The 50,498-nt window shown below is 59.3% G+C and carries 37 protein-coding genes and 1 tRNA gene; 32 read left to right on the top strand and 6 right to left on the bottom strand.

What is annotated here, in order from left to right; all coding sequences use genetic code 11:
- Positions 1-446 precede the first annotated feature (446 nt).
- The 3 genes from ABCP74_RS06005 (at position 447) to ABCP74_RS06015 (ending at position 4,503) form a co-directional block, all read left to right on the top strand.
- On the top strand, positions 447-2,888 hold the full coding sequence (locus tag ABCP74_RS06005; RefSeq protein WP_343001552.1) for a tetratricopeptide repeat protein: 2,442 nt from the start codon (positions 447-449) through the stop codon (positions 2,886-2,888).
- A 161-nt stretch (positions 2,889-3,049) separates the two neighbouring features.
- Positions 3,050-4,132 carry an AAA family ATPase gene (locus tag ABCP74_RS06010; RefSeq protein ID WP_343001551.1) on the top strand — a complete coding sequence of 361 codons (1,083 nt, stop codon included), beginning with the start codon at positions 3,050-3,052 and terminating at the stop codon, positions 4,130-4,132.
- Between the two features lie 280 nt (positions 4,133-4,412).
- Positions 4,413-4,503, top strand: a tRNA-Ser gene (locus tag ABCP74_RS06015).
- A gap of 322 nt (positions 4,504-4,825) precedes the next feature.
- Here ABCP74_RS06015 and ABCP74_RS06020 read toward each other — a convergent pair.
- Positions 4,826-6,166, bottom strand: coding sequence for a D-alanyl-D-alanine carboxypeptidase family protein (locus ABCP74_RS06020; RefSeq protein ID WP_343001550.1), 1,341 nt, complete (start codon positions 6,164-6,166; stop codon positions 4,826-4,828).
- Positions 6,167-6,363: 197 nt separating this feature from the next.
- Between ABCP74_RS06020 and ABCP74_RS06025 the strand changes: the two genes are divergently transcribed.
- From ABCP74_RS06025 to larD, 19 genes are all read left to right on the top strand, one after another.
- A complete protein-coding gene (locus ABCP74_RS06025) occupies positions 6,364-7,059 on the top strand; it encodes a response regulator transcription factor (RefSeq protein WP_006234805.1) in 696 nt (231 codons plus the stop codon).
- 26 nt (positions 7,060-7,085) lie between these two features.
- Positions 7,086-8,324 carry a sensor histidine kinase gene (locus tag ABCP74_RS06030; protein ID WP_343001549.1) on the top strand — a complete coding sequence of 413 codons (1,239 nt, stop codon included), beginning with the start codon at positions 7,086-7,088 and terminating at the stop codon, positions 8,322-8,324.
- A gap of 103 nt (positions 8,325-8,427) precedes the next feature.
- Positions 8,428-9,303 (top strand): phosphate ABC transporter ATP-binding protein PstB, encoded by an 876-nt coding sequence (gene pstB / locus ABCP74_RS06035; protein ID WP_343001548.1) that lies wholly within the window; start codon positions 8,428-8,430, stop codon positions 9,301-9,303.
- 64 nt (positions 9,304-9,367) lie between these two features.
- Positions 9,368-10,096, top strand: a complete 729-nt coding sequence (locus ABCP74_RS06040; RefSeq protein WP_050766101.1) for a response regulator transcription factor — start codon at positions 9,368-9,370, stop codon at positions 10,094-10,096.
- Between the two features lie 3 nt (positions 10,097-10,099).
- A complete protein-coding gene (locus tag ABCP74_RS06045; RefSeq protein WP_055285945.1) occupies positions 10,100-11,524 on the top strand; it encodes a sensor histidine kinase in 1,425 nt (474 codons plus the stop codon).
- A gap of 195 nt (positions 11,525-11,719) precedes the next feature.
- The gene (locus ABCP74_RS06050; protein WP_022094058.1) at positions 11,720-12,376 is read left to right on the top strand and encodes a YveK family protein; all 657 of its coding nucleotides are present in this window, start codon (positions 11,720-11,722) and stop codon (positions 12,374-12,376) included.
- 2 nt (positions 12,377-12,378) lie between these two features.
- Positions 12,379-13,116, top strand: coding sequence for a CpsD/CapB family tyrosine-protein kinase (locus ABCP74_RS06055; RefSeq protein WP_271748869.1), 738 nt, complete (start codon positions 12,379-12,381; stop codon positions 13,114-13,116).
- Between the two features lie 17 nt (positions 13,117-13,133).
- Positions 13,134-13,784 (top strand): tyrosine-protein phosphatase, encoded by a 651-nt coding sequence (locus tag ABCP74_RS06060; protein ID WP_022094060.1) that lies wholly within the window; start codon positions 13,134-13,136, stop codon positions 13,782-13,784.
- A 39-nt stretch (positions 13,785-13,823) separates the two neighbouring features.
- Complete coding sequence (locus ABCP74_RS06065; RefSeq protein WP_271748868.1) at positions 13,824-14,324, top strand: GNAT family N-acetyltransferase; 501 nt, start codon at positions 13,824-13,826, stop codon at positions 14,322-14,324.
- A gap of 202 nt (positions 14,325-14,526) precedes the next feature.
- A complete protein-coding gene (gene htpG / locus ABCP74_RS06070) occupies positions 14,527-16,551 on the top strand; it encodes a molecular chaperone HtpG (protein ID WP_195568354.1) in 2,025 nt (674 codons plus the stop codon).
- Positions 16,552-17,042: 491 nt separating this feature from the next.
- On the top strand, positions 17,043-19,808 hold the full coding sequence (locus ABCP74_RS06075; protein ID WP_343001546.1) for a YhgE/Pip family protein: 2,766 nt from the start codon (positions 17,043-17,045) through the stop codon (positions 19,806-19,808).
- Positions 19,809-21,998: a YhgE/Pip domain-containing protein gene (locus tag ABCP74_RS06080; RefSeq protein ID WP_343001545.1), complete on the top strand. Its 2,190-nt coding sequence runs from the start codon at positions 19,809-19,811 to the stop codon at positions 21,996-21,998.
- A 201-nt stretch (positions 21,999-22,199) separates the two neighbouring features.
- A complete protein-coding gene (locus ABCP74_RS06085; RefSeq protein ID WP_196031731.1) occupies positions 22,200-23,183 on the top strand; it encodes a DMT family transporter in 984 nt (327 codons plus the stop codon).
- A gap of 115 nt (positions 23,184-23,298) precedes the next feature.
- Entirely contained in the window at positions 23,299-24,594 is a 1,296-nt protein-coding gene (locus ABCP74_RS06090) for a M20 family metallopeptidase (RefSeq protein ID WP_343001544.1), read from the top strand.
- Between the two features lie 40 nt (positions 24,595-24,634).
- Positions 24,635-24,892 carry a hypothetical protein gene (locus ABCP74_RS06095; protein ID WP_215673442.1) on the top strand — a complete coding sequence of 86 codons (258 nt, stop codon included), beginning with the start codon at positions 24,635-24,637 and terminating at the stop codon, positions 24,890-24,892.
- 354 nt (positions 24,893-25,246) lie between these two features.
- Positions 25,247-26,560, top strand: coding sequence for a histidine--tRNA ligase (hisS, locus tag ABCP74_RS06100; RefSeq protein ID WP_343001542.1), 1,314 nt, complete (start codon positions 25,247-25,249; stop codon positions 26,558-26,560).
- Positions 26,561-26,806: 246 nt separating this feature from the next.
- Entirely contained in the window at positions 26,807-29,632 is a 2,826-nt protein-coding gene (locus ABCP74_RS06105; RefSeq protein WP_425458549.1) for a phosphoenolpyruvate carboxylase, read from the top strand.
- 381 nt (positions 29,633-30,013) lie between these two features.
- On the top strand, positions 30,014-31,291 hold the full coding sequence (gene larA, locus ABCP74_RS06110) for a nickel-dependent lactate racemase (protein ID WP_343001541.1): 1,278 nt from the start codon (positions 30,014-30,016) through the stop codon (positions 31,289-31,291).
- A 49-nt stretch (positions 31,292-31,340) separates the two neighbouring features.
- Positions 31,341-32,072: a D/L-lactic acid transporter LarD gene (larD, locus tag ABCP74_RS06115; RefSeq protein WP_215673445.1), complete on the top strand. Its 732-nt coding sequence runs from the start codon at positions 31,341-31,343 to the stop codon at positions 32,070-32,072.
- Between the two features lie 321 nt (positions 32,073-32,393).
- On the opposite strand, the gene ABCP74_RS06120 is transcribed toward larD, so the two are convergent.
- The 4 genes from ABCP74_RS06120 to serB form a co-directional block, all read right to left on the bottom strand.
- The gene (locus ABCP74_RS06120) at positions 32,394-32,933 is read right to left on the bottom strand and encodes a TetR/AcrR family transcriptional regulator (RefSeq protein ID WP_343001540.1); all 540 of its coding nucleotides are present in this window, start codon (positions 32,931-32,933) and stop codon (positions 32,394-32,396) included.
- 2 nt (positions 32,934-32,935) lie between these two features.
- A complete protein-coding gene (larC, locus tag ABCP74_RS06125; protein ID WP_343001538.1) occupies positions 32,936-33,838 on the bottom strand; it encodes a nickel pincer cofactor biosynthesis protein LarC in 903 nt (300 codons plus the stop codon).
- Between the two features lie 10 nt (positions 33,839-33,848).
- Positions 33,849-34,631: a nickel pincer cofactor biosynthesis protein LarB gene (gene larB / locus ABCP74_RS06130; RefSeq protein ID WP_343001537.1), complete on the bottom strand. Its 783-nt coding sequence runs from the start codon at positions 34,629-34,631 to the stop codon at positions 33,849-33,851.
- A 114-nt stretch (positions 34,632-34,745) separates the two neighbouring features.
- Positions 34,746-35,381 (bottom strand): phosphoserine phosphatase SerB, encoded by a 636-nt coding sequence (gene serB, locus ABCP74_RS06135; protein WP_343001536.1) that lies wholly within the window; start codon positions 35,379-35,381, stop codon positions 34,746-34,748.
- Between the two features lie 256 nt (positions 35,382-35,637).
- On the opposite strand from serB, the gene aspS reads away from it, so the two are divergent.
- Positions 35,638-37,425: an aspartate--tRNA ligase gene (gene aspS / locus ABCP74_RS06140; RefSeq protein WP_343004391.1), complete on the top strand. Its 1,788-nt coding sequence runs from the start codon at positions 35,638-35,640 to the stop codon at positions 37,423-37,425.
- A gap of 305 nt (positions 37,426-37,730) precedes the next feature.
- Here the strand turns inward: aspS and ABCP74_RS06145 are convergent, their stop codons facing one another.
- Positions 37,731-38,747 (bottom strand): LacI family DNA-binding transcriptional regulator, encoded by a 1,017-nt coding sequence (locus tag ABCP74_RS06145; protein ID WP_343001393.1) that lies wholly within the window; start codon positions 38,745-38,747, stop codon positions 37,731-37,733.
- A 376-nt stretch (positions 38,748-39,123) separates the two neighbouring features.
- On the opposite strand from ABCP74_RS06145, the gene ABCP74_RS06150 reads away from it, so the two are divergent.
- From ABCP74_RS06150 to ABCP74_RS06190, 9 genes are all read left to right on the top strand, one after another.
- Entirely contained in the window at positions 39,124-42,132 is a 3,009-nt protein-coding gene (locus tag ABCP74_RS06150; RefSeq protein ID WP_343001392.1) for a glycoside hydrolase family 2 TIM barrel-domain containing protein, read from the top strand.
- Between the two features lie 3 nt (positions 42,133-42,135).
- Positions 42,136-42,591 carry a NanQ anomerase/TabA/YiaL family protein gene (locus ABCP74_RS06155; protein ID WP_343001391.1) on the top strand — a complete coding sequence of 152 codons (456 nt, stop codon included), beginning with the start codon at positions 42,136-42,138 and terminating at the stop codon, positions 42,589-42,591.
- 153 nt (positions 42,592-42,744) lie between these two features.
- Positions 42,745-44,208, top strand: coding sequence for an amino acid permease (locus ABCP74_RS06160; RefSeq protein ID WP_343001390.1), 1,464 nt, complete (start codon positions 42,745-42,747; stop codon positions 44,206-44,208).
- A gap of 422 nt (positions 44,209-44,630) precedes the next feature.
- Positions 44,631-44,879 carry an HPr family phosphocarrier protein gene (locus ABCP74_RS06165; RefSeq protein ID WP_158558725.1) on the top strand — a complete coding sequence of 83 codons (249 nt, stop codon included), beginning with the start codon at positions 44,631-44,633 and terminating at the stop codon, positions 44,877-44,879.
- Between the two features lie 188 nt (positions 44,880-45,067).
- The gene (locus tag ABCP74_RS06170; RefSeq protein ID WP_022094360.1) at positions 45,068-45,310 is read left to right on the top strand and encodes a FeoA family protein; all 243 of its coding nucleotides are present in this window, start codon (positions 45,068-45,070) and stop codon (positions 45,308-45,310) included.
- A 39-nt stretch (positions 45,311-45,349) separates the two neighbouring features.
- Complete coding sequence (locus ABCP74_RS06175; protein ID WP_006234774.1) at positions 45,350-45,571, top strand: FeoA family protein; 222 nt, start codon at positions 45,350-45,352, stop codon at positions 45,569-45,571.
- 123 nt (positions 45,572-45,694) lie between these two features.
- Positions 45,695-48,022 carry a ferrous iron transporter B gene (gene feoB / locus ABCP74_RS06180; protein ID WP_343001389.1) on the top strand — a complete coding sequence of 776 codons (2,328 nt, stop codon included), beginning with the start codon at positions 45,695-45,697 and terminating at the stop codon, positions 48,020-48,022.
- Positions 48,023-48,196: 174 nt separating this feature from the next.
- Entirely contained in the window at positions 48,197-48,397 is a 201-nt protein-coding gene (locus ABCP74_RS06185) for a hypothetical protein (protein WP_343001388.1), read from the top strand.
- A gap of 102 nt (positions 48,398-48,499) precedes the next feature.
- On the top strand, positions 48,500-50,449 hold the full coding sequence (locus ABCP74_RS06190; RefSeq protein WP_343001387.1) for an NAD(P)/FAD-dependent oxidoreductase: 1,950 nt from the start codon (positions 48,500-48,502) through the stop codon (positions 50,447-50,449).
- Positions 50,450-50,498: the final 49 nt, after the last annotated feature.

The raw sequence follows: 50,498 nt of genomic DNA on the forward strand, positions 1-50,498 counted from the left end.
TTACCTCAGCTGGATAGAGGGTCTGACTACGAATCAGAACGTCATAGGTTCGAATCCTATACGCCGCACCAATTGAACTTGAAGCCTCCGGCAACGGGGGCTTTTCTTTTATGTCGCCGCTGCATGGATTCGAACCTCGGTCGAGGCGCGAGCGCCAAGAAAACGCGGAGCGTTTTTAGCGAGCGGGCGAGCACGCCGGCAGGCGGGCGAAGCCGGTGCGGATCCGCGCAGCGGATGCGCGGAATCCTATACGCCGCACCATTTGAGATTAAAGCTCCCGGCAACGGGGGCTCTTCTTTTATGTCGCCGCTGCATGGATTCGAACCTCGGTCGAGGCGCGGGCGTGAAGCGGACGATTTCTTATCGACTCGTGTAAGATTCCGAGTAGGTATCGCGGCCCATCCGCGACCACTCCTTCTCTCAACGACCGATCAGGGTGATATTTCGTGGCAGAGCGTCCGACATACAAGCTCAGGTTTCTCGATCCCAAGAAGCGCTTTCCGGCGATACCCGAGCAGCCTGCGGGACGCTCATATGGCGTGGTCTGGAAACTCTTTGGCGAGGATCAGCATGAATCTTGTTATGTCGTCGAGTTCGTTGGCAAAAGTCATGTGTCGCTTTTGGGCTACGTAAGCGTTTCGGGTGAGGTGTACAAGGTGGACCGCCCCGTCAGCGAGGCTCCGCTGCCCAACGATCCCGACATGGAACTGGTCCTTGACGAGTCGGACTCCAGTATTGGTGAGATTATGGTAAGGGAAGCCAACGGTGCAATGCACGCATGTGCGCAAACTGTCGGTTCTCCCGAAGGCCCCATGCGCGAGCGGTCCGACCACGAGACATGGAATTCGATCCGCGCCCTTCCTTACGGCGAGTTCATGGCATCGATGTTCCTGCGCTACGTGATATTTGCCAACTCCGAAAGCGCTATTGCGAACACGGCGGGCGTCGACGGTCTCGATGCGGACATGCAAAACTTTGTCGACAAAATAAAGCTCGTAAAGCTGCCCGAGCCGGTCGAGGTGTTTTTGGGCTTTAACACGGCACCGCTCCCCGATGCTATCGAGACGCTGCTTTACCGCGTTGACCATGCCGAGAATCCGAGTGGTATCGAGCGTTATGCCGCCGCCCTTATGAGCGAGGTCGACTTGCCCCGTTTGCGCACCATTGCCGCCAAGTCAGAAATGAGCCTAGCGCGCATCGACCGGTCAAAGTTGTTCTATCTCAATTTTGATCGTAGCCTGTTGGACCAGGACGAGATTGACATGCTGCTTGCCATCGAGTGCCGTCTCAACCGCCTCTCCGGCATCCTTGAGCGCATCGGGGCCGGATTGGCCCCTGCGGCATCCTCGCCGAGCCTTGAGGGCTGCGCGCTCTTTGATGCGTGGCATATCGCCAAGACGACCAACGATGTTCCCCGACTGCTCGATACGGCTTCGAGCGATAACCCGTGGGCCAAGCCGGGAACGGTTTCGTGCCAGCCGGGCGGCGAGTGGGACGTGCGCACCCGTTTTGCGCGAATCGTTGAGGCGCTCAACGTGGTCACGCGGCTCGACTATACCTATCGGGCAAACGTTGCCGAGGGGATTATGCTCGTTCGGTTTGGGCAGTCTGTCGTTGATGCCATGCTGCAACGTGAATACGACGCTCAGGATGACGCCTGGCGCGAGCTGGACGAGGACACGCGCGCGATCTGGGCCGCGGAGCACGATGCGCGCGTGGCACTCACGCTTGCGGCAGCGTGTTTTGCCGCGGGCACCTGCATCACGCGCTGCTATGTGCAGATTGCTGCTCCCGACAGTGAGCAGGGCGAGCGCGTTGTTGCAACGTATTTCTTTGGGCGCGCGGCCTATCTGGCCGATTGCGTGCCTGTCGCCAAGGATCTTGAGAGCATGGACATGGACGATATGCCGTGCAAGCGTGTGCTTGAGGCGTATGAGTCAACCGCTCCGGAGACGATTGAGCCTGCGGAGGTTCATGCTCGTCCGCGTGATGACCATCGCACGCTGCCGCCGGCGCTGCGCGATCTGCTGCTTGCCGATACGGCTGACGAGTTGGAGGTCATGGAAGAGGACGACGACCCATACGTGGCCCGTGTTGTTGAATTGCGCGAGCAGGCAAAAGTAGACCGTACAGGTGCTTTTGAAGGCTTTTCCCGTCTTGTCGAGGAGTTGGAGGCTAAGTGCACTGTCGCCGAGCTTTTGGCGACAGGTCCGGTTCAAACGCAGTTTTGCGATAACCAGCTGGTGCGCATGGTGTTACCGGTATTGGAAGAAGACGACTCTGTGCGAATCCTTCGTGCGCCCGATGCGCTGTACTTTGCCCAGCACGAGATCTGCAGCTTTTACGCCGAGCAAGAGGACTTTGAACGAGCACTGCCCGAGGTGCGCCATCTTTACGATCTGGCGCGCTCGTCCATGCAATCGCACTTTGCGCTCATCAACGTGCTTGCGCGTCTGGAGCGCTTTGACGAGATTATCGAGGTGGCGCGCCACGGCCTACGTATTGCCAGCGATCGTTCTGCAATTGGCTACCTGTTCTATCGCTTGGCGTTTGCCTATTGGAATTGCGATCAGCTCGACCTAGCGCTGGCTTGTTACCGTCTAGTGCCGCGCGGCGAGGAGTCGGGCAGCAGCGCGCTGGAAGAAATGCAGGGCCTTATGAACGAGATGGGCGTCAGCGAGCCTCCGACGTTCGAAGAAGCGGTTGAGACCATCCACAAGGCTGGACTCGAGCTGCCGCCAGTGTCCGCCGTGACGAATCAGCTGGCAGATGCCGCTGTTCAACTGGTCGACAACGGCTTCTTTTTCCTGGCACGCGGTTGCATCTTCCAAATGTGGCGCACTATGGGCAACGACGAGCTCGGCTCCCTCAACCGCTCGCTGGGGTAGGGGCGATATAGAGGGGCCGCACCGCGCTATTTGTATCGGCGCGGGCGGGAGGACCCGACAGAATCGGTAAGGCATAAAGCCGCCGAGCCTGCTAAAACTGTTAAACTCTGCTAAAGTTGCTAAACTTTGTTAAAGTTGTTAAAACTGGCAGAGGAGGTCGAATGTCAAAAGCTATTAATCCCTTTAAGCCAACAGCGGGCATGAATCCACCTGAGCTTATCGGACGCGACGCTGTTTTGGATGACTTTGCCGAAGCTCTTGAGAATGGCCCTGGTGCCCCCGATCGACTCATGCGCATCTCGGGTGTCCAAGGCACGGGTAAAACGGTGCTCCTCAACGCATTGGGCGATCTTGCGCGCAAAAAAGGATTCGAGGTTGTCGACGTCGCCTCAAATGCCGGTTTTTGCGACAGAATTCTCGAGGCTCTGCAGCGAAATGTTCGTCTTGCATCAATGTCGATTTCCCCATCGATTTTAGGAGTCAGCCTTGGCTCCGTAGAGCTGTCGAAGTCAGCCTCTCATCTGGGGGAGGCGATGTACGATGCCGCGAAGCGAGGTGGTTTGCTCATCACACTCGATGAGATTCAGGACGCCTCAACTGAGGAAATGCGCGAGCTGGGTAATGAAATGCAGCTCTTGATTCGCCAAGGGGCGAATGTCGCCTTTGCATTCGCTGGTTTGCCAACCTCGGTGGATGGCGTGGTGGTGGATGATACGTTGACGTTCCTTCAGAGGGCGAAGCATATCGAGCTCACGCGGCTTTCAGATTTTGAAGTCGGCGGATCGTTTGAGGATACGATGAGGCGTGCGGGCAAGGAACTCGACGAAGGCGTTGCTGAGCTTTTAACAAAGGCTTCGGCAGGCTATCCCTTTATGGTCCAGTTGGTCGGATATTACGCTTGGCAGGTTGCTGCGCGCAGCGGGTCGGAGAGCGTGAGTGAAGAGGCGGCTCGCAAGGGTGTCCAGGCGGCTCTTGATAGTTTCAATGCCATGGTGATTGCCCCCGCGCTGCGCAGGGTGTCGGAGCGGCAGTTTCAATATCTCGCGGCGATGGCGCAATGCGAAGGCGGCGAGATTACGAACGGTGATATTGCCAAAAAGATGGGATTGCCGGCGAATAAAGTCGGGTCGTATCGCAAACGTCTGATCGATACGGGACTGATTGAGCCTGCCGGCTACGGCTGTGTTTCGTTTGCAATTCCGTACATGCGCGATTATCTGTTGGAGACCATTCGAGCGGACTAATAAAGACTGGAGGCATCGACGCCGCCGCTGTGGTTGCCCCCGCATCTTTGTCTCAATCTGTAACATCTAGAGGGGATTACGGCATGCAGGTGTTTCAGATTGAGACATTTGCGGATGGCGCTGACTGTTTGTCTAAATCTGTAACATCTGGACGAAGATTCGGCCTGTAACTGTTACAAATTGAGATGATTGGCTGAGACGTCTACTGGCAAATCGGAATCGCTCCAAAATTCCCCCTTGCCCATCCTTGGCTGTTTGGTTACTATAGAACGGCTGTTACGGAGAGCTGACCGAGAGGCCGAAGGTGCTCGCCTGCTAAGCGAGTATGCCCCAAAAGGGCATCTGGGGTTCGAATCCCCAGCTCTCCGCCAGTTTAACTTTAAAGAAGGGTCCCATCGGGGGCCCTTTTTTATTATCGAGAAAGGGCGCTGGGGATTCGAACCCGAGAGGGCACGGGCGTTAAGCAAACGCGAAAGCGTTTGTAGCCCGTGGGCGAAAAGCCGCCAGGCTTTGAAGCCGGAGGGCATGCGTAGCATGCCCGGACATCCCCAGCTCTCCGCCAGTACGAATTTGAAGAAGGGTCCCATTTGGGGCCCTTCTTTTGTGTGGAGAAAGGAGGCTGGGGATTCGAACCCTCAAAAAGGAGGCATCCTTTCGGACACCTCCTTTCAGCGAGTGTATTGTTCTTCGATCTTACATCTCGGGCGCCTTGGCGACGGTCTCGCTTTCTGCCGTGAGTGGGCGGTTGTCGATGCGGCGGCCCAGGCGGTCGAGCTTCACAAGGAGCCACTCAATGGGATTCGGCCCTGCGCCTTCCTCGTCAGCAACCAGGTCCATGACGGCGATCTTGGTGCCGTCCTGCTTGAGTGTAACGCTGCCCACCTTGTCGCCCACATGCACCGTGCCCGAAAGATCGTCGTAGCTAACCTTTTCGGTCACCTCGCCGGCAAGAGAAAACACGGTCGCTTGCGCCGTGGGATCGGCGAGCGTGGCGTCGATTGTCTTATCCGTCCAGTCGGTTTGACTAATGCGCGCCATAAGCGGGTTGCCGTTGACGGTCTTTTCTTGCGTGTTGGCGATTGCGACCGTCACCTTGTGGTCGTAGTACCAGTTGGCAAGGGTGGCGGTATCGGTAAAGCGCTGATCGGTGGTGGTGGAGTTCAAAATAACGGTGTAGATCTCGTCGCCGTCGCGGTTGTAGGCGCTCGTAAAGCAATAGCCCGCGTCGTCGGTGGTGCCGGTCTTGCCGCCGATGTTGCCATCTTGGCCCAGCAAATAGTTATGCGTGTCCATGGAATGCGAATGGTCGGTGCCGTCGGCGCCCGTGACTTCGATCCAGGAATCCTCGCTCGCTACGACCTCGCGGATCGTGTCGTTTTTCATGGCCTCCTGCATCATCAGCGCTACGTCGTGTGCGGTTGAGTGCATATTGCCAGCCCACTCATCAAAGTCCAGACCATGCGGGTTTTCAAAAAGCGTACCGGTGCAGCCGAGCTTCTTAGCGCGCTCGTTCATGGCCTTCACAAATGTGGCCTCGGCGTCTTTGGTCTTAGGGTCGATTTTCTTGCCCACATATTCGGCGAGCACGATGGCGGCGTCGTTGCCCGAGGGAATCATCAGGCCGCGCAGTGCCTGCTCCACGGTAAGCTCGTCGCCTTCGAGCAAGCCGGCGGTCGAATTACCCACAGTGGCTGCGGCGTTGCTCACCGTGACCTTCTCGTCCATCTTGCAATTCTCGACGGTTAGGATTGCGGTCATGACCTTGGTGATCGAGGCAATCTTGACCTGCTCATCGGCGCCGCGCCCATAGTAGACGGTGCCGTCTTTGCCCATGACGAGGGCATTGGTCGCATCGATATCGGGCAGGTTTTCGGCCGTGATGCCGCGCGCATCGGCGGTTTTGCCGCAAACATTGTCGGTCGTGAGCACTTGGGCGCCGGCGACGGTGGGCGCGCCAGCGGCAAGGGCGATAGCGCAGACAAAGCCGGCGGCAAGCTGGGCTGAGCGCTTTGCAAAAGAGGTGAGGGACTTCACAGATTTCGCTTTCGACGGGATGGTCTCTTCTGAAACTAGAGTATATCGTTTGCCGGCGTCGGCGATCATCGCGTGCGCGCTTGGCCCACATCCGCACCCGAACGGGCACAAGGGTGCTTAAGGCCGACTTAATCACCCACGCTTGTTGTGTGTGGCGTGCGTCGCCTCGGGCATAATGGAGCGCGAGAGGAGCACGCATGAACGAGCGCATTTTGGTAGTTGATGACGAGAAGGCCATCGCCGACTTGGTTGGCATCTACCTTACAAAAGAGGGCTTTGATGTCCAGATTGCCTATAGCGGGGCCGATGCTGCCAAGGCGATTTTGGAGCAGGAGTTCGATCTGGCGCTGCTTGATGTCATGCTGCCCGATATCGATGGGTTTGAGCTGCTGCGTACGATCCGTTCCAGCCATACCTATCCCGTGATCATGCTGACGGCGCGCGATGCCCAGCAAGACAAGATCGGGGGCCTTTCGCTTGGCGCGGACGATTACGTAGTTAAGCCGTTCCGTCCGCTGGAGCTCATCGCGCGCGTGCACGCTCAGCTTCGCCGCTACACCAGCTACGGTAGCCGTGCACAGGCGGCCGAGTCGCCGACCATTCAGCTCGACGGCTTGGAGATCAACCGCGATGCTCGTTCCGTGACAGTGGACGGTTCACCGGTTCGCCTCACGCCCACCGAGTATTCAATCTTGCTGTATCTGGTCGAGCATCGCGGCAGCGTGGTGGCCGTGGAGGACCTGTTCCGCGCGGTGTGGAACGAGGACTTTATGCCCGGCTCCAACAATACGGTGATGGTGCATATTCGCCACTTGCGCGAAAAGATCGGCGACGACGCACAAAAGCCACGCTTTATCAAAAACGTCTGGGGCGTCGGCTACATCATCGAATAACGCTTTTCGCTTGTGAGGATCTTGATATGACAAAAGACGATAGGCAAGCGTTCGAGGTGCCCGATCGGCTCTTTGAATACGTGAGGTCGGTCGTCGACAACCGCGCGCTTGCAACGGTGCTGCTCTTTTTGCTGAGCCTGCTGCTGATTGGCATCGACAACATCGTCGGAATCTTGGCGGTGCTGCTTGTCGGCTTTTTGCTGATCGATCGATTTGAGATCGTGCGCCGCTGCATGGTGATTGGCGGCGCCGCGTGGGCCATGACGTTGGCGATTGGCGCCATGGCGCTCGGCGGCATCGAAGGGCCGGTGCTGTTCGATGCCGGCTTTGTATTCAACATGCTTGGGTTTGTGCTGGCGCTTGCCGCGTGCGTGCTGTTCTTGTGTGGCCGCGCCCTGTACTATCAGGGCTACGAACAGGGCGAGCAGCATGCCGATTGTGTGCTGGCCGCTCGTATTCAAGATCGTCTGATCGATCACCCCGACACCTGGGACAACATTGACGGTGACTTCTTGGAGGTCGAGGGCGCCCTTAACCGCGTGCGTGACCGTGAGCGCAAGGTGCAGCAAGCTCTGCGTGACGAGTCGCATCGCAAGGACGATCTGGTCACGTACTTGGCACATGACCTACGCACCCCGCTTGCCAGTGTGGTGGGCTATCTTTCGCTGTTGCAAGAGGCTCCTGAGCTGCCGGTTGAGCAACGTGCGCACTTTACGGGCGTGGCTCTCGACAAGGCGCACCGGCTCGATGCGCTCATCGAAGAGTTCTTCGATATCACGCGCTTTGACTTCCACGATATCGTGCTCACGCGTGGCTATGTTGATCTGGGGTTGCTGCTGGCTCAGGTGGCTGACGAGTTCTATCCCATCCTCAACGAGCAGCATAAGGAAGCCCAAGTTGATATTCGCGAGGACCTGACGGTGCTCGTGGATGGCGACAAGATGGCTCGCGTGTTCAACAACATCATGAAAAACGCTATTGCCTATAGCTATGAGGGCTCGACCATCACGATCGAGGCCAGACGCCGGGACGACGGTGGCGTGCGCGTGCGCTTTATCAATCAGGGCGATCCCATCCCTGAGGCAAAGCTCAAGGTGATCTTTGAGAAGTTCTATCGCCTGGATGCGGCGCGTGCGACCAATCGCGGCGGCGCTGGACTGGGGCTTGCCATCGCCAAGGAGATCGTATGCGCGCACGGCGGTACCATCGCATGTGAATCGACGCCCGAGCATACTGTTTTTACTATCGAGTTGCCCGCCACGTAGCGTAGGCGCCCTTACAAACACTTGACAATGCGCTCACGTGCATATGAGCCGCGATTCCTACTATCGATACTGCTGAATTGATATCGATGTGGAGGTATGCGGTATGACGGCTGCTGCGGCTGTGGAGCCCACGGAGCTTGAAGAACTCATGAAAGCGCAGGTCGAGGCCGCGCGCGAGCGCGAGGTTGGGGATGCGACTCGCCCCACGGCAGAGGATCTTGCCGCCTCGCCGACGCGTATCGATGTCGAGGGCCTCGACCTGTTCTATGGCGACCACCATGCGCTCAAGGACGTGAATATCAAGATCCGCGACAAGCAGATCACCTCGTTCATCGGGCCTTCGGGCTGCGGAAAGTCCACGTTGCTGCGCTGCTTTAACCGCATGAACGACGGCATCAAGGATTGCCGCATCGAGGGCAAGATTGCGCTCGATGGTCAAGATATCCTGGGCGACTACGACATCTGCCGCTTGCGCCAGCGCGTGGGCATGGTGTTTCAGCGCCCCAACCCGTTTCCCATGAGCATCTACGACAACGTCGCGTATGGTCCGCGCGGTATGGGTGTGCGCGATCGCGCTGCGCTGGATGAGCTGGTCGAGGACTCCCTTCGTCGCGCTGCGCTATGGGATGAGGTCAAGGACAAGCTCAAAGAGTCGGGTCTGGGTCTTTCGGGCGGCCAGCAGCAGCGTCTGTGCATCGCCCGCGCACTTGCCGTGCAGCCCGACATTCTGCTGATGGACGAGCCGACCTCGGCACTCGACCCTGTGTCGACGCTGGTGGTGGAGCAGCTGGCCTGCGAGCTCAAAGAGACCTGCACGCTCGTGGTCGTTACGCACAATATGCAGCAGGCGGCGCGTATCTCCGATTCGGTCGCATTCTTTTTGCTGGGTGAGCTGGTGGAGCACGCGCCCACCGCGCAACTCTTCAAGAATCCGACCGATCCGCGCACGGCGGATTATTTGACGGGGCGTTTTGGCTGATACCATCTAGTAAAGGTACCTTTAGGGTTAAGATGCGGTCATGCCGGCCGCAAAGGGGTTCAACATGATCTATTACGTCGAGGACGATGACAACATCAGGGATTTGACGGTCTATGCGCTGCGCAAGCAGGGGATTGAGGCCGAAGGCTTTTCGTGCGACGGTGAGTTTAAGGCTGCCGTGGCGCGACGGGTACCCGATGCCGTCCTGCTCGACATCATGCTGCCCGATACCGATGGCTTGGCGATTATGCGTCGACTGCGTGCCGATCGCCTGACGGCGACGGTGCCCATCATGATGCTTACCGCCAAGGATACCGAGCTCGACAAGGTGATGGCGCTCGATGGCGGTGCCGACGATTACCTGACTAAGCCGTTTTCGCTCATGGAGCTCGCCAGCCGCTGCCGCGCACTGCTGCGTCGCGGCGGCATGGTCAAACAGGCAAGCGATGTGCTCAGCGTGGGCGACATTGTGCTCTCGCCCAGCCATCGTGAGGTGACTGTTGCCGGCGAGTCGCTTAAGCTCACCCTGCGCGAGTTCGACCTGCTCGAGTACCTCATGCGCAAGCCCGGCGTGGTCTTTACCCGCGAGTCGTTGCTGCAGAGCGTGTGGGGCTGGGACTTCGACGGCGGTTCGCGCACCGTTGACGTGCACGTGCAGACGCTTCGCCAAAAACTGGGCGAGCATGCCAGCGCCATCGAGACCGTGCGCGGCGTGGGCTACCGCTTGGCCGAGCCTTCTGCCGGTGATGGTGCCGAAGGTGACGACACCGCGGCCACCGCATCGGAGGAGTAACCCGTGGTCTTCGCCCCCCAGGGAAAACATACGCTGTCGCACCGCGTTTTTGTGACGATCTTTGTCTGCGCCATGGCGGTTATCGTGGCGTTTACGGTGCTGGGTGCGTTCTTTGTGCAAAACACCTTGGCGGATGCCACGAGTGCCAACCTGGCGCAAGAAACCGAGCTCATTGCTGCCGCCCTCGACGAGCAGCAGGAGCCCATCCCGTTCTTGCGTAGCCTCGATCGAGAGGACTTGCGCATCACGCTGATTAACAAGGATGGATCGGTTGCCTACGACAACGAGGCGTCGCCTTCCACACTGCCCAACCATGGCGATCGCCCCGAGGTCATCGAGGCCTTTGAGAGTGGTTCGGGTTCCGCGGAGCGCGCAAGCTCTACGCTCGACGAGATTATGCTGTATCGCGCCGTCGCCCTTGATAACGGCCAGGTTGTCCGCTTGGCGCAGGCCCAGCCTGGCGTTGCGGCGATTTTGCTGTCGATGGTGGCGCCGATGCTGCTTATCGCAGCAGCGGGTGCGGTACTCTCGTTTTTTATGGCGCGCCGCGAGTCCCGTGCCATCATCGCGCCGTTGCAAGAGGTGGATTTGGACCACCCACGCCGTAGCTATGAGCACGCCTATGCCGAGATGGTCCCCATGCTTGAGCGTATTGAGTCGCAGCGCCAGGAGCTCAAGCGCCAAATGGCGGTGCTGGCGGACAACGACCGTATGCGCCGCGAGTTCACGGCGAATATCACCCATGAGCTCAAGACGCCGCTTACGGCGATTTCGGGCTATGCCGAGCTCATCGCAAACGGCATGGTCGAGGGCGAGGGCGACCTGCGCAACTTTGGCGGTCGCATCTATCGTGAGGCGGGCCGCTTGGCAGCGCTTGTCAACGATATCCTTACGCTGTCTAACTTGGACGAGGCCGAGCGTGCAACTGAGGGCGAGGCGGTGCCCATTGGTTCCACGGAGCCTATTGAGCTCTCGCGTGCCATCTACGCGGTTGAGCAGCGTCTTGAACAGGTCGCCCGTCAGGCGAATGTGACGATAAGTCATGAGACCAAGCCTGTGGTCATCGAAGGCGTGTCGCGCTTGATTGACGAGCTCATCTATAATCTGGCGAGCAACGCCATCCGCTACAATCGACCCGGCGGTGCGGTTACGCTGCAGTGCGGCACCAACGACGAAGGCCATCCGTTCCTTGCGGTCGCCGACACGGGAATCGGTATCGCGCCTGAAGAACAGGGCAAGGTATTTGAGCGGTTCTATCGCGTGGACAAGAGTAGGTCCAAGGCGCGCGGCGGAACCGGTCTGGGGCTTGCAATTGTCAAGCATGCGGCCCTGTATCATCACGCCACGCTCGATTTGTCGAGCGAGTTGGGCGTGGGAACCACCATTACGGTGACGTTTCCCATACGGCAGGACGAGCCATTCGCATAGCGATACAACATAGATATTGATGCAGACGCCGCATTTGACTTTCGGGTGCGGCGTTGTTGTGCAATTTTACGATTGCTTCCGACATTTTTACAGGAGAGCCTGTTTCTTATGTATAGAGTTTGGTCTCGGTAAAAAGATGCGATAACATACGGACAGTTTTGTCAATCCGAACTGGGGAAATGAAAGGCAAGCTGCATGACCCTTCTCGAACTGTTCCAGCTGCTGAAGAAGCACCTTCAGCTGGTCATCACCCTTCCGGTGGTCTGCGCGATCGCCATGGGCATCGTGTCCTTCGTTGCGATGGACAACACCTATACCGCGACGACGAGCATGTACATTCTCGCCAAGACCGACGATAGCGGTCAGATGAGCTACAACGATCTCTCGGCGAGTCAGATGCTTTCCAACGATATCGCCACGCTGCTGGATAGCGATAGCGTTAAGAGCGGCGCAGCCAATGAACTGGGCCTCACCGATCTGGATGACTACAAGGTGTCTGTTTCCTCCGAGACCACCACGCGTGTCATTACGCTTTCGGTTACCGGCACCGATGCCAAGGAGACGGCTAAGGTCGCAAAGGCCATGGCCAGCTCGGTGAGTACGGTCGCTCAGAACGTCGGCGCTGCCCAGAGCATCAACGTTATCGACGAGGCTAAGACCCCCGAAGCCCCCAGCGGTCCCAAGCGTATGCTGTACGTTGCTGTCGCGTTCCTCGCGGGCATCTTTATCGCAGTTGCCTATGTCGTTTTGGCAGACATGCTCAACACCCGCATCCGCGGTGCCGAAGAGGCAGAAGAGCTCCTGGGCATTCCCGTTGTTGGCCGAATTCCGGCTATGAAAGGTGGTAAATAGGCATGGCTAAGGCAAAGAACACCGATAAGCTCGTTGTACAGAATGCCGCCAAGACCCTTCTGGCCAACATCCGCTTTGCGAGCGTGGACGACCCCATTCGCACCATCACCGTTACGTCCTCGATTCCCAACGAGGGCAAGTCTACGGTTTCCATCAACCTTGCCCAGGCTATCGCCACCAGCGGCAAGAGCGTCCTGCTGGTCGAGGCTGATATGCGTCGCAGGTCCCTTGCCGATATGCTTGGCGTCCGCTCCCGCGGCGGACTCTATGCGGTCCTTTCCGAGCAGATCTCCATTGACCAGGCAATTGTCGAGACGGGTCAGAAGAACTTCTACTTCCTCGATGCCGAGCCGCATATTCCCAATCCTGCCGACATCATCGTCTCTCACCGCTTTGCCAAGCTGGTAAAGGCACTGTCCGCCAAGTTCCAGTACGTCATCTTCGACGCTCCCCCGGTCGGCACCTTCATCGATGCTGCCGAGATCGCAAGTCTGACCGACGGTGCGCTTTTTGTCGTGCGTGAGGATTTCACCAAGCGCGAGGAGGCGCTCAACGCCATCGGTCAGCTTAAGAAGTCCGAGAAGGTCAAGCTCATCGGTACCGTTATGAACTACTGCGAGACCGAGACCAGCGAGTACTACTACTCCTACTACACCAAGGACGGTAAGAAGGTGAAGAAGGGCTCCGACGATCAGGGGACTTCCAAAAAGGGCATCTTCACCAACCGAGCAAACGTTTAGTTGATTAAGGCTGACCTATGCGTGACATTCATTGCCATATCTTGCCGGGTGTAGACGACGGCGCCGCCGATCTCGATGAGAGCTTGGCGATGCTCGAGGCTGCCAAGCGGGCCGGTGTAACCAGAATCGTTTGCACTCCTCACTGCCGTGATCCCTATTTTGATTACGACAAAATGTGGGATGCCTTTGAGCTGCTGCGTGATAACGCTGACGGTTTTCCGCTCCAGATGGGCTTCGAGGTCAACCATCGAAAGCTCGTTGAGCTTGGTATCGATGCCGCGGAGCACTTGCATTTCGATGGGACCAACGAGTTCCTGCTTGAGCTTTCGACGCATGCCGATGCGTATGCGTTTAGAGAGTACGAGAACACGATTTACGATTTGCAGTGCCGTGGTTACCAGGTGATTATCGCTCATCCTGAGCGCTATCGTGCGGTTCAAAAGGATGTAAGCGTGGCGGAGCGCCTGGTCGATATGGGCTGCAAGCTGCAGGCTTCGGCGGACTTTATTGCCGGCGGTCGCTTTGGTCGCGAGAAAAAGCCGGCACAGCGTCTGTTCGATCAGAACCTGTACAGCTTCATCGCGAGCGATGCCCATAACGTGGGTCATTACGACTGCCTGGCGAAGGCTCGCGCGAAGTTTAGCGTGCGCGGAGCTCATTTTCGCTAATATCTGTCCCTAACGTTCGCATTGAATGAAAGGGCAGCCATGGATATCCAACTTAAGACGGGATGCTTTGATGACGCGGCGTTGGTGCGCCGCGTCGTTTTTATAGACGAGCAGGGCTACGAGAATGAGTTCGACGCTATCGACGAGGATCAGAGCTGCATTCATTTGACGCTCTATGTAGACGGCGAGCTTGCCGGTTGCTCGCGCGTGTTTCCCGAAGAGCTTGAGCGCGCGGCAGATTCAGAGGCTCCGGTTTCGCCGTCGTGCGATTTGGACGAAGGCGTCGCAGCGGGGGAGACCTATATTATGGGGCGCGTGGCTGTGCTGCCGAGCATGCGCCGTCGCGGTCTGGCGAGTGCGATCGTCGATGCCAGTGCTTTGTGTGCACGCGATGCCGGCGCAAAGCTTATTAAGCTGCATGCGCAGGAATACGTGCTGCCGCTCTATGCAAAGGCGGGCTACACGCAAATTGCCCCGGTAGATTACGAAGACGAGGGCCAACCCCATGTCTGGATGGCCAAGCGCGTAGATGGCAGATAGGGACGTTCCTTTTCTGCCGGCAGCTGGGGACACTCCTTGGCAATTGACGCATTGGAGCGCTTAGACATACAGTTTTTCGATTCCGTATGTATATATGCGCGTTAATGGGTTATAAAATCTAAGTCTGAACATAGCAGGTCTGCGATGCGGCTCGGGCGACCGAGCCGTTTTTGCGGACAGGGGTAGCGCGAAAGGACTGCACATGCGTCAATTTAAGACCGAGAGCAAAAAACTGCTCGACCTCATGATCAACTCCATCTACACCAATAAGGAAATCTTCCTGCGCGAGCTTATCTCTAACGCGAGCGACGCCGTCGACAAGCTCAACTTTAAGAGCCTGCAGGACCCGAGCGTCAAGATCGACCAGGGCGACCTGGCCATTCGCGTCTCCTTTGATAAAGACGCCCGCACCATTACCATCTCGGATAACGGCATTGGCATGACCGCCGAGGAGCTGGAGCGCAATCTGGGCACCATCGCCCATTCCGGCTCCGAGGAGTTTAAGACCGAGAACGCCGAGCAGCAGGGCTCCGATGTCGACATCATCGGTCAGTTTGGCGTGGGCTTCTACTCGGCTTTTATGGTCGCCAGCCATGTGAAGGTCGTCAGCCGCGCCTACGGCGAGGATGTCGCCCATGTGTGGGAATCCGACGGTCTTGAGGGCTACACCATCGAGGACGGCGAGCGCGCCGAGCACGGTACCGATGTCATCCTGACGCTGCGCGAGAACGAGAAGCTCGATGCCGACGGCGAGGCCGAGACCTACGATCGCTTCCTGACCGAGTGGGGTCTCAAGAGCCTGATTCAGCAGTACAGTAACTATGTGCGTTACCCGATCCAGATGATGGTGTCCAAGAGCCGCCAGAAACCCAAGCCCGAGGACGCCGGCGACGATTACAAGCCCGAGTACGAGGACTACCAGGAGCTCGAGACCGTCAATTCCATGACACCGATCTGGAAGAAGCACAGCTCCGATGTCGAGCAGAAGGACTACGACGAGTTCTACAAGTCCACGTTCCACGACTTTGACGATCCTGCGCGCACCATCAGCTTCCATGCCGAGGGCACGCTCGAGTATGACGCCCTGCTGTTTGTGCCGGGCCGCGCCCCGTTCGATCTGTACAGCAAGGACTACGAGAAGGGCCTGGCGCTCTACAGCTCCAACGTGCTGATTATGGAGAAGTGCGACGACCTGCTGCCCGACTACTACAACTTTGTCCGCGGCGTCGTGGATTCCGCCGATGTGTCGCTCAACATCTCGCGTGAGACGCTGCAGCAGAACCGTCAGCTCAAGGCCATCGCCAAGCGTGTGGAAAAGAAGATCACCGCCGACCTTGAGGATATGCGTGACAACGACCGCGAGGCCTACGAGAAGTTCTTTGAGAACTTTGGCCGCGGTCTTAAGTACGGCATCTACTCGAGCTATGGCATGAAGGCCGATGAGCTCGCCGATCTGTTGCTGTTCTGGTCTGCCAAGGAACAGAAGATGATTACCCTGGCCGAGTATGCCAAGGGCATGCCCGAGGATCAGAAGGCCATCTACTACGCCGCCGGCGACTCGCGTGAGCGCTTGGCCAAGATGCCCGTGGTAAAGGGCGTGCTCGACCGCGGCTATGACGTGCTGCTGCTGACGCAGGACGTGGATGAGTTCACCTTCCAGGCTATGCGTGAGTACGTTGCCGCCGATATGCCCAAGATCTACGAGGACGATGCCGCCCGCGAGGCTGCCGAAAAGGCCGTGGCCGATGGTGCCGAGCCCGAGGTTGAGGATCGTCACCTGGAGCTCAAGAACGTCGCAACCGGTGATCTTGACCTGGCGACCGAGGACGAGAAAAAGGAGGCCGAGGACGCCACCAAGGAGAACGAGGACCTCTTTAACGCCATGAAGGAGGCACTCGGCGACAAGGTCGAGAAGGTTGCCGTCTCTGCGCGCCTGACCGATGCTCCCGCGTGCATCACCACCGAGGGCCCGCTTTCGCTCGAGATGGAGAAGGTGCTCCAGAAGGGTCCCGAGGGCGCGCCCGACGGTATGCCCAAGAGCCAGCGCGTGCTCGAGCTCAACGCCAAGCACCCGGTCTTTTCCAAGCTCGTCGCCGCTCAGAAGGCGGGCGACGCCGACAAGATCAAGCAGTACTCCGGTTTGCTCTATGACCAGGCCCTGCTGGTCGAGGGCATTCTGCCCGAGGACCCCGTTGCCTTCGCAGCAGCTGTTTGCAACTTGATGTAGTTAGGTATTTACGCGGTTTTACCAAACCGCGTAACGGCTCGACGCTGCCCTCAGTTCCGCCGTTCTAACGAACGGCGGACCAGTCGACGCTGCGCGGGCGCCAGAGCGACAACTTGTCATTCAAAGAGGACGGCATGACCAGAAGGTCTATGCCGTCCTCTTTTCATGCCAATTTGTTCGCTCTGGCGCCCGCTCGCTGGCATTGCCAAAACATCGACGTTGCCGTGGTCCTAAGTAGTCATTGGGGACGTTTTTGTTTGACTAGTCGTTTAAGAACGTCCCCGATGACTATTTGAATTGCTAATTTGTGCGGGTTGTGGTTTTGTGACCTGCTGAAATTTAGGATACTGTACATCTGTACGTTAACTCATCTTCGTAGTATATTGCTACCCGCAAAACTCAACACCATTGTGCTTTGAGACGTTAAAGCGCCTACTACAATGGTTGTCGATAGTACGATTCGATTTAACGACAGGATGGATGGTCCAAGCGTGAGTCTCGGCAGCAAACTATCCAATGCAAAGGTGTCCTTTGCGATATTTAAGCGCGACATTAAGCGACTGCTTGTGAACCCCGTCGCCCTGGTGGTTACCCTAGGCGTGTGCGTTATTCCCTCGCTGTATGCCTGGTATAACATCGTGGCAAACTGGGATCCGTATGGAAACACCCAAGGCATCAAGATTGCTATCGCCAACAACGATCGAGGCACCCAAAACGACTTGGTGGGTGAGCTCAACGCTGGCGACAAAGTGGTCGACCAGCTCAAGGAGAATCATCAGTTGGGCTGGACGTTCGTCGACTCGACGGCCGATGCCAAGGAGGGCGTCGAGAGCGGCGAGTACTATGCCGCTATCGTGATTCCCAAGAACTTCTCGGATAACCTGGTTTCGATGCTCGACGGCAACTACCATCAGCCCAAGCTCACGTACTACGTCAATGAGAAGAAGAGCGCCATTGCGCCCAAGGTTACCGATACCGGTGCAAACACCATCGAGGAGCAGATCAACTCGGAATTTGTCTCTACGGTAGGCAAGACTGTTGCCGGTATCGCCAAGGATGCCGGAGTCGATTTAAAGGACAAGGCAACCCAGACTCAGGATTCGTTGGCCGGTTCGGTATCAGAGGCTTCCGATACGTTGGGCGAAGTGCGTGATTCGATTGGCGACATGAATGCCGCCATCGATAAGACGAGTGGTTCCATTGCCTCGGCAGATGCGGCACTTGCCGGTCTGCAGGGTCAGGCGCCGTCGCTGACGCAGGCGATCTCCCAGGGCAATGACCTGCTGGGCGAGGCTCGCGCCACGGCGGGCAACTCTGTCGCCTCGCTCTCCAAGGCGCTCTCGGAAGGCAGCCTTGCGCTCACCAAGACGTCAGCCTCCGCAAACGCTGCGATTGGCAAGCTGACGGGCACGGTCGCATCTACGACTACCCGTATCGACAACTCGCTTGAGTCTCTCCAAGCGACGATCGACCACAATAAGGCCGTTATCGGGCACTTGGAAATTCTCGTCAATGACACGTCGACAGGTTCCAAGGAAATTGACGCGCGCATTGTATCGATCATCGATTTGCTCCGCGAGCAGAATGAAAAGCTTCAGAGCATCAAGGACGGTCTGTCTGCGCAGTCGAGCGCCATGGCGAATGACGCTGCGGCTGTCTCGGGTGCCAGCGACGCTATCAATAATGCAATTCAGACCGGTGCGACCAACCTTGGCCAGGCTCAGACGGACCTGGGTCAAAACGCGCTGCCGAAGGTCTCGAGCGCACTTGATTCGTTTGCCGTCGTCTCGGGTGATCTGACGGGAATCGTGTCTGGCCTCACGCCTACTATTGCAAGTGCGCGCGGTACACTTTCGCAACTCAACGCCACGCTCGGTCAGGCCAAGACCACGCTGTCCCAGACCGATGCCTCGCTTGCCAAGGTCCAGGACAAGCTCGCAACCGCCGCCAACGACATCGCGGCGCTACAGACCTCCGAGTCCATGGGCGAGCTGGCCGGCCTGATGGGCGTCGACGTCGATGATGTTGCAGACTTCATGGCATCTCCGGTCGAGCTGACCTCAAAGTCAATTTACCCGGTCAAGAGCTTTGGTTCGGGCATTGCCCCGTTCTATACCAATCTGGCGCTGTGGGTGGGCGGCTACGTGCTTATCGCCATCTACAAGCTCGAGGTCGACCGCGAAGGCATCGGCAGCTTTACCGCGCGTCAGGGCTACTTTGGCCGCTGGTTGCTCCTGGTGATCCTGGGCGCGTTGCAGGCCATCATCGTTACGGTAGGCGATCTGGTGATCGGCGTGCAGTGCGTCAGCCCGCTGCTGTTCGTGCTGGGCGGCATCGCCATCTCGTTCACCTACGTCAATATCATCTATGCGCTGTCCACCACGTTTAAGCATATCGGCAAGGCTATCGGCGTCATTCTGGTTATCGTGCAGATCCCGGGTTCGTCGGGCATGTACCCCATCGAGATGATGCCAGGCTTCTTCCAGTGGCTGCACCCGCTGCTGCCCTTTACCTACGGCATCAATCTGCTGCGCGAGACGGTCGGCGGCATGTATTCGTTCAACTACCTGTTTAACCTGTGCATTCTGGGCGTGTTCTTGATCGTGGCGCTCTTTATCGGCCTGCAGCTGCGTCCGCTGCTGCTCAACCTTAACCTGCTCTTTGATAAACAGCTCTCCACGACCGGTATGATGATTTGCGAGTCCAACGACCTGCCGCGCCAGCGCTACTCGCTGCGCACGGCCATGCGCGTCATGCTCGATTCCGATTCGTACCGTCGCGAACTGCTCGATCATGCGGTCGCCTTTGAACATCGCTACCCGTACTACATCAAGGGCGGTTTTGCCGCCGTGGTGGGCGTTCAGGTCCTGCTCTTTGTCCTGTCGACGGTTCTCGATATCGACAATAACGGCAAGATCATCCTGCTTGTCATTTGGATCATCTCGGTTATTGCCATCTGCGGCTGGCTGATCAATATCGAATATATCCGAGCGAGCCTCAATACCCAGATGCGCATCTCGGCGCTTTCGGATGAGGACCTGCGTCGCGAGATGCGCGAACACACGGTCGCCATTCCTGCCGCCCGCCACATGTTTGGCCTCAACGCCAGCGAGCGTGGTGCCAAGGGCGGCGATCAGTCCACGGGCCGCTTGCCGCATATCGGCTCGCACCATAAATCTCAGGGCAGCGACAGCACAGCCACAAATGATGGAGATACCACCGCGCTTGGCAAGCACTCCAAAGGAGGTGAGGCATAAATGAAGAACATCCTGCATCTGTTTAAGCGCGATGTCCAAAACGTGTCTCGCTCCGTGATCGGCTTGGTTGTCGTGATGGGCCTCATTATCGTACCGTGTCTGTACGCGTGGTTTAACATCGCCGGCAGCTGGGATCCGTACGGCAACACCGGCAATCTTAAGATCGCCGTGGTCAACACCGATGAGGGTTACGAGAGCGATTTGATCCCCGTCGAGGTTAACGTGGGCGAAAACGTGACCGCCACCCTACGCGGCAACGAGAGCTTCGATTGGGTTGTGCTCAACAATCGCGAAAAGGCTATCGAGGGCGTTAAGTCGGGCGCGTACTATGCTGCCGTCGTTATCCCCAAAACGTTTAGCGCTGACATGATGACGCTTTTCTCGACCGACGTGAAACACGCCGATATCGAGTTTTACGAGAACCAGAAGGCCAACGCCATTGCGCAGATCGTGACCGAGAAGGGTTCGAGTGCCGTTCAGAGCCAGGTTAACGAAACTTTTACCGAGACCATTACGAGCATCGGTCTTAAGACGGTGTCCAGCCTGCTCGATTACATGAGCACCGACCAGGTCAGCAACTTTATCGCAAACCTGTCCTCGACGCTCGGCGATTCGATTGAGGACCTGCGAGACGTTCAGGCAAATGCTTCGTCGCTGGCGGGCATTTTGAGCTCCACGTCCGATTCGCTGACGTCGGCGAGCGGCATGCTCAAGCAGACCGGTGCCGTCGATGAGTCGACAAAGCAGCTCATGGAACATGCCAAAAGCGGCATCGATGATTCCAAAGAAGCGCTTAAGGCGGCAAACGATGCCATCGATGCCGCAATCGATGGAAGTGCGGGTTCGTTCGACAATGTGTCTGCCGAGCTCGCGAAGGCGTTCGACACCGCGAACCAGCATGTCGACCTTACGGTGTCCCAACTCAACGATGCCGCTGCGGCTCTTAATGCGCGCGCCAAGGATATCGATGCGATGGCCGATCAGCTCCGCAGCCTTGCCGACCAGGTGAGCGATGAGAATTTGAAGGACGGCCTCAAGTCCGCCGCGACGTCGCTGGGCAGAATCGCCGTTGAGTACCGCAGCAATGCCAAGGATCTGGCGGCCACCGCGAAGTCTCTCTCCGATAGCATGGCCGAGGTCAACAACTCGCGTGCCGAGGTCGATCAGGCCATCGCCGATGCCAAGGCCGGCATCGCGGGCGCCAAATCCGATTACGATTCCACGTTCTCGGTTAAGGCCAAGGAGCTCAAGAAGACCGTCTCGGGCATCCTAGACTCGCTCGATGGTATCTCGGGCAATCTGGATAGCGCCGTAGACGGCCTGACCGACGCATCCGGTTCGCTGGCAAAGGGCCTCTCCAAGGCTGCAAAGCTGGTCAACAAGGCTTCCGATCAGTTGGGCGAAGCGTCGGACAAGATCAGCGCGTTTAAGGACGAGCTCGACGGTGCCTTGATGTCAGATGACCTCGCTACGATCAAGACGATGATCGGCAATGATCCCGAGGGTCTGGCCGTGTCGCTTTCCGGCCCCGTCGCGCTCGATCGCAAGCCGGTCTATCCGATTCGTAACTACGGTTCGGCCATGGCACCGTTCTACACGATTCTGTCGCTATGGGTCGGCTCGATCGTGCTGGCGGCCATGATGAAGGTCTCGGTTGACGATGAGCTCATCAACGAGCTCATCCCCGTGCGCCTGCACGAGATCTACCTGGGCCGCTACCTGTTCTTTGGCGGTCTGGCCCTGCTGCAGGCGACACTCGTGTGCGCGGGCGACATCCTGTTCTTTGGCATCCAATGCGACAACCCGCTGCAGTTTGTGCTGGCGGGCTGGGTCGCGAGTCTCGTGTTCTCCAATATCGTCTACACGCTTACGGTTTCGTTTGGCGATATCGGCAAGGCTTTGGCCGTTGTGCTGCTGGTCATGCAGGTCGGCGGTTCGGGCGGTACGTTCCCCATCGAGATGACCGGCCCTGTGTTCCAGGCGATCTATCCGTTCCTGCCGTTTACCCATGGCATTAACGCCATGCATGCCGCCATGGCTGGCGCCTACCATATGGAGTACTGGGTTGAGCTGGGCATTCTGGCGAGCTATCTGATTCCGTCGCTGGCCCTGGGCGTCGTCTTCCGCCGCCCGGTCATCAAAGCCAACGACTGGATCATCGAAAAACTGGAGTCAACCAAATTGATTTAGTTCAGCAACGTAAACGCCGTCGGAACATCGAGATCTTCCAACCCGATGCTTTAGCGTAGTGAATTGCACGGGCTGCTTGGTTGTTGCTACAGTAGCGGGGCGTGCCGGGGGTCCGGTGCGCCCTGCTTTTATTTGACCATGAGGCGGCACGCAGCCATGCGCGTGCGGACACCACGCCCAGATTGAGCGCGAGGATGCCCTATGGCCCAGCATGCCACTGACAATATCGAAATGATGCCCGATAGCCCTGTTGCTCGCGAGGACCTGGGCGCGGGCGGCACCTCCCGCGGCGCCGGCGCTCGCTCGCCGCTGTTCTGGAAAGTCCTGCTGCTTTCGGTGGCAGTCGTCTGGGGCTACTCCTTTACGACCATGAAGGACGCGCTCGACACCATTCCGGTGTTCGAACTGCTCTACGTGCGCTTTCTGCCTGCGGCGTTGGTCATGTTTTTCATCTTCCACAAGCGCATCATCGCGCACCTCAACGCCCGCAACCTTATCGTCGGACTTGGCATGGGCGCACTTATGTGGGCCGCCTACGCCCTGCAGACAGTCGGTCTGGCGCACACCACGGCGGGCAAGAATGCTTTTTTGACGGGCACGTATTGCATCGTTGTGCCGTTCGCGAGCTATTTTCTGAGCGGCGAAAAACTCACCCGCTATAACCTGGGCGCGGCGCTGCTGTGCTTGGCGGGCATTGGCTTGGTGGCGCTCGATAGCGTTGAATTCAACATCGGTGATGTCATTACGCTGGCGGGTGCGGTCTTTTTCGCCATCCAGATGGCGGTGACTGCCAAGTACGGTCGCAAAATGGACATCAACGTCATCACGTTTTGGATGTTTGTGGGCAACGGCGTGCTGAGCCTGGCAACGTCGCTGCTATTCGAGACCCAAGCGCCTCTGTCCGTGTGGACGCCGAGCTTTATCAGCGCGATGGCGTTTCTATCGGTGGGCTGTACGTGTGTGGCTCTGCTCATCCAAAACGTCGGCCTGGCGCATGTCCCGGCCTCAGCGGGCTCGCTGCTCCTTTCGATGGAGTCGCCTTCGGGTGTGCTGTTCTCGGTGCTGCTGATGGGGGAGGCGCTCACCTCGCGCCTGCTCGCCGGCTTCGCGCTCATCTTTCTTTCGATTATCTTGAGCGAGACGCATTTCGATTTTTTGCGTCGAAAGCCGCGTCCGCAATTGTAAACAATTTGTTGCGCCGCCTCCCGGGGCGGCATTTTTTATGCGTCGCCCTTAAAGTAGTACCTTGCACTTTATGCTATCAAAGTGCTTGCTGCAAAAACGTTACTGGAGGGCATCTATGGCACCAGCACTGTCCGATCTTCAACCGCAATCAGCGCCCAAGGCCACCGCGGCGGCGCAGACCGCTATCGGTGACGGTCTTGTTGCAGAAGCTCAGGCTTTTGCAGACGAGCTCGCTGCGTGGCGACACGATTTACATCAGATGCCCGAGCTGGGTAATAGCCTCCCGCAGACCTCTACGTATATCCAAGCGCGCCTGACCGAGATGGACATCCCATTTGCTACGCTCGTCGATGGTTCCTGCGTTGTGGGCCTTGTCGGCGCCGGTGCCGCCGCGGCCCAAGGCAATGGCATCTGCACGAATGAGCAGGCCGGTACGGTCATCATGCTGCGTGGCGACATGGACGCCCTGCCCGTTGTCGAGGAATCCGGCGAGCCCTTTGCATCCACCAATGGCTGCATGCATGCTTGCGGTCACGATATGCACGCGACGGCCCTGCTTGGTGCGGCGCGCCTGCTCAAGGCCCGCGAGGCCGAGCTTGTGGAGGCCAACGCTACCGTCAAGTTGCTGTTCCAGCCGGGCGAGGAGACCTTTGAGGGAGCACGCGCTGCCATCGCCGACGGCTTGCTCGAGAACCCGCGCCCTCAGGCGGCCTTTGCCATGCATGTCAACAGCCAGTCGCCGCTTGGCCTGGTGCTCTACGGCAGCCCGGCGCTCTCGGGTGTGTACGGTTTCCGCATCACGCTCCAGGGCAAGGGCGGCCACGGTTCCAGCCCCGAGATCTGCATCGACCCCATCACGGCCGGCGTCCACGTGCACCTGGCGCTCCAGGAGCTTATCTCCCGCGAGGTGCCGGCGGCCAAGGAAGTCGCACTTACCGTTGGTAAGTTCGCCGGCGGCTTGGCGGCCAACGTCATCCCCGACACCTGCGTGCTCGAGGGAACGCTGCGCGGCTTTGATGTTGAGCTCATGGCTCACCTAAAGACCCGCATCGCGGAGGTCGTTAACGGCGTTGCTACGACCTATCGTACGCCGGCGACCATCGAGACGCTTTCGGATGTTCCGCCGCTTGTACTCGACAGCGATATGACTCAGGCGTCGCTTGGCTACGTGGGCGCAGTGCTGCCCAAGACGGCTTTCTTGCCGCTTTTCCATGCCATGGCGAGTGAGGACTTCGCGCTTATCTCGAGCAAGATCCCAAGTGCGTACTTTACCGTGGGCGCGGCCGTAACCGACACGGACGAACACTTTGCCCAGCATCATCCCAAGGCACGTTTTAGCGATGCCGAGCTTCCCCTTGGCGCCGCGGCTTATGCCGCCGTCGCTTTGGGCTACATCGCCGACCACCGGTAGCACCCAATCTTGCTACTCGTTTGTTTAAAAAAGGAACAGTATGTCCCAGCAACGTAAGTTCTTCCCCGGCTGGCTCGTGGTGGCCTCCGGCTTTGTGATCATGGCCACGTGTTACACGATTTTCGTTAACTGCATGAGCCTGTTTCAGCCGCTCATCGTCAGCGACCTCGGGATTACGCTTACGCAGTACAACATCTCCAATGCCATCTCCACCGTGGTGAGCGTAATCGGCTCACTTGTCATTGGCCATGTTGCCGATAAAGTAAGCGGCCGCGTTTTTGGGTTCCCCTCACTGTAATCGCCACCTCTGCCGTTCTTGCCGGCATGAGCTTTGTCGGTGAGCTATGGCAGGTCTACGTGCTTTTCTGTTCGCCCCGTTCTGTCTGTGGCTGCCCTGGAAGCCGAATGGATGCTCGTACCATCATTCTGTTTCCAAGGCGGCCACGGGCCTACGAAATGATCCGTTTTCCTCCGTCCCCAAGGGGTCGCGTGATCCGAAGGGGACGGAGGAAAACGGATCACAAACAGCGGCGGCGCGTCTGGCCGAACGAGTCCCCATACCCTCGTTCGGTCAGACGCGCCGCCGCGTTTTGTTTTTGTGCCGTATAATGACCACTACCTATGACGCGATACAAAAGAAAGGTGTTTGCCCATGCAGGCACAGAAGGCGGAGGGAACCCGCGACCTTATCGGCGCCGAGATGCGCGCCTGGCAGAAGATGCAGCAGATTGCGGCCGGCGTGTTCGAGCCGTTTGGCTTTAAGCCCATCGAGACGCCCGCGATCGAGCAGGTGGACGTGTTTGTCCACGGCATCGGCCAGTCGACCGACGTCGTGCGCAAGGAGATGTTCCGCGTCTTTAGCGGCGCCAACCTGGAGCGCGTCTTTGCTGAGGGCACCGACACCAAGCTCAAGCCCAAGCAGCGCCTGGCGCTTCGTCCCGAGGGCACGGCCGGTGTGGTGCGCGCCGTCGTGGAGAACAACCTGGTGCCCCAGGGTTCCACGCCGTTTAAGGCTTATTATGCCGAGGCCATGTTCCGTGGCGAGCGTCCTCAGAAGGGTCGCCTGCGCCAGTTCCATCAGGTGGGTATCGAGTGGCTCGGCGCTCCCGATCCGGCTGCCGACGCCGAGTGCATCATCATGCTTATGGAGTTCTACAAGCGCCTGGGCTTTGATCTTTCCAAGCTTCGCCTGCTTATTAACTCGATGGGCGATGCGCAGTGCCGTCCGGCCTACCGCGAGCAGGTCAAGCAGTTTATCCTCGATCACGCCGACGAGATGTGCGACGAGTGCCGCGAGCGTGCCGAACTCAACCCGCTGCGTGCCTTCGACTGCAAGAACGACCACTGCCGCGAGATCATGGCCGACGCCCCGCTGATGGGCGACAACCTGTGCGATGAGTGCCGCGAGCACTACGAGCAAGTCAAGCGCTATCTGGATGCGGCGGGTATCGAGTATGTCGAGGACCCCACCTTGGTGCGTGGCCTGGACTACTACACCCGTACCGTCTTTGAGGTCGAGGCTCCCGGTGCCGGTGTCGGCTCCATCGGTGGCGGCGGCCGCTACGACGGCCTGGTCGAGCTCGAGGGTGGCAAGCCCACGGCAGGCGTCGGCTTCGCTGTCGGTTTTGAGCGCGCCCTGCTGGCCCTGCAAGCCTTTGGCAGCGACCTGGGTGCCGAGGAGGTCCCGTGCGTCTACGTCGCCAATGCCGGCAAGGAGCTGCGCCAGAACGTCTTTACTATTACGCAGCAGCTTCGCGCCGCAGGGATTGTGACCGAGGCCGACTATCAGGGCCGTTCACTCAAGGCCCAGTTTAAGCAGGCCGATAAGGTAGGCGCCAAGCTCATTTTGGTCCTGGGCGGCGACGAGCTTGCCGCCGGCAAGGTCAAGGTGCGCGACATGGAGAGCCATGACGAGGTGCTGGTCGATTTGGCCAACGTTGTCGAGGCGGTTCGCGAGCGCCTGTAGCGTATGATTTTTGAGCTGCGGGTCCGCTAACACGTCCCGCTTGCGGCGAACGATTGTTACGGGGGTGTTTCGCTTTTATGCGGAATGCCCCCGTTTGTGTATGCCGCCCACCGAGAAATACGACCATTTAGAGCAAAAACCCTTGCAATGCAGAAAATACTTTTGTGTGGTAAAGCGCAATCAGTGTCGAAAGTGTTTCTCAAGCGCCTATAATGAATACCGCATGTTACGTGCATAGAAGGAGGAATGGGAGGAAACGTGGCTGAGAACCTAAGCAACCAGTCTGTACCCGAAGCCGCGGCGCGCGTCGCTGCCGTGGTCAACCGCCTCGTTAACCGAATCGGCTCGAATGCCGAGTTCAGGGAGCGTCTCGCCGAGATCGAGATCCCCGAGGAGCTGCGCGATAATCTGGCGCTGTTCCTGCGCCTGGAGCGCCGTGTGCTTAGCGAGTATGATCCCGAGATCGCGGACCTGTTCGACAAGATTCTGTCGGCCGAAATCGTGGCCAATGCCGGCAACCCCGGTAGCCGTGCCGCTGACGAGGCCGTCGACGAGCAGGGCGTGCCCACCGCCGACGAGCCCACCGCCGTGGCGTTTCGCGAGGTCGTCGATCTGATTGACAGCCTGCCGCTTGATAAGCAGCAGGTCATCGTTCGCGCCTTTACGAGCTTCTTCCACTTGGCAAACCTGTCGGAGGAGAACTACCGTGTGGCGCAGCTGCGCGAGCGCGAGGCCGGCGCATCGACCGATACCGAGGTCGATCCCGCCAACGAACTCACCGTCGCCTATCACCAGTTGGTAAACGAGATGGGCGTCGAGGGTGCCAATGAGCTGCTCGGCAAGCTCGAGTTCCACCCTGTCTTTACCGCACATCCCACCGAGGTCCGTCGTAAGGCCGTCGAGGGCAAGATTCGCCGTATCTCCAACCTGCTGGAGGAGCGTCCGCGTTTGGGCGGCTCCGACCTGGTGGAGAACGAGCGCCATATGCTGCAGGAGATCGACGCCCTGGTGCGTACGAGCCCCATCGCGCTCAAGAAGCCCACGCCGGTCGAGGAAGCCGATACCATCATCGACATCTTTGATAACACGCTGTTCGACGTTATCCCCGTCATCTATCGTCGTTTTGACGACTGGGTGCTGGGCGACAAGGCCGGCACCGTGCCGCCGCTGTGCCCGGCGTTCTTCCATCCCGGCAGCTGGATCGGTTCCGACCGCGACGGTAACCCCAACGTCACCGCCAAGGTGAGCCGTGAGGTCGCCGCCAAGTACTTTACCCACATGGTGCTCAAGCTCGAGGACAAGTGCCGCCGCATCGGCCGCAACCTCACGCTCGAGGCCACCTACAGCAAGCCGTCTGCCGAGCTCATCAACCTGTGGAACCATCAGGTCGAGATGAGTACCCAGTACACGGCCCGCGCCGAGCTGATTTCCGAGCACGAGCCGCATCGCGCCGTCATGCTCGTCATGGCCGACCGTCTGAACGCCACCGTCCGTCGTATCACCGACACCATGTATCACAGCGCAGACGAGTTCCTGGATGACCTGCGTGTCGTTCAGCGCTCCCTGGCCGCCTGCGGTGCCGTCCGTGCCGCCTACGGCCCGGTCCAGACCATCATCTGGCAGGTCGAGTCCTTCGGCTTCCATATGGTCGAGATGGAGTTCCGTCAGCATTCCGTGGTGCACGCCCGCGCCCTCAAGGATATCCACGAGAACGGTATCCATGGCGACCTGCAGCCCATGACGCGCGAGGTCATCGATACCTTCCGCGCTATCGGCTCCATCCAAAAGCGCTACGGCAAGAAGATGGCGCACCGCTACATCATCTCGTTTACCAAGAGCGCCCAGCATGTGGCCGACGTCTTTGAGCTGGCCCACCTGTCCTTCGCACACGAGGAGGACGTTCCCGAGCTCGACGTGATCCCGCTGTTCGAGCAGCTCGAGGACCTCGAGGGCTGTGTCGACGTGCTCGACCAGATGCTTACGCTGCCCGTGGTGCAGAAGCGCCTTGCCCAGACCAACCGCCGCATGGAGGTCATGCTGGGCTATTCCGACTCCTCCAAGGATGCCGGTCCTACTACGGCTATGCTCGCGCTGCACTCCGCGCAGGAGCGCATTGCCAAGTGGGCCGAGAAGAACGATATCGACCTGGTGCTCATGCACGGTCGCGGCGGTGCCGTGGGCCGTGGCGGCGGCCCGGCCAACAAGGCCGTGCTGGCGCAGCCCAAGGGTTCGGTCAACTGTTTCTTTAAGCTCACCGAGCAGGGCGAGGTCATCTTTGCCCGTTATGGCAACCGCACGCTGGCTCAGCGCCATGTTGAGTCCGTTGCCGCCGCAACGCTTTTGCAGTCGGCCCCGAGTGTCGAGAAGACCAACACTGAGACCACGCAGAAGTTCTGGGATATGGCCGAGAAGCTCAACACCGCAAGCCACGAGCGCTATCTGGACCTGCTGAACACCGAGGACTTTACGCCATGGTTCTCGACCGTGACGCCGCTGACCGAGGTCGGTCTGCTGCCGATCGGCTCGCGTCCGGCCAAGCGCGGCTTGGGTGCCAAGTCGCTCGACGACCTGCGTACCATCCCGTGGATCTTCAGCTGGAGCCAGGCGCGCATTAACCTGGCCGCTTGGTACGGTCTGGGTACCGCCTGCGAGCAGCTGGGCGATCTTGACCAGCTCAAGGCTGCCTACCAGGAGTGGCCGTTCTTCCGCACCTTTATCGACAACATCGAGATGTCGATCGCTAAGACCGATCAGCGCATCGCCAAGATGTATCTGCACCTGGGCGATCGCCAGGATCTGTCCGAGAAGGTCTTTACCGAGATGCAGCTCACGCGTAAGTGGGTCCTTGCCATCGTCGGTGACGAGTGGCCACTGCAGCGCCGCCGCGTGCTCGGTTGCGCCGTTCGCGTGCGTAACCCCTACGTCGACGCTCTGTCCATCGCCCAGGTCCGTGCCCTTCGCGAGGTGCGTATGAACCAGGACGAGATGGCCGAGGAGAAGAAGGCCGAGTACATGAGCCTGATTCTTTCGACTGTGACCGGCGTCTCGGCAGGACTGCAGAACACGGGGTAATCGATAGCCCTGTGGCTCTCACCGGGACCCGATGGGTTTCCCTCTGAATGCGTCCTCGCACTTGAAGCCCCCTTATCCTGCTCCTTCGGAGCTGCGGATAAGGGGGCTTCGTGCTGCGGAGTGCATTCAGAGGGAAACCCGTCGGGTCCCTTCGTCCTCGATCTTCAGGGATTAAAGCTGAGGAGAAGAATGATGCATTGGGCGCTTCGCACCTTACAGCTGTGACGGCCGCGGTCCCGTTTGAGGTCGCGTCCGTTTTGTTGTGGGTCAAATATGAACGTTGTGTTAATGAGTCGGTGGACGGTGGTGTTTTTCGGTGAGCGGCGTATCCTTCCAACGGTTTATCTAGTGTGTCAGTTGAAAGGAAGAGGGCGCTCGTCATTGTTTGAATGTGAACTGCCGTTTGACCACAAGACGTTGCATCTGGAGCTCGAGGATAAGAACTTCGCGGGTGTGATGGAAGGTCATCAAAACGAGTTTAAGACTACGAAATCGCAGGAAGAGCTGGTAGGGGAGTCGCTTGCCAACCCTTATGGCTCGCCTTCGCTCGAGGAGCTTTGTGCTGGCAAGAAGGATATTGTCATTATTAGCTCCGATCATACGCGTCCCGTTCCCTCGCGTGTGACGATGCCTATTCTGCTGCATCACATCCATTCCGCTGCGCCCGAGGCTCGAGTTCGTATTTTGGTTGCTACGGGTATGCACCGTCCGTCGACGCATGAGGAGCTCGTCAACAAGTATGGCGAGGAGATCGTTGCCAACGAGGAAATCGTTATGCACGTCGCGACTGACGACAGCATGATGAAAAAGATCGGCACCTTGCCTTCTGGTGGCGAGTGCATCATCAACAAGATTGCCGTCGATTGCGATCTGCTGCTTGCCGAGGGCTTTATTGAGCTGCACTTCTTTGCTGGTTTCTCCGGCAGCCGCAAGTCCGTCCTGCCTGGCATCGCCAGCTACAAGACCATCATGTACAACCACAACGGTCAGTTTGTGAATGATTCCCACTCGCGTGCCGGCAACCTGTGCCACAACCACGTGAGCGAGGACATGTTTGCCGCTGCCGAGATGGCTCACCTTGCCTTTGTGCTTAACGTGGTGCTCAACGGCAAGCACGAGGTCATCGGTTCCTTTGCCGGCGATATCCACAAGGCGCACGAGGCTGGCTGCGAGTTCGTGAAGAGCCTTGCCGGCGTTGAGCCCGTCGAGTGCGAGATTGCCATTACCACCAACGGCGGCTACCCGCTCGACCAGAACATCTACCAGGCCGTGAAGGGCATGTGCTCTGCCGAGGCCACGCTTCCCGAGGGCGGCGTGATTATCGATGTCGCCGGTTGTGCCGACGGTCACGGTGGCGAGGGCTTCTATCACAACATCGCCGACAACGATCCTGCGGAGTTTGAGCGCGCCTGCATCGACCGTCCTAAGGACGAGACCCTGCCCGACCAGTGGACGAGCCAGATTTTCGCCCGCATCCTGGCGCATCACCCTGTGATCATGGTTACCGACCTGTGCGATCACCGGATGATCAAGGATATGCACATGACGCCGGTCAACACCCTCGATGAGGCGCTCAAGCTCGCCTTTGAGATGAAGGGTGCCGATGCCAAGGTGGCCGTCATTCCCGATGGCCTGGGCGTTGTCGTCGCTCAGCACTAGTACGCGGCCTAAACGAATCGTTTATAACCGACAAGAAAGATAAGGTTTTATGCTTACCAAACTCCTCTGCGAATTCGGCGCAACGGCCCTCATGATCATCTTTGGCGTGGGCGTGCACTGCGATACCGTGCTCAAGGGCACCAAGTATCAGGGTTCCGGCCATATGTTTGCCATCACCACTTGGTCTTTTGGCATCTCGGTCTGCCTGTTTGTCTTTGGCGGCGCCGTGTGCATGAACCCGGCTATGGTGCTCGCCCAGTGCATCGTAGGTCTGGTGCCGTGGGGCAGCTGCATTCCCTTCATGATTGCCGATATGCTCGGCGGCTTTGTGGGCGCCGTAATCGCTTGGCTTATGTATGCCGATGAGTTCAAGGCTTCCGAGGGCGTCGTCGACCCCATTGCCCAGCGCAACATCTTCTCGACCAACCCCACCACCGAGGGCACCAACTATGCTCGCAACTTCTTCTGCGAGGCTATCTGCACCTTTGTGTTCATCAGCGCCATCCTTGCTGCCGCTAGCCGCGCTGGTGAGAACGTTCTGATGCTCGCTATCTGCGTCGGCCTGATCGTTTGGGCCGTTGGCATGGGCATGGGCGGCATCACCGGCTTCGCCATGAACCAGGCTCGTGACCTTGGTCCTCGCATGGCCTATCAGGTGCTGCCGATCAAGAACAAGGCCGACAACAACTGGAAGTACGGTCTGCTCGTTCCTGGCATTGCTCCGTTTGTCGGTGCCGCTCTGGCCGCACTGTTTGTGCACGGTTTCTTGGGCATGTTCTAGTCCAAGACTACATAGTTGTTCGCCGTCCGCATGGGGTAACTTCCCAGCGCGTCCTCGGACATGCAAAAAGGCTCGCTGCGCACTTTGTGCGGCGAGCCTTTTTGCGTCCTGCGGAGTGCGCTGGGAAGTTACCCCATGCGGACGGCTGCGGGGTCTTTGTTGCGTTCGTACAAGCAACCCAACATATATATCTGAATTTGGATGGGAGGGGCTTGTTGCTGGTAGGGGCGTTGGGCTGCTGTTGGCACTTTGGGATGGATTGTGCTTTGGGTTGGGGCGGCGCTTTGAGATGAGGTTGGAACTTTGGGATGAGGGGTTTACTCAGTTGAAGAGAGGCTTAATGGCTGATAGGTAGTCTTTGGCTACGTCGGCTTTGGCTGCTTGGAAGTTGTGCCAGGCCCACCATTGGACCATTCCTACGAAGCTTGAGGCTATGTGGTGTAGCAGGAAGCTTCGGTCCATGGCGGCGGCGGGGCCGTTTGGGTCGGTGGGGACGGTTTCGGCTGCTCTTGACATGATGGTCTTGCGCAAGCAGTCGGCGAAGACGCGTGAGCCGGCGCCGGCTACCAGCGCTCGGACGCCCTGGCGACGCTCCCAGAGGTTGTTGAGGATATGCTCGACCTGCACGAGTGGGTCGTCGAGCGGTGCGCCATCGTCGTCGAGGGCGTGGGTGCAGATGTCGCTCACGAGCTCGGACAGTAGGTCGTCTTTGCTCTTAAAGAGGCCGTAGAATGTCGCGCGGCCTACGTGAGCGCGCGCGATGATGTCGCCGACGGTAATCTTGCCGTAGTCCTCTTCGCCTAGCAGCTCGGAGAACGCCGCAACGATGGCAGCGCGGCTTTTTTCTTTGCGGGCATCCATGGCTATGCATCCACGTGAACGAGCAGACAACGGAGCGTGCCGGAGCAGCCCTCGTAGGGGCGCTTGCCGGCGCCGTAGCCGACGGCTTCGATGCGGTAGCGTGAGGGCAGTTGGTCGGACGTACGCAGCGCGGTGACGATGGCGGCGCCCGTGGGCGTCACGAGCTCGCCGGCGACCGGTGCGGGCGTGAGGGCGATATTGCCCGCCTGGCACAGGTTGACGACAGCGGGGACGGGAATGGGCATAAGGCCGTGGGCGCAGCGAATGGTTCCGTGGCCTTCGGAGAGCGACTCGACCACGATGTCCTCAATACCTAGGTCATCGAGGCAGATGGCGACAGAGCAGACGTCGACGATGGAATCGACGGCGCCTACCTCGTGGAACATGACGGTCTCGGGCGTTTTGCCGTGGGCCTTTGCCTCGGCGGCGGCGAGCGCGGTAAAGATGGCGAGCGCACGACGCTTGGCGCCATCGCTTAGCTGCGAGCCATCGATGATGGCGGTGACATCCGCCAAAGAACGGTGGTGATGGTGGTGGGTGTGGTGATGATCCTCGTGCTCATGGTCGTGCTCATGGCAGTGCTCGTGTTCGTGCCCGCCATGATCATGATGCTGATGCTCATGCTCGTGCGTGTGCTCGACAGCTGTTTCGTTGCCGTAGAGCCAGGCCATATCGTGGTCGTGGTTCTCGAGTCCCTCTGCAAGCTGGACGTCGAAATCGCAGGCGTCGATGCCATGCTTGTTTGCACGCGTGACGGCGATCGTAAAGCCGTCGACCGGCAGTGTGGCGAGCTGTTCGCGCAGGTGCTCCTCGCTGGCGCCCAGGTCGAGCAGGGCCGCGACAGTCATGTCGCCGCTGATGCCCGAGGTGCCGTCGATGATAAGCGTGTGCTGATGGTTGGACATGGAATGCTCCTTAACGGGCGCAGGGTATGCCGGCGCTCAGATGATTGATAAGACTTGCCTGGTAGGCGGCACCAAAGCCGTTGTCGATATTGACGACCGAAACGCCGCTGGCGCAGGAGTTGAGCATGGCGAGCAGCGCGGCTACGCCTCCAAAATTTGCGCCGTAGCCCACGCTGGTGGGGACGGCGATGACCGGACAGCTCACCAGGCCGCCGATAACGCTCGCCAACGCGCCCTCCATGCCGGCGACGGCAATGATTACCTGCGCCTGGGTAAGTTCCTCGGCATGCGCGAGCAGGCGGTGCAGGCCGGCGACACCCACGTCGTAGAGGCGGTCGACCTCGTTGCCGTAGAACTCGGCCGTCAGTGCCGCCTCTTCGGCGACGGGCAGGTCGCTCGTGCCGGCGCAGGCGACGACAACGCGTCCGTTACCGGTGGGGGAGGGCTTGCCACCCACCAGGGCGAGCTGGGCGTTCGGGGCATATCCCAGGTCGATGTCGTTGCCGAGAAGCTCCGAGGTACGGGCTGCTTTTTCGCTGTCCAGGCGCGTGACCAGGATGCGCTCCTGACCGGCATCGCGCAGCGCTTCGATAATGGCGGCAATTTGCTCGGCGGTTTTACCGGCGCCGTAGACAACCTCGCCGGCTCCCTGGCGCACCCCGCGCGAAAGATCGAGCTGCGCAAAACCCAGATCGGCGGTTGGCGCCGTCTGGAGGCGCGTGAGGGCGACTGCCGGGGTGACTACTCCGTCGGCAACATCGCTCAGCAATTGCTCAAGATCTCGCTTATCCATATATGTTCCCTTCGACGGCGCAAAGTCTAGCACTCAAAGGGTATGTTTCCGAACACTAAGACAAAATTGTTCGGAAACTATAGGACAGACTGATTCTATTGTTAGAAGGATCGACTAGTCACGCAGGATGATGTCCATGGCGAGCATCAGGTTGCGCTCGTCGATGGCAAATGGGGCGGCTTCGCGCGTCTTGGGCTTGGCGCAAAACGCGATGCCCGTGCCCGCGGCCTGAATCATGGGGATGTCGTTTGCCCCGTCGCCAATAGCGACCGTGTGGGCCATATCGACACCGCACTCAACCGCCCAGTCCAGCAGCTGGATGAGCTTGGACTCCTTGGTCACAATGTCTGCCGCCAGCTTACCGGTGAGCTTGCCGTCCACGATCTCCAGGCGGTTAGCCAGGCAAAAGTCGATACCCGCGGCGGCCACGATCTTATCGGCGACCTCGTGGAAGCCGCCGCTTACCACGCCGACCTTCCAGCCCTTGCTGTGCGCCGAGCGCACAAGCTCCAGCGCGCCGGGGGTAAACGTCACGCGCTCAAAGGTGCGCTCGAACACGCTCTCATCCAAGCCGGCAAGCAGCCCCACGCGCTCCTCGAGTGCCTGCTTAAAGTCCAGTTCGCCGCGCATGGCGCGCTCAGTGATCTTCGCCACTTGCTCGCCTACGCCGGCCTCCTCGCCCAACAGGTCGATGACCTCCTGGTTGATGAGCGTGGAGTCGATATCCATAACGATGAGGCGTGCAGTCATGGCGGGCCTTTCCGAGTGCAGTTGTATTGGGGCACATTGTCGCACGCGGCGCGCCTTGGCGACGGCCAGACCGCGTCAATTGTTTCGTCTCCGTCAAGTCTTTGGGCAGGAGCCACTTTTCCGCGGTACATCGACGCGGGTGCGATAAGATAGAACGCCATGTCTGGCTGCGCGGTTTACGCAGGCTGGGCAAATCTGTACGACGCCGCCCGGAACGACACGGGGCGGCACAGATCCATAAAGGAGGATCACTGGTATGAGCCAGACCCGTCCCATCGACGAGCATTCCATGCACACCCGTACCTGCGGCGAGCTTCGCCGCGAGAACGTGGGCGAAGAGGTCACCCTCACCGGTTGGGTGAGCCGTCGCCGCGACCACGGCGGCCTTATCTTCTGCGACCTTCGCGACCGCGAGGGCATCACGCAGCTCACCTTCGACCCCGAGCACTCCGACGGCGACGCCTTTAAGATCGCCGAGACCATGCGTCCCGAGTGGCCCATCAAGATCCACGGCGTCGTGCGCTCCCGTGGCGAGGAGACCACCAACACCAAGCTCGCGACCGGCGAGATCGAGGTCCTGACCGACCACGCCGAGGTTCTCAACACGTCCGTCACCCCGCCGTTCCAGATCGAGGACGGCATCGAGACCAGCGAGGACACCCGCCTGCGCTATCGCTATCTGGACCTCCGCCGTCCCGAGATGATGGCCAACCTCAAGCTGCGCTCCGACTTTACCTTTGCCATTCGCGAGGCACTGCACAACCGTGAGTTCATGGAGGTCGAGACGCCCTCCCTGTTCAAGTCCACGCCCGAGGGCGCCCGCGACTTCATCGTTCCCAGCCGCATCCAGCCGGGCAACTTCTACGCCCTGCCGCAGTCCCCGCAGCTTCTGAAGCAGCTGCTCATGGTCGGTGGCGTTGAGCGCTACTACCAGGTTGCCAAGTGCTTCCGCGACGAGGACCTGCGTGCCGACCGTCAGCCCGAGTTCACCCAGGTCGATATCGAGATGTCCTTCGTGGACCAGAACGATGTCATGAGCGCGCTCGAAGAGGTTCTTGCCGATGCCTTCGGTCGCGTGGGCGTCGAGATGCCCACGCCGCTGCGTCGCATGGACTACTGGGAGGCCATGGACACCTATGGCTCCGACAAGCCCGATACCCGCTATGGCATGCACCTGGTCGACCTGACCGACATCTTTGCCAACTCCAAGTTCAAGGTCTTTGCGACCGCCGCAAATGAGGAGGGCTCTGTCGTCAAGGCCATCAACGCCAAGGGCGCCGGTGCCTGGGCACGTGCCAAGATCGATAAGCTCGCCGGCGTGGCCTCCACGTTTGGCGCCAAGGGCCTGGCATGGATCGCCTTCCGCGAGGACGGCTCCATCAACAGCCCCATCGTCAAGTTCTTCTCGGACGAGGAGATGGCCGCTCTGCGCGAGCGCATGGACGTCGAGCCCGGCGACCTTGTGATGTTCGCCGCCGGCCCGCGCCTGCTCTCTGATGAGATCCTGGGCGGTATGCGTTCGCACATGGCCAATGCGCTTGAGATCAAGCGCGAGGGTCACGACTTCCTGTGGGTCGTCAACTTCCCGCTGTTCCATTGGGACGAGGATCGCAAGGCCTATGCTGCCGAGCACCAGCCCTTTACCCTGCCGACCGAGACCGACATCGCCAAGATCGAGGCCAATCCCCTGGCAGCCGGTTCGTGCACCTACGACTTTGTCATGGACGGCTTTGAGGCCGGCGGTGGCGGTATGCGTATCCACAACGCCGAGATGCAGATGTCCATGCTCAAGCTCCTGGGCTTTACCGAGGAGCGCGCCGAGTCTCAGTTCGGCTTCCTCATGGAGGCCCTCAAGTTTGGTGCGCCCCCGATGGGCGGTTTCGCTCTGGGGCTGGACCGCGTGTGCATGCTGCTTACCGGTTCCGACTCCATCCGCGACGTCATGGCGTTCCCCAAGACGGCCAGCGGCTCTGACCTTATGTCGGGCGCCCCGAGTGCCGTTAGCGGTGCCCAGCTCAAGGACGTCAGCCTGCGCCTGATGTAGGCGAGCGGCTACATATTGCCCGTAACGAGGGAAGGACGCGTGCCTTCCCTCGTTTTTTATGCGCCGAGGTTGAGAGGGCTTGGGATGACCGGGCGTCGCGGAAAGTGCATCCCGAAATCTGCATCCAGAACGGGTCGCGCTTTCCCAAAGGGGGTCCTCTGGGAAAGCGCGACCCAGAATTCGGCAAAATAATGGGGCACAGTTTCCGGTTGAGCTGTCTAACGGAAACTGTGCCCCAGAATGAGCGCTCAAAACGGGATAGGCTTTCCGCAACAACTGTCTGGCGGAAAGCCCGGCCCAGTTTCCTACAGTGAGTCTCTCTGGATCAGCTGCATGTGCATCACGGAGGTGGTGGGCTCGGCACCCTTGATCATGTCGAGCGCAATGTTGGCGGCCATGTGGCCTTCTTCTCGCAGGGGCTGGCGGACGGTCGTGAGCGCGGGGACGCAGCGCGTCGCAATCTCGTGATCGTCGAAGCCGACGACAGAAACGTCCGCAGGAACGGATAGGCCTGCCTCGTTGAGTGCGGTGATGACGCCAGCCGCGATACGGTCCGATCCGCAGAGCACGCCATCGAAAGCAATCTCGCGCGCGAGGATCTGGTGCATGGCCTGATAGCCGTCTCCGTTGTTCCAGCCGGTATAGATAACGTTTGCGTCTGGGAGGTCTTCGCCCAAGACGGCACGGTAGCCGCGCAGGCGGTCGACAACAGCGGGGTTGTCTTGCGGTCCCAACACGGCGACGATATCTTTGCGCCCGCGTTCCTTCATGGCGAGTGCCGCAAAGTGTCCGCCCTCTTCGTCGTCAGAGTAGACCGTCGAGAACACATCGCGATAGGGGTGGCCCTCGAGCTGGCCGCACAACACGGTGGGTACGCCCAGCTCGCGCAGCACCTCGAGCAGCTCACTGCCCTTGTAGGGGGAGACGTCGATCACGGCGTCGAACGAGCGGCGCTCAAAGTGCTCGCGTGCGCGGTTGCGCTCATGCGTAGAAGACGCCTGTAAGATAACGGGCAGATAGGACGACTCCGACAGTTCCTCGGTAATGCCGCTCAAAAACTCGCTATAGGTGGGGTCGCTGAAGAGTTCACTCAGGGGCTCGGTCACGAGCACGGCGATAATTTCCGTGCGCCCGACAGCGAGCGCTCGGCCACGAGCGTTGGGGACAAAATTGACTTCCTTGGCCGCCGCGCGGACGCGCCTTTTGGTTTCCTCGCTAATGCGGGGCGAATCGTTGAGAGCGCGCGATGCCGTGGAGCGCGACACGCCGGCAGCTGCGGCAACCTCGGCAAGCGTAGGTGCGGTGCGAACTGGTTGGGTCATGGCGTCTCCTGGAGAATGCGGTCGATGTTGTCGCTGATACGGGCTGGTGCGGATACAGCTTACTATAGCGCGCCTGAACAGCGTTCATGATATCCGGTGACCGGTGTCGTTTTGCAACCAAGCCGCAATCGAATACGTCTCGTATGGGTGAGATATCAGCGGGCGTGGGGGTTGCCTACGAGCTTAAGAACGATGTCTTGCGCTGAGTTTCGATACTCAGGGTGACATAAGTGTCGCGGTTGTACAACCGGTTGCACCGTTAACCCGGCCAAATCGACCGTTCAGCGGACAACCGGTTGCACAGTTTTTTGCATCGCCCGTAAGATAAGGACAACCGGTTGCACAAGAATCACTACGATGACGAAGGAGCATCACCATGGACGCCATTAACGATTGGGAAAACCAAGCGCTCACCCACAGGAACCGCCTGGCACCCCATGCGTACTTTATGGGTTACGAGACCGCCGATCTCGCTGCAACGTACAGCCGCGAGCTGTCGCGCGGGTTTGTCCAGCTGTCCGGCTCGTGGCAGTTCCGCCTCTTTGAGGGCCCCGCTGCCGTCTCCAACGAGGAGCTCTCCACGTACGAGCCCGAGTGGGATCACGTGGAGGTTCCGCACCTGTGGCAGGTAGACGGCTATGGCAACCTTGCCTACACCGACGAGGGCTTCCCGTTCCCGGTGGATCAGCCGTTCGTTCCCTCTGACGATCCCACGGGCGTGTACCAGCGCATCGTCAACCTTCCCGCCGTGCCTGCCGGCGCTCGCGAGATCATTCGCTTTGACGGCATCGAGAGCTATGGCGAGCTGTACGTCAACGGTCAGTTTATCGGCATGACCAAGGGTTCGCGCCTGTCTGCCGAGTTCGACGTTACCGACGCGCTCGTCGAGGGCGACAACCTGTTTGCGGTCAAGGTCCTGCAGTACAGCGATGGCAGCTATATCGAGGATCAGGACATGTGGTGGGCCTCGGGCATCTTCCGCGATGTGTACCTTATGCAGCGTCCCGCCGCACACCTGGTCGACTTTAGGTTCCGCACGCACCGCGAGGGCGATGCCGCTCTGATCACGCTCGATACGGTTGCCGAGGGAGCTACCCGCGTTGTGTTTACGCTCAGTGATGGCGAGAACGTGGTGGCTACGGGTGAGTGCGTCGACGGCCATGCCGAGTGCAGCGTGACCGATGCCCACTTCTGGAATCCCGAGGATCCCTTCCTCTATGACCTTACGTTTGAGGTCTACGACGGTGACCAGGTCAGCGAATACGTCCCGCATCGCCAGGGTCTTGCCGAGGTGACGGTCGAGGGCAATCATATCTACCTCAACGGCACTTACTTTAAGATGCATGGCGTCAACCGCCACGATCACGACGATCACAAGGGCCGCGCCGTGGGCCTCGATCGCATGCGCCGCGACCTGGAGCTCATGAAGCAGCACAACATCAACGCGGTGCGCACGTCCCACTACGCCAACGACCCGCGCTTTTACGAGCTGTGTGATGAGTATGGCATCATGCTGGTCGCCGAGACCGATATGGAGAGCCACGGCTTCGAGAATATCGGCAATATCGCCCTGGTGACCGACGACCCGGCATGGGAGCCGGCCTACGTCGACCGCATTGAGCGCCTGGTGATGCAGGAGCGCAACCACGCCTGCATCATTATGTGGTCGATGGGCAACGAGAGCGGCTATGGCTGCAACATCCGCGCGATGTACGCCAAGGCTCACGAGCTCGACGGTCGTCCGGTCCACTACGAGGAGGATCGCAACGCCGATACCGTCGACGTTATCTCCACCATGTACTCCCGCGTGTCGCAGATGAACGACTTTGGTGAGCATCCATTCCCCAAGCCGCGCATCAACTGCGAGTACGGTCACTCCATGGGCAACGGCCCCGGAGGCCTGTCCGAGTATCAGGAGGTCTTCGATCGCTGGGATTGCATCCAAGGCCAGTTTATCTGGGAATGGTGCGACCACGGTTTGGCTGCTGTGACCGAGGACGGCGTTGCCTACGACATGTACGGCGGCGACAACGGCGACTACCCCAACAACAGCAACTTCTGCATCGATGGCATGGTGTTCCCTTGGCAGCAGCCGAGCCCGGGCCTCACTGAGTATGGCCAGGTCATCTGCCCGGTTCGCATGGCTTATGACACCGAGGCGGGCGAGCTGACCGTCACCAACAAGCGTTGGTTCACCACTCTCGAGGATGTCTGCCTGTCGGCCGAGACCCTGGTGGACGGCGACGTGGTCAGCCGCAAGACGCTCATGCCCGGTGCGGTTGCCCCCGGCGAGTCCGTCCAGCTGCCACTGGTGATTCATGAGGCCGCGGTAGGCGAGACCCTACTGACCGTGCGCGCCTACACCATGGCCGCTCACGTCTGGTGCGAGCCGATGTTCCAGCTGGGCGCAAGCCAGTTTGCCATCGCAAACCATCCAGTGCCGGCCATCGCCGCCCCCGTTCGTCCTGAGCTTACGGTCGAGGAGACCGAGCAGGAAATCCGCATTCGCTCCCTCAACGGCGAGCTGACCTTCAGCAAGGTAAACGGTACCGTGAGCGAGTGGAAGGCATCCGGCCGCGACGTCATGGCCTCCGGTCCCCAGGTTGGTTTTTGGCATCCGCTCGTCGATAACCACGCCCAGGAGTATGACTCACTGTGGAAGGACAACTTCATCGATGTGATGCAGACGTCTACCCGCAAGGTTTCTTGGAAGCAGGACGGCAATGCGGTCGTCGTTACCGTGAGCCAGCGTATCGCTCCTCCTGTCCGCGCGTTCGGCATGCGCGTCGAGCTTGTCTACACCGTGCTTCCGAGCGGTCGCGTTGACCTCAAGGTTTCCGGCGAGCCCTACGGTGACTATTCGGACATCATCCCGCGCATCGGTATCTCCTTCGAGGTCCCCGGTTGCGATCGCGCCGTCGAGTGGTATGGCCACGGCCCGGGCGAGAACTATCCGGACTCGCTGCGCGCCAACCCGGTCGGTCATTACCGCACCACGGTCGACGATATGTTCACGCCCTACGTTATGCCTCAGGACTGCGCCAACCGCGAGGGTACCCGCTGGGTTGCCCTGCGCTCCAGCCACGGCGACGGCGTGCTGGTGACCCGTCCGGCCGACGCCGCTTCCAACCCATTCTCGTTCTCGGCATGGCCCTATAGCTGCGAGGCCATCGATAACGCCAAGCACGTCTACGACCTTGTCAAGGGCGACACAGTTACGGTCAACATCAACGACCAGCTGCTCGGCCTTGGTTCGAACTCTTGGGGTTCCGAGGTGCTCGATTCCTATCGCACCCGTTTTGAGAGCTTCAGCTTTGAGGTGTCCCTGCGACCGCTGACGTCTGCCGATCTGGCTCAGGCACTGGCACCCATTAAGGAGGCATAAGTCATGCATGTCTTTAACTCGCGCGCCGATTTCGACGCTCAGATGAAGTCCGTCAAGAAGTGGATGCGTACCGGACAGGCGCTCGACGGCGTTTCTGAACTGCAGCACGATGTGGCGTACTCCATCGGCGACTCGCTGGTGTATTGGTGGGTGAACGCCCACGAGGCGGCTACCGCCGATCTGGTCGGTCACCGTCGCTATCATGCCGTGCTCGCTCCGCTCGACGGCGACCTGACTGTCGAGGTTGCCCCCAAGGCAGGCCTCACCTGCACCCGCGCCTACAGCGATATCGATGATCGCGAGCGCTTTGAGGGTGCGGGGGAGACCGTGACGATTCCCGCCGGCGGCGTTGCCGTCATTGAGATCGACGAGGCGTATCGCGTCCTCGCCGACACTGCGGATCCCCGCGTCGTGGTGCTGCACGTGACGGTCGAAGGTTATTCCTTCCCCAACAAGTAGTATTCGTCCACCTGGACGTTTGCTTCGCGCCGTTAAGGGGGATGGCTTTGTTGACTCCCTTTTCCCCATTCCCCTTAGCAGGTGCGCCGTCCACGATTGCGCTTGCAGCCCGGACGGTTATAGATGAGATATAACGGATGATTGGGAGGGCTTATGAGCTCTGAAAAACGAGGAACGATTGGTTCGTTCGCTCTGCTGGGCATGACGGTCGCCGCCGTGTTCGGTATCAAGAACATCATCAACAACAACGCGGCCATCGGCTTGGCAGCTGCGCCGTCGTTCTTCTTCGCCACGCTTTTGTACTTTGTCCCCTATACCCTGGTTACCGCCGAGTTCGTCGGCCTCAACAAGGACTCCGAGTCTGGCGTGTACGCATGGGTTAAGACCTCGATGGGTGGTCGCTGGGCGTTCCTGACGGCATTTAGCTACTGGTTTGTTAACCTGTTCTTCTTTGCGTCCGTCCTGCCCAACGTCATCATCTACGCGAGCTACGTGTTCTTTGGTGCCAACGCCGAGCTTTCGCAGCTGTGGATCACCATTATCGAGATCGTTGTCTTTGCTATCGCCACGTGGGTTTCGACCAAGGGCGCTAAGTGGATCGGCTCCATTTCCTCCTTCGGTTCGACCGCGGCTCTCGGCCTGACCGCCGTGTTCATCCTGCTGTCTCTGGCTGCTGCTTTTGGCGGCGTCGAGTTCGCTACGGCTCCCACGCCCGCTAACATGGCTCCCGACATGAGCAACTTCGCCACTATGTGGGGCTTCTTCGGTACGCTTGCCTGGATCATCCAGGGCGTTGGCGGCGCTGAGTCCGTCGGCGTGTTCCTTAACGACCTTAAGGGCGGCGTCAAGGCCTTCGTGCGCACCGTCGTTATCGCCGGCCTGACCATCGGCCTTCTGTATGCAGGCGCTTCGCTGCTGGTTAACCTGTTCATCCCCGAGGGCGGCGTTGCCATCTCCACCGGCATCTTCGACGTGTTCGGCGCTGTCTTTGCCCACTTTGGCATTCCCATGGAAGTGTCTACGCGCGTCATCGGCCTGATCCTTCTCGCCGCTACGCTGGGCTCCCTCATGATGTGGACCTCCGCTCCCATCAAGGTCTTCTTCACCGAGATCCCCAAGGGCGTTTTTGGTAGCAAGATCGTCGAGCTCAACGAGCACGGCATTCCTGCCCGCGCTGCCTGGCTGCAGTTCGCCATCGTCGTTCCCATCCTGATCATCCCGGCCCTGGGCTCCGGTAACCTCGACGACCTGCTCATGATCGTCACCAACATGACGGCTGCCACCGCTCTGCTCCCGCCGCTGCTGATCCTGCTTGCCTACTTTATGCTGCGCAAGAACTTCGATGCTGCTCCCCGTGGCTTCCGCATGGGCTCGCGCAGCTTTGGCCTGGTCGTTGCCGCCTTCCTGCTCGTGGTCTTCTGCTTCGTGCTTATCTGCGGCACCATTCCGCTTGATCAGCCTCTGTGGCTGACGCTGGTCTACAACGTTGGCGGTGTGGTTGTCTTCCTGGGCCTTGCCGTGATGTGGTACAACCGCTATATCAACCGTCTGCGCGAGACCGATCCCGAGGCCGCCGAGAGCGAGCTGCGCCCCTCCGTCCTCGACATGATGGAGTAGCGGCTAGGATTAATCTACGGCTGTGGAATAAATCGATTCCCTTTCCTAAGGAGGGGCCTTACGAGGCCCCTCCTTTTGTGTTTTGGGGCATGGTTTTGGCCCCCGTGTTCAAAAAATGCCAAATATGAGTACTGCTGCAAAAGAGGTGTCATATTTTTCGGCCTGTTCTGAGCAAAAATGGGCTCAAAATCAATTTATCTAACCCCCTTTAAAGGGCGTTTGACGGCTTTCAACCTCTCCGAATCGCTCAAAGTAGGCAATTTGCTCTCGATTTTGCTGCTACTAAATTGGTGACAGTACTCATATTTGCCACTTTTTGCCCACGAGGTGCTCAGAGGAGCTCTCGACAAGCATCTAACGCTACAATAGCTACCACGTGGCTGGGTTTTGCCGGCCGAATGTACGATGTCGTGGGAGGGGACATGGTCGAGTTTACAAAGACGATTAAAGATCCGTTGGGATTGCATGCCCGCCCGGTTGCGCTGCTTTATGACATTATCGCCAAGCATCGTAGTGACGTGTCGGTTTCGATTGGCAATCGTCATGTTGATGGCCGCGACGTTATAGGGCTCATGGCACTCTGTGGCGAATGTGGCGAGGACATCGTGTTCCGCGTTTCGGGCGTGGATGAGGCCTCCTGTGTCACATCGATCAGAAATCTCTCGCTCTAAGCATGATAGGGCGCGGTAAAGGATGGTCCTTTGCCGCGCCTTTTTGTTTCGTATAGGAAACTTTTTCGAAATCTGAATGGGGACCCTTTCCAAAAAGTTAACCACGTGCTAGTTTACTATAGCGAACATAGACGTGGTTAACTTTTTACGCGTCGATGTTGAGGACGAACTGACGTTAGGAGCAACTCATGTCTTGCGGACCGCAGATGCCGGCCATGCCGCTTTCGATGGTAAAAGCGGGCGAAACCGTGCGCGTGTCTCGTGTAAAGGGCAATGAGGACATGAAACACCACCTCAAGGACCTCGGCTTTGTCGAGGGCAACGAAATCCACGTGGTGAGCTCGAGTGGTGCCAATATCATCGTCACGGTGCTGGGCGCACGCTTTGGCATCGATTCCAAGGTTGCCATGCACATCATGACCGTCGGTTAGTCAGCAGCATTTCATAAAAACCGAAAGGGGGACAAGAGGATGAAGACGTTGGGTGACGTTAAGGTGGGCGAGAGCTCTACCATCGTCAAGCTTCACGGTGAGGGTGCGCTTCGCCGCCACCTTATGGACTTGGGGCTCATCAAGGGCACTTCGTTCAAGGTCGTGAAGGTTGCACCGCTCGGTGATCCGGTCGAGATCAACGTGCGCGGCTACGAGCTTTCCATCCGCAAGGAGGAGGCGGCCGTCGTCGAGGTCCAGTAAGGGCTCGCGGCGTATATTTCTGCAGATAAAGTTAGGTATTTCTAACTTAATGCAGCATCTTTGAAGCACATTATCCAGCCTGCGCGGAGAAAGCAGCGCAGGCACACAAGGAAGAAGGATTGAATGGCGGATTCTCAGATCCATGTCGCGCTGGCGGGTAACCCCAACTGCGGCAAGACCACGCTTTTCAACCTGATCACCGGCGCCAACGGCTACGTTGGCAACTGGCCCGGCGTCACGGTTGAGAAAAAGGAAGCCAAGCTCCTAAGCGACAAGAACGTTACCATCACGGACCTCCCTGGCATCTACTCGCTTTCCCCCTACAGCCCCGAGGAGCAATGCTCGCGCGATTACCTCATGAGCGGCGAGCCCGATGTTGTCGTCCAAGTTGTCGATGCCACCAACCTCGAGCGTAACCTGTACCTGGCGCTTCAGGTTATCGAGACCGGCCTGCCCGTGGTTGTTGCCCTCAACATGGCCGACTTGGTCGAGAAGAACGGCGACAAGATCGACGCGGACAAGCTCTCCAAGAAGCTCGGCTGCCCGGTCATGATGATCTCGGCTCTTAAGAACAAGGGTATCAAGGAGCTGTTCGAGCAGGTCAAGAAGTCTGCTGCTTCCAAGGGCCAGGTGCCGGAGCACAAGTTCGATTCCTCCATCGAGGACGTTCTTGACCACATCGAAAACAATCTGCCTGCGAGCGTTCCCGCTAACAAGCGCCGCTATTACGCCGTCAAGCTGTTCGAGCGTGATGCGGACGCCTGCAAGCTCATCAACCTCACCAAGGAGAAGGCCGCTCGCGTCGAAGAGCTGGTCGCTCAGTGCGAGCAGGACTGCGACGATGACGCCGAGTCCATCATCACCGGTGAGCGCTACGGCGTGATCGCACACATCATCGACGAGTGCCTCACCAAGGCCCCGGCCAAGATGAGCACCTCCGAGAAGATCGACCGTGTGGTTACCAACCGTATCCTGGGCCTGCCGATCTTTGTGGTCATCATGTTCTGCGTGTACTACATCGCCGTTTCCACCCTGGGCGGAACGGTGACCGACTTCACCAACGATCAGCTCTTTGGCACCGACGGTTGGTATGTGCTCGGTCAGGGCCGCGATGCTTACGATGAGGCTGTCGAGGCCGCGGGTGACGACGCCGACTCGGTCGACCCGGCACAGTACGGCCCCTATGTCCCGGGTATCACCACCATGGTGCACGACGCCCTCGTGGCGGGTGGCACCGAGGACGGTGGCCTGGTCGATTCGCTGGTCTGCGACGGTATCGTTGGCGGCCTGGGCGCCATCTTCGGCTTTGTGCCGCAGATGTTCCTGCTGTTCGTGATGCTGTCCTTCCTGGAGGACTGCGGCTACATGGCCCGCGTCGCCTTTATCATGGACCGCGTGTTCCGCCGCTTTGGCCTGTCCGGTAAGTCGTTCATCCCCATGCTCGTGTCCTCAGGCTGCGGCGTCCCCGGCGTCATGGCCACCAAGACCATCGAGAACGAGAAGGACCGCCGCATGACGGTCATGACCACCACGTTCATCCCCTGCGGCGCCAAGCTGCCGATCATCGCCCTGCTCATGGGCTCCATCATTGGCGATTCTTCCACCACGGCCGCATGGATCAGCCCGCTTTTCTACTTCCTGGGCGTCTTTGCCGTCATCGCCTCGGGCCTCATGCTCAAGAAGACCAAGCTCTTCGCCGGCCGTCCGACCCCGTTTGTCATGGAGCTTCCTGCCTACCACTTCCCGGCGATCCGCTCTTGGGCGCTGCACGTGTGGGAGCGCTGCTGGGCCTTTATCAAGAAGGCCGGCACGGTCATCTTTGCGTCCACCGTCGTCGTTTGGTTCCTCTCCAACTTTGGTAGCTATAACGGTTCCTTTGGCTTCCTGCCTGCGATGGACGGCATCCCCGAGGAGTTTATGGACTACTCCGTGCTTGCCATGCTGGGCAACCTGGTCGCTTGGATCTTCGCCCCGCTCGGCTTTAGCACCTGGCAGGCCACCGCGCTGACTGTCTCTGGCCTCGTCGCCAAGGAGAACGTCGTCGCCACCGCCGGCTCGCTGCTGTCCGTCGCCGACGCGGGCGAGACCGACCCGAGCCTGTGGACCGCGTTTGCCGGCATGTTCCCCACCATGGGCGCTTGCGTTGCCTTCGGCGCCTTCAACCTGCTGTGCGCTCCGTGCTTTGCCGCCATTGGCACCATCCGCAACCAGATGGACTCTGGCAAGTGGACCGCGATTGCCATCGGCTACGAGTGCGCCTTCGCTTGGGTGATTGGCCTGTTCATCAACCAGTTCTACAACCTGCTTGTCCTTGGGCAGTTTGGTATCTGGACGGTTGTGGCGATTGTGCTGCTGGTCGCGATGCTCTTCCAGATCTTCCGTCCCATGCCTAAGCATGCGTGGACGGACGAGGACGAGACCAACACCGCTTCCGCTGCAGTTTCCGCTTAAGTCCGAATAAGGATTAACCCCTTTCCATGAGCCCGGGTGTCCCAGCGACACTCGGGCTTTTTGGTGGGAGAGATGTGGCGTTTCCCCAGATAAAACCGAACAAAATAAACCTGTCCCTTTTTGTAGGTGGAGAATGGGGTAAAGTAAGTGGTGGTTAACTAGAGGAGGCTTGCTATGGCACCTATCGATATTGTTGTACTGGCTGTTATCGGCATTGCGTTTGCCGCCGTGTGCGTGCGCATCTACCGCAAGGGCACCTGCGCCGACTGCGCTCAGGGTGGCGTTTGCACCGGGCATTGCTCCAACAAAAAGACGTGCGCCGCACTTAAGGGCGTGGACAAAATCGCCGAAGACTTGGGTCGCGGTATTCATTAGCCGACCGGCGTTTGGGCATGTTTGACTGCGGATACGGCAGTTGCTGGTACGATAGGTACGTCAGCAACTGCCGCCTAGCGGCTCAAATGAAAGGAATCCCGCATGGAGTCCTCCGCCTATCCAATGCTCTTTAGCCCGATCAAGGTCGGTACAACCGAGGTCAAGAACCGCGTCTTTATGCCGCCGGTGTCCACCAACCTGGCCGATCATGGCTATGTGACCGACGACTTGGTCGATCATTACCGTGCCCGCGCCAAGGGCGGCGTGGGCCTCATCATTACCGAGGTCGTGACGGTCGAGCCTACCTATACCTATCTGCCGGGTGACATGTGCTGCTACGACGACACGTTTATCCCCGGCTGGGAAAAGCTCGCCGCGGCCGTCCACGAGTATGGCTGCAAGATCATGCCGCAGCTCTTCCATCCCGCCTACATGGCCTTTAACATTCCGGGCACGCCGCGCCTGATCGCTCCGTCCTTTGTGGGCCCGTCTTACGCCCGCGAGGCACCGCGCCCCATCACGGTCGACGAGATTCACGAGCTCACGCATCAGTTTGGCGACGCTGCCGTGCGTATGCAGAAGGCTGGCGTCGATGGCGTTGAAGTCCATGCGGCACACGCCCACGGCATGCTCGGCGGCTTTTTGACTCCGCTCTACAACAAGCGTACCGACGAGTACGGCGGCTCGCTCGACGCCCGCATGCGCTTCTTACTCGAGGTCATCGCCGAGATTCGCGAACGCTGCGGCAAGGACTTTATCATCGACGTCCGCATTTCGGGCGATGAATACACCGATGGCGGCCTGACCCTCAACGGCATGATCTACGTCTCGCGTCGCCTGGAGAAGGCCGGCGTCGACATGATTCATGTGTCGGGCGGTACCACCATCAAGCGCGGCTCCGCGATTCCCGCTGCCGGTACCCAGCAGGCCTCGCACGCCGCCTGCTCGCGCGAGATTAAAAAGCACGTCAACATTCCCGTCGCCACCGTCGGCCGCATCAACGAGGCCTGGATCGCCGAGGAGCTGATCGAGGACGGCGCTGCCGACATCTGCATGATGGGCCGCGCCAATCTGTGCGATGCCGAGTTCTGCAACAAGGCCGCTGCCGGCAACGCCGACGACATCCGCCCCTGCATTGGCTGCCTGCGCTGCCTGAACGGCATTATGTTTGGCAAGCGCATCTCCTGCACCGTCAACCCCGATGTTGAGCGCGACGAGGCCGGCTACGAGCCTGCCGCCGAGGCCAAGAACGTACTGGTTGTGGGCGCTGGTCCTGCGGGCATGGAGGCAGCCTACATTGCCGCCAAGCGCGGCCATAACGTGGTGCTCGTGGACAAGCAGGATGAGCCGGGCGGCGAGATGCGCATCGCAGCCGTTCCGCCGGCAAAGCAGGAACTCACCCGCGTGATCAAGTATCAGTATCGTCGTCTGGCCGAGTCGGGCGTGAAGTGCGTCTTTGGTACCGAGCTTACTGCCGAGGACATTCAGCGTGACTACGCGGGCTACGAGGTCGTCCTGGCTTATGGCGCCGAACCCATTGCCCCGGCCTTCATGCAGGGCTTTAAGCAGGTTATGACGGCTGACGACCTACTGGGTGGCAAGGCTTTCCCGGGCAAGAAGATCGTCATCGTGGGCGGCGGCACCGTCGGTTGCGAGACGGCAGATTACCTGGCCCCGCTGGTCAACGACCTGTCGCCGGCCAATCGCGATGTCACCGTTATCGAGATGACCAAGACGCTCGCCGCCAACGAGGGCGGCGCCGGTCGCGCGGTGCTCATCACGCGCATGCTCTCAAAGGGCGTCCACGTGCTGACCGAGGCCAAGGTGACCGAGATTACCGAGGACGCCATCAGCTACGAGAAGGATGGCGAGGTCCACACCATCACCGGTGCCGATACACTGGTGATGGCGATGGGCTATCGTCCCAACACCAAGCTGGCCGACGACCTTGCCGCTGCCGGCGTTGCCACCCACGTGCTGGGCGATGCCAACAAGTGCGGCAACATCCGCGACGCTATCGGCGATGGCTACAAGGTTGCCTGCGAACTCTAGTCAACCCCTTTGCACCAATCGATTGCAAAAAGCGGCGGCTGCCCTGTGT

It is taken from the genome of Collinsella aerofaciens, assembly GCF_039062315.1.
Classification (GTDB): Bacteria; Actinomycetota; Coriobacteriia; order Coriobacteriales; family Coriobacteriaceae; genus Collinsella; species Collinsella aerofaciens_BG.

Bases quoted from the DNA above. Each gene is read 5' to 3' on its own strand.
- ABCP74_RS06065 (WP_271748868.1), top strand. From the start codon at position 13,824: ATGGATATCCAACTTAAGACGGGATGCTTTGATGACGCGGCGTTGGTG.
- ABCP74_RS06150 (WP_343001392.1), top strand. From the start codon at position 39,124: ATGGACGCCATTAACGATTGGGAAAACCAAGCGCTCACCCACAGGAAC.
- feoB (WP_343001389.1), top strand. From the start codon at position 45,695: ATGGCGGATTCTCAGATCCATGTCGCGCTGGCGGGTAACCCCAACTGC.
- ABCP74_RS06090 (WP_343001544.1), top strand. From the start codon at position 23,299: ATGGCACCAGCACTGTCCGATCTTCAACCGCAATCAGCGCCCAAGGCC.
- ABCP74_RS06040 (WP_050766101.1), top strand. From the start codon at position 9,368: ATGATCTATTACGTCGAGGACGATGACAACATCAGGGATTTGACGGTC.
- serB (WP_343001536.1), bottom strand. From the start codon at position 35,381: ATGACTGCACGCCTCATCGTTATGGATATCGACTCCACGCTCATCAAC.
- larD (WP_215673445.1), top strand. From the start codon at position 31,341: ATGCTTACCAAACTCCTCTGCGAATTCGGCGCAACGGCCCTCATGATC.
- ABCP74_RS06185 (WP_343001388.1), top strand. From the start codon at position 48,197: ATGGCACCTATCGATATTGTTGTACTGGCTGTTATCGGCATTGCGTTT.
- ABCP74_RS06120 (WP_343001540.1), bottom strand. From the start codon at position 32,933: ATGGATGCCCGCAAAGAAAAAAGCCGCGCTGCCATCGTTGCGGCGTTC.
- ABCP74_RS06085 (WP_196031731.1), top strand. From the start codon at position 22,200: ATGGCCCAGCATGCCACTGACAATATCGAAATGATGCCCGATAGCCCT.
- ABCP74_RS06190 (WP_343001387.1), top strand. From the start codon at position 48,500: ATGGAGTCCTCCGCCTATCCAATGCTCTTTAGCCCGATCAAGGTCGGT.
- ABCP74_RS06170 (WP_022094360.1), top strand. From the start codon at position 45,068: ATGTCTTGCGGACCGCAGATGCCGGCCATGCCGCTTTCGATGGTAAAA.
- ABCP74_RS06080 (WP_343001545.1), top strand. From the start codon at position 19,809: ATGAAGAACATCCTGCATCTGTTTAAGCGCGATGTCCAAAACGTGTCT.
- ABCP74_RS06095 (WP_215673442.1), top strand. From the start codon at position 24,635: ATGTCCCAGCAACGTAAGTTCTTCCCCGGCTGGCTCGTGGTGGCCTCC.
- larB (WP_343001537.1), bottom strand. From the start codon at position 34,631: ATGGATAAGCGAGATCTTGAGCAATTGCTGAGCGATGTTGCCGACGGA.
- ABCP74_RS06165 (WP_158558725.1), top strand. From the start codon at position 44,631: ATGGTCGAGTTTACAAAGACGATTAAAGATCCGTTGGGATTGCATGCC.
- ABCP74_RS06055 (WP_271748869.1), top strand. From the start codon at position 12,379: ATGGCTAAGGCAAAGAACACCGATAAGCTCGTTGTACAGAATGCCGCC.
- ABCP74_RS06160 (WP_343001390.1), top strand. From the start codon at position 42,745: ATGAGCTCTGAAAAACGAGGAACGATTGGTTCGTTCGCTCTGCTGGGC.
- ABCP74_RS06050 (WP_022094058.1), top strand. From the start codon at position 11,720: ATGACCCTTCTCGAACTGTTCCAGCTGCTGAAGAAGCACCTTCAGCTG.
- ABCP74_RS06145 (WP_343001393.1), bottom strand. From the start codon at position 38,747: ATGACCCAACCAGTTCGCACCGCACCTACGCTTGCCGAGGTTGCCGCA.
- ABCP74_RS06030 (WP_343001549.1), top strand. From the start codon at position 7,086: ATGACAAAAGACGATAGGCAAGCGTTCGAGGTGCCCGATCGGCTCTTT.
- aspS (WP_343004391.1), top strand. From the start codon at position 35,638: ATGAGCCAGACCCGTCCCATCGACGAGCATTCCATGCACACCCGTACC.
- ABCP74_RS06025 (WP_006234805.1), top strand. From the start codon at position 6,364: ATGAACGAGCGCATTTTGGTAGTTGATGACGAGAAGGCCATCGCCGAC.
- ABCP74_RS06155 (WP_343001391.1), top strand. From the start codon at position 42,136: ATGCATGTCTTTAACTCGCGCGCCGATTTCGACGCTCAGATGAAGTCC.
- ABCP74_RS06105 (WP_425458549.1), top strand. From the start codon at position 26,807: ATGGGAGGAAACGTGGCTGAGAACCTAAGCAACCAGTCTGTACCCGAA.
- larC (WP_343001538.1), bottom strand. From the start codon at position 33,838: ATGTCCAACCATCAGCACACGCTTATCATCGACGGCACCTCGGGCATC.
- ABCP74_RS06060 (WP_022094060.1), top strand. From the start codon at position 13,134: ATGCGTGACATTCATTGCCATATCTTGCCGGGTGTAGACGACGGCGCC.
- ABCP74_RS06010 (WP_343001551.1), top strand. From the start codon at position 3,050: ATGTCAAAAGCTATTAATCCCTTTAAGCCAACAGCGGGCATGAATCCA.
- hisS (WP_343001542.1), top strand. From the start codon at position 25,247: ATGCAGGCACAGAAGGCGGAGGGAACCCGCGACCTTATCGGCGCCGAG.
- ABCP74_RS06175 (WP_006234774.1), top strand. From the start codon at position 45,350: ATGAAGACGTTGGGTGACGTTAAGGTGGGCGAGAGCTCTACCATCGTC.
- pstB (WP_343001548.1), top strand. From the start codon at position 8,428: ATGACGGCTGCTGCGGCTGTGGAGCCCACGGAGCTTGAAGAACTCATG.
- htpG (WP_195568354.1), top strand. From the start codon at position 14,527: ATGCGTCAATTTAAGACCGAGAGCAAAAAACTGCTCGACCTCATGATC.